This window comes from Saccharopolyspora sp. NPDC003752 (genome assembly GCF_053605825.1).
On the sequence record NZ_JBSGJZ010000002.1, the window covers coordinates 336,165 to 392,477 of the forward strand.

The 56,313-nt window shown below is 71.7% G+C and carries 56 protein-coding genes (2 of these 56 running past the window's edge); 20 read left to right on the forward strand and 36 right to left on the reverse strand.

Translation table 11 applies throughout. The annotated features are described in order from the left end of the window. A protein-coding gene (locus tag ACWEV3_RS04505) for an enoyl-CoA hydratase/isomerase family protein (RefSeq protein ID WP_452612538.1) crosses the window boundary here: on the forward strand, positions 1-458 show its 3' portion. The gene continues 316 nt to the left of window position 1, outside the view; 458 of the gene's 774 nt are visible here — the last part of the coding sequence; its start codon lies beyond the left edge, outside the window; the stop codon is at positions 456-458. A gap of 62 nt (positions 459-520) precedes the next feature. Continuing rightward, positions 521-1,315 (forward strand): maleylpyruvate isomerase family mycothiol-dependent enzyme, encoded by a 795-nt coding sequence (locus tag ACWEV3_RS04510; protein WP_452612539.1) that lies wholly within the window; start codon positions 521-523, stop codon positions 1,313-1,315. On the opposite strand, the gene ACWEV3_RS04515 is transcribed toward ACWEV3_RS04510, so the two are convergent. Then, positions 1,312-2,349, reverse strand: a complete 1,038-nt coding sequence (locus ACWEV3_RS04515; RefSeq protein WP_452612540.1) for a hypothetical protein — start codon at positions 2,347-2,349, stop codon at positions 1,312-1,314. The two genes, ACWEV3_RS04510 and ACWEV3_RS04515, sit on opposite strands and share 4 nt — an antisense overlap. Positions 2,350-2,502: 153 nt before the next feature. On the opposite strand from ACWEV3_RS04515, the gene ACWEV3_RS04520 reads away from it, so the two are divergent. After that, positions 2,503-3,417, forward strand: a complete 915-nt coding sequence (locus ACWEV3_RS04520; RefSeq protein WP_452612541.1) for an aminoglycoside phosphotransferase family protein — start codon at positions 2,503-2,505, stop codon at positions 3,415-3,417. Positions 3,418-3,490: 73 nt separating this feature from the next. Here ACWEV3_RS04520 and ACWEV3_RS04525 read toward each other — a convergent pair whose 3' ends face one another. Together ACWEV3_RS04525 and ACWEV3_RS04530 are read right to left on the reverse strand one after the other, a co-directional pair. Further along, positions 3,491-3,724, reverse strand: coding sequence for a hypothetical protein (locus ACWEV3_RS04525; protein ID WP_452612542.1), 234 nt, complete (start codon positions 3,722-3,724; stop codon positions 3,491-3,493). A 96-nt stretch (positions 3,725-3,820) separates the two neighbouring features. Then, positions 3,821-4,366 carry a DUF1697 domain-containing protein gene (locus ACWEV3_RS04530; protein WP_452612543.1) on the reverse strand — a complete coding sequence of 182 codons (546 nt, stop codon included), beginning with the start codon at positions 4,364-4,366 and terminating at the stop codon, positions 3,821-3,823. Positions 4,367-4,426: 60 nt separating this feature from the next. Here ACWEV3_RS04530 and ACWEV3_RS04535 point away from each other — a divergent pair, with 60 nt between their 5' ends. Then, positions 4,427-4,813, forward strand: coding sequence for a hypothetical protein (locus ACWEV3_RS04535; protein ID WP_452612544.1), 387 nt, complete (start codon positions 4,427-4,429; stop codon positions 4,811-4,813). Between the two features lie 150 nt (positions 4,814-4,963). Here the strand turns inward: ACWEV3_RS04535 and ACWEV3_RS04540 are convergent, their stop codons facing one another. The 3 genes from ACWEV3_RS04540 to ACWEV3_RS04550 all read right to left on the reverse strand — a co-directional run bounded on the left by ACWEV3_RS04540 (position 4,964) and on the right by ACWEV3_RS04550 (position 8,819). Beyond that, complete coding sequence (locus ACWEV3_RS04540; protein ID WP_452612545.1) at positions 4,964-5,380, reverse strand: STAS domain-containing protein; 417 nt, start codon at positions 5,378-5,380, stop codon at positions 4,964-4,966. Positions 5,381-5,845: 465 nt separating this feature from the next. Then, a complete protein-coding gene (locus tag ACWEV3_RS04545; RefSeq protein ID WP_452612546.1) occupies positions 5,846-8,236 on the reverse strand; it encodes an ATP-dependent Clp protease ATP-binding subunit in 2,391 nt (796 codons plus the stop codon). A 295-nt stretch (positions 8,237-8,531) separates the two neighbouring features. After that, complete coding sequence (locus tag ACWEV3_RS04550; RefSeq protein ID WP_245761277.1) at positions 8,532-8,819, reverse strand: hypothetical protein; 288 nt, start codon at positions 8,817-8,819, stop codon at positions 8,532-8,534. A 399-nt stretch (positions 8,820-9,218) separates the two neighbouring features. Here ACWEV3_RS04550 and ACWEV3_RS04555 point away from each other — a divergent pair, with 399 nt between their 5' ends. After that, on the forward strand, positions 9,219-9,620 hold the full coding sequence (locus ACWEV3_RS04555) for a GNAT family N-acetyltransferase (protein WP_452612547.1): 402 nt from the start codon (positions 9,219-9,221) through the stop codon (positions 9,618-9,620). Positions 9,621-9,697: 77 nt separating this feature from the next. Here ACWEV3_RS04555 and ACWEV3_RS04560 read toward each other — a convergent pair whose 3' ends face one another. From ACWEV3_RS04560 to ACWEV3_RS04575, 4 genes are all read right to left on the reverse strand, one after another. Next, positions 9,698-11,260, reverse strand: a complete 1,563-nt coding sequence (locus tag ACWEV3_RS04560; protein WP_452612548.1) for an FAD-dependent monooxygenase — start codon at positions 11,258-11,260, stop codon at positions 9,698-9,700. 50 nt (positions 11,261-11,310) lie between these two features. Beyond that, positions 11,311-11,934, reverse strand: coding sequence for an acyl-CoA-like ligand-binding transcription factor (locus tag ACWEV3_RS04565; RefSeq protein WP_452612549.1), 624 nt, complete (start codon positions 11,932-11,934; stop codon positions 11,311-11,313). 55 nt (positions 11,935-11,989) lie between these two features. After that, positions 11,990-12,658, reverse strand: a complete 669-nt coding sequence (locus tag ACWEV3_RS04570) for a phosphoribosyltransferase (RefSeq protein WP_452612550.1) — start codon at positions 12,656-12,658, stop codon at positions 11,990-11,992. A 96-nt stretch (positions 12,659-12,754) separates the two neighbouring features. Continuing rightward, positions 12,755-14,512, reverse strand: coding sequence for an ABC-ATPase domain-containing protein (locus tag ACWEV3_RS04575; RefSeq protein WP_452612551.1), 1,758 nt, complete (start codon positions 14,510-14,512; stop codon positions 12,755-12,757). Between the two features lie 351 nt (positions 14,513-14,863). Between ACWEV3_RS04575 and ACWEV3_RS04580 the strand changes: the two genes are divergently transcribed. Beyond that, positions 14,864-15,649 (forward strand): lysozyme, encoded by a 786-nt coding sequence (locus ACWEV3_RS04580; RefSeq protein WP_452612658.1) that lies wholly within the window; start codon positions 14,864-14,866, stop codon positions 15,647-15,649. A gap of 70 nt (positions 15,650-15,719) precedes the next feature. On the opposite strand, the gene ACWEV3_RS04585 is transcribed toward ACWEV3_RS04580, so the two are convergent. Both ACWEV3_RS04585 and ACWEV3_RS04590 read right to left on the reverse strand, forming a co-directional pair. Then, positions 15,720-16,715 (reverse strand): LCP family protein, encoded by a 996-nt coding sequence (locus tag ACWEV3_RS04585; protein WP_452612552.1) that lies wholly within the window; start codon positions 16,713-16,715, stop codon positions 15,720-15,722. A 331-nt stretch (positions 16,716-17,046) separates the two neighbouring features. Then, a complete protein-coding gene (locus ACWEV3_RS04590; protein ID WP_452612553.1) occupies positions 17,047-18,303 on the reverse strand; it encodes an aspartate aminotransferase family protein in 1,257 nt (418 codons plus the stop codon). Positions 18,304-18,419: 116 nt separating this feature from the next. Here ACWEV3_RS04590 and ACWEV3_RS04595 point away from each other — a divergent pair, with 116 nt between their 5' ends. Next, entirely contained in the window at positions 18,420-19,901 is a 1,482-nt protein-coding gene (locus tag ACWEV3_RS04595; RefSeq protein ID WP_452612554.1) for an NAD-dependent succinate-semialdehyde dehydrogenase, read from the forward strand. An 81-nt stretch (positions 19,902-19,982) separates the two neighbouring features. Here ACWEV3_RS04595 and ACWEV3_RS04600 read toward each other — a convergent pair whose 3' ends face one another. The 4 genes from ACWEV3_RS04600 to ACWEV3_RS04615 form a co-directional block, all read right to left on the reverse strand. Next, on the reverse strand, positions 19,983-20,675 hold the full coding sequence (locus ACWEV3_RS04600) for a GntR family transcriptional regulator (protein ID WP_132486075.1): 693 nt from the start codon (positions 20,673-20,675) through the stop codon (positions 19,983-19,985). Positions 20,676-20,689: 14 nt separating this feature from the next. Further along, on the reverse strand, positions 20,690-21,439 hold the full coding sequence (locus tag ACWEV3_RS04605) for a maleate cis-trans isomerase family protein (RefSeq protein WP_452612555.1): 750 nt from the start codon (positions 21,437-21,439) through the stop codon (positions 20,690-20,692). Between the two features lie 137 nt (positions 21,440-21,576). Further along, positions 21,577-22,335 (reverse strand): maleate cis-trans isomerase family protein, encoded by a 759-nt coding sequence (locus tag ACWEV3_RS04610; protein WP_452612556.1) that lies wholly within the window; start codon positions 22,333-22,335, stop codon positions 21,577-21,579. Positions 22,336-22,346: 11 nt separating this feature from the next. Then, on the reverse strand, positions 22,347-22,841 hold the full coding sequence (locus ACWEV3_RS04615) for a DUF3830 family protein (protein ID WP_093267744.1): 495 nt from the start codon (positions 22,839-22,841) through the stop codon (positions 22,347-22,349). 260 nt (positions 22,842-23,101) lie between these two features. Here ACWEV3_RS04615 and ACWEV3_RS04620 point away from each other — a divergent pair, with 260 nt between their 5' ends. Together ACWEV3_RS04620 and ACWEV3_RS04625 are read left to right on the forward strand one after the other, a co-directional pair. Next, on the forward strand, positions 23,102-24,079 hold the full coding sequence (locus ACWEV3_RS04620) for a D-2-hydroxyacid dehydrogenase (RefSeq protein WP_452612557.1): 978 nt from the start codon (positions 23,102-23,104) through the stop codon (positions 24,077-24,079). Further along, complete coding sequence (locus tag ACWEV3_RS04625) at positions 24,079-25,497, forward strand: amidase (RefSeq protein WP_452612558.1); 1,419 nt, start codon at positions 24,079-24,081, stop codon at positions 25,495-25,497. The genes ACWEV3_RS04620 and ACWEV3_RS04625 overlap by 1 nt, the downstream gene beginning before the upstream one ends. Positions 25,498-25,505: 8 nt before the next feature. Here the strand turns inward: ACWEV3_RS04625 and ACWEV3_RS04630 are convergent, their stop codons facing one another. Continuing rightward, entirely contained in the window at positions 25,506-26,510 is a 1,005-nt protein-coding gene (locus ACWEV3_RS04630; RefSeq protein ID WP_452612559.1) for a YeiH family protein, read from the reverse strand. A 136-nt stretch (positions 26,511-26,646) separates the two neighbouring features. On the opposite strand from ACWEV3_RS04630, the gene ACWEV3_RS04635 reads away from it, so the two are divergent. Further along, a complete protein-coding gene (locus ACWEV3_RS04635; RefSeq protein WP_452612560.1) occupies positions 26,647-27,561 on the forward strand; it encodes a LysR family transcriptional regulator in 915 nt (304 codons plus the stop codon). Positions 27,562-27,641: 80 nt separating this feature from the next. Here the strand turns inward: ACWEV3_RS04635 and ACWEV3_RS04640 are convergent, their stop codons facing one another. Beyond that, positions 27,642-29,081 (reverse strand): aldehyde dehydrogenase family protein, encoded by a 1,440-nt coding sequence (locus ACWEV3_RS04640; protein ID WP_452612561.1) that lies wholly within the window; start codon positions 29,079-29,081, stop codon positions 27,642-27,644. Positions 29,082-29,184: 103 nt separating this feature from the next. Next, positions 29,185-30,462 (reverse strand): MFS transporter, encoded by a 1,278-nt coding sequence (locus ACWEV3_RS04645; protein WP_452612562.1) that lies wholly within the window; start codon positions 30,460-30,462, stop codon positions 29,185-29,187. A gap of 69 nt (positions 30,463-30,531) precedes the next feature. Here ACWEV3_RS04645 and ACWEV3_RS04650 point away from each other — a divergent pair, with 69 nt between their 5' ends. Then, complete coding sequence (locus ACWEV3_RS04650; RefSeq protein WP_397525826.1) at positions 30,532-31,242, forward strand: GntR family transcriptional regulator; 711 nt, start codon at positions 30,532-30,534, stop codon at positions 31,240-31,242. 128 nt (positions 31,243-31,370) lie between these two features. Here the strand turns inward: ACWEV3_RS04650 and ACWEV3_RS04655 are convergent, their stop codons facing one another. Next, positions 31,371-31,823, reverse strand: a complete 453-nt coding sequence (locus ACWEV3_RS04655; protein ID WP_452612563.1) for a VOC family protein — start codon at positions 31,821-31,823, stop codon at positions 31,371-31,373. Between the two features lie 55 nt (positions 31,824-31,878). After that, positions 31,879-32,868 carry a helix-turn-helix transcriptional regulator gene (locus ACWEV3_RS04660; RefSeq protein ID WP_452612564.1) on the reverse strand — a complete coding sequence of 330 codons (990 nt, stop codon included), beginning with the start codon at positions 32,866-32,868 and terminating at the stop codon, positions 31,879-31,881. Positions 32,869-32,929: 61 nt separating this feature from the next. Between ACWEV3_RS04660 and ACWEV3_RS04665 the strand changes: the two genes are divergently transcribed. Continuing rightward, positions 32,930-33,520: a DinB family protein gene (locus ACWEV3_RS04665; protein WP_452612565.1), complete on the forward strand. Its 591-nt coding sequence runs from the start codon at positions 32,930-32,932 to the stop codon at positions 33,518-33,520. 146 nt (positions 33,521-33,666) lie between these two features. Beyond that, on the forward strand, positions 33,667-34,764 hold the full coding sequence (locus tag ACWEV3_RS04670; RefSeq protein WP_452612566.1) for a winged helix DNA-binding domain-containing protein: 1,098 nt from the start codon (positions 33,667-33,669) through the stop codon (positions 34,762-34,764). Positions 34,765-34,770: 6 nt separating this feature from the next. Here ACWEV3_RS04670 and ACWEV3_RS04675 read toward each other — a convergent pair whose 3' ends face one another. Then, positions 34,771-35,367, reverse strand: a complete 597-nt coding sequence (locus tag ACWEV3_RS04675) for a TetR/AcrR family transcriptional regulator (RefSeq protein ID WP_452612567.1) — start codon at positions 35,365-35,367, stop codon at positions 34,771-34,773. 130 nt (positions 35,368-35,497) lie between these two features. Between ACWEV3_RS04675 and ACWEV3_RS04680 the strand changes: the two genes are divergently transcribed. Genes ACWEV3_RS04680 through ACWEV3_RS04690 form a run of 3 tightly spaced genes read left to right on the forward strand, consistent with a single transcriptional unit; the run spans position 35,498 to position 37,541 of the window. Beyond that, on the forward strand, positions 35,498-36,274 hold the full coding sequence (locus ACWEV3_RS04680) for a class I SAM-dependent methyltransferase (protein ID WP_452612659.1): 777 nt from the start codon (positions 35,498-35,500) through the stop codon (positions 36,272-36,274). 39 nt (positions 36,275-36,313) lie between these two features. Next, positions 36,314-37,141 carry a helix-turn-helix domain-containing protein gene (locus ACWEV3_RS04685; protein ID WP_452612568.1) on the forward strand — a complete coding sequence of 276 codons (828 nt, stop codon included), beginning with the start codon at positions 36,314-36,316 and terminating at the stop codon, positions 37,139-37,141. Between the two features lie 4 nt (positions 37,142-37,145). Next, entirely contained in the window at positions 37,146-37,541 is a 396-nt protein-coding gene (locus ACWEV3_RS04690) for a VOC family protein (protein ID WP_132486113.1), read from the forward strand. A 55-nt stretch (positions 37,542-37,596) separates the two neighbouring features. Here ACWEV3_RS04690 and ACWEV3_RS04695 read toward each other — a convergent pair whose 3' ends face one another. From ACWEV3_RS04695 to ACWEV3_RS04705, 3 genes are all read right to left on the reverse strand, one after another. Then, entirely contained in the window at positions 37,597-38,748 is a 1,152-nt protein-coding gene (locus ACWEV3_RS04695; protein ID WP_452612569.1) for an SPFH domain-containing protein, read from the reverse strand. 16 nt (positions 38,749-38,764) lie between these two features. Next, positions 38,765-39,196 (reverse strand): NfeD family protein, encoded by a 432-nt coding sequence (locus tag ACWEV3_RS04700; protein WP_452612570.1) that lies wholly within the window; start codon positions 39,194-39,196, stop codon positions 38,765-38,767. Between the two features lie 87 nt (positions 39,197-39,283). Next, positions 39,284-40,090 carry a DUF3097 domain-containing protein gene (locus ACWEV3_RS04705; RefSeq protein WP_452612571.1) on the reverse strand — a complete coding sequence of 269 codons (807 nt, stop codon included), beginning with the start codon at positions 40,088-40,090 and terminating at the stop codon, positions 39,284-39,286. A 140-nt stretch (positions 40,091-40,230) separates the two neighbouring features. Here ACWEV3_RS04705 and ACWEV3_RS04710 point away from each other — a divergent pair, with 140 nt between their 5' ends. Then, on the forward strand, positions 40,231-41,004 hold the full coding sequence (locus tag ACWEV3_RS04710; RefSeq protein ID WP_452612572.1) for a hypothetical protein: 774 nt from the start codon (positions 40,231-40,233) through the stop codon (positions 41,002-41,004). A 62-nt stretch (positions 41,005-41,066) separates the two neighbouring features. Here ACWEV3_RS04710 and ACWEV3_RS04715 read toward each other — a convergent pair whose 3' ends face one another. The 3 genes from ACWEV3_RS04715 to fabG all read right to left on the reverse strand — a co-directional run bounded on the left by ACWEV3_RS04715 (position 41,067) and on the right by fabG (position 43,756). Next, on the reverse strand, positions 41,067-42,086 hold the full coding sequence (locus ACWEV3_RS04715) for a ferrochelatase (protein ID WP_452612573.1): 1,020 nt from the start codon (positions 42,084-42,086) through the stop codon (positions 41,067-41,069). A 67-nt stretch (positions 42,087-42,153) separates the two neighbouring features. Beyond that, a complete protein-coding gene (fabI, locus tag ACWEV3_RS04720; RefSeq protein WP_452612574.1) occupies positions 42,154-42,921 on the reverse strand; it encodes an enoyl-ACP reductase FabI in 768 nt (255 codons plus the stop codon). Positions 42,922-43,051: 130 nt separating this feature from the next. Then, complete coding sequence (gene fabG, locus ACWEV3_RS04725; protein ID WP_452612575.1) at positions 43,052-43,756, reverse strand: 3-oxoacyl-ACP reductase FabG; 705 nt, start codon at positions 43,754-43,756, stop codon at positions 43,052-43,054. A 283-nt stretch (positions 43,757-44,039) separates the two neighbouring features. Between fabG and ACWEV3_RS04730 the strand changes: the two genes are divergently transcribed. Further along, positions 44,040-46,892 (forward strand): FAD-binding and (Fe-S)-binding domain-containing protein, encoded by a 2,853-nt coding sequence (locus ACWEV3_RS04730; protein ID WP_452612576.1) that lies wholly within the window; start codon positions 44,040-44,042, stop codon positions 46,890-46,892. Positions 46,893-46,988: 96 nt separating this feature from the next. After that, entirely contained in the window at positions 46,989-47,342 is a 354-nt protein-coding gene (gene trxA, locus ACWEV3_RS04735; protein WP_358605475.1) for a thioredoxin, read from the forward strand. A gap of 195 nt (positions 47,343-47,537) precedes the next feature. Here the strand turns inward: trxA and ACWEV3_RS04740 are convergent, their stop codons facing one another. The 8 genes from ACWEV3_RS04740 to ACWEV3_RS04775 form a co-directional block, all read right to left on the reverse strand. Continuing rightward, a complete protein-coding gene (locus ACWEV3_RS04740; protein ID WP_452612577.1) occupies positions 47,538-48,260 on the reverse strand; it encodes an MgtC/SapB family protein in 723 nt (240 codons plus the stop codon). Positions 48,261-48,297: 37 nt separating this feature from the next. Continuing rightward, positions 48,298-48,888 (reverse strand): class I SAM-dependent methyltransferase, encoded by a 591-nt coding sequence (locus ACWEV3_RS04745; RefSeq protein WP_452612578.1) that lies wholly within the window; start codon positions 48,886-48,888, stop codon positions 48,298-48,300. Between the two features lie 225 nt (positions 48,889-49,113). Continuing rightward, positions 49,114-50,094 carry a VWA domain-containing protein gene (locus tag ACWEV3_RS04750; RefSeq protein WP_452612660.1) on the reverse strand — a complete coding sequence of 327 codons (981 nt, stop codon included), beginning with the start codon at positions 50,092-50,094 and terminating at the stop codon, positions 49,114-49,116. Between the two features lie 2 nt (positions 50,095-50,096). Beyond that, complete coding sequence (locus ACWEV3_RS04755; protein WP_452612579.1) at positions 50,097-51,050, reverse strand: DUF58 domain-containing protein; 954 nt, start codon at positions 51,048-51,050, stop codon at positions 50,097-50,099. A gap of 14 nt (positions 51,051-51,064) precedes the next feature. Beyond that, complete coding sequence (locus ACWEV3_RS04760; protein WP_452612580.1) at positions 51,065-52,195, reverse strand: AAA family ATPase; 1,131 nt, start codon at positions 52,193-52,195, stop codon at positions 51,065-51,067. A gap of 205 nt (positions 52,196-52,400) precedes the next feature. Further along, positions 52,401-53,093, reverse strand: coding sequence for a molybdenum cofactor guanylyltransferase (gene mobA / locus ACWEV3_RS04765; protein WP_452612581.1), 693 nt, complete (start codon positions 53,091-53,093; stop codon positions 52,401-52,403). A gap of 42 nt (positions 53,094-53,135) precedes the next feature. Continuing rightward, entirely contained in the window at positions 53,136-54,458 is a 1,323-nt protein-coding gene (locus tag ACWEV3_RS04770; protein ID WP_452612582.1) for an NlpC/P60 family protein, read from the reverse strand. 163 nt (positions 54,459-54,621) lie between these two features. Continuing rightward, positions 54,622-55,461, reverse strand: a complete 840-nt coding sequence (locus ACWEV3_RS04775; protein ID WP_452612583.1) for an SIR2 family NAD-dependent protein deacylase — start codon at positions 55,459-55,461, stop codon at positions 54,622-54,624. A 175-nt stretch (positions 55,462-55,636) separates the two neighbouring features. Between ACWEV3_RS04775 and ACWEV3_RS04780 the strand changes: the two genes are divergently transcribed. Beyond that, a protein-coding gene (locus ACWEV3_RS04780) for a nitrate/nitrite transporter (protein WP_452612584.1) crosses the window boundary here: on the forward strand, positions 55,637-56,313 show its beginning. The gene runs 715 nt beyond the window's last position; 677 of the gene's 1,392 nt are visible here — the first part of the coding sequence; it begins with the start codon at positions 55,637-55,639; its stop codon lies off the right edge, out of view.

Below are 56,313 nucleotides of genomic sequence, written 5' to 3' on the forward strand. Positions count from 1 at the left end.
GGTTCTGCGTGGGTGCGGGCATCGCGTTGGCGGCGGCGTGCGACATCCGGGTGTCGACGACGACGGGCCGGTTCGGGGTACCGGTGGCGCGGACGCTGGGCAACTGCCTGGCGATGAACACCTATTCGCTGCTGGTGTTCCACCTGGGGCCGGCGCGGGCGAAGGACATGCTGTTGCGGGCGCGGATGTTCAGCGCCGACGAGGCGCATGCGGCGGGATTCGTCGCGCAGTTGTGCGACGTCGGTGAGCTGGCGGAGACCGTGGCGGGTGTGGCCGAACGGCTGGCGCAGCACGCGCCGTTGACGATGTGGGCGAGCAAGGAGGCGGTGCGCCGGCTGCGGATGGCGAACCTGCCCGACGGCGACGACCTGGTGCGCACCGTGTTCGGCAGCGAGGACTTCCGCAACGGGGTGCGCGCTTTCCTGGACAAGACCCCGCACCGCTGGACCGGCCACTGAGGGTCGCGGGCGGCACCCGGGGGTATCCGGGGGTTGTCCGAGATCGAGCGAGGGGGTGGATCATGACCACCATCGTGCGGGCCCATGATGTGGCGCGAACCGAGCATGCGCACGCGGCGGAGGTGCTGCGCCCGGAGGTCGAGGCGATGCGGGCGCTGCTGGGCGAGTTGTCGGCCGAGGAGTGGCTGATGACCACCGACTGCCCGCGCTGGAGCGTGCGCGACGTCGTCGCCCACGTGCTCGGCAACGCCGAAGTCGCGCTCGCCCCGGATCTCCTGGTGCTGCGGGCGCGGGAAGGCGCGTTGCGGTATCCGCGGCTGTACCGGCTGGATGCGATGAACGAGATGGCGGTGGACGCGTGGCGGGATCGGCAGGCTGGCGAGCTGGCGGCCGAATTCGCACCGTTGTGGCGGCAAGTGATCCGGGCGCTGCCGGGCATGACGGAGTCGGTGCGCGGCCAGACGTTCGACACCGGTTATCCGGGGATGCTGCCGGTGGCGATGGGTTACGTGGTGGATGTGGTGCTCGCCCGCGACATGTGGATGCACCGCGTCGACATCTGCCGGGCGACCGGGCGGGCGTTCACCGCGCACGAGCACGATCGCGGCGTGGTCGAGCAGGTCCTGCGGGATCTCGACGATGCGTGGACCGGGCCGCCGCTGGTGCTGGAGCTCACCGGTGTGGTCTCCGGTGGCTGGCAGATCGGGGCGGATGCGCCCGTGGCGACCGTGCGCGGTGATGCCATCGGTGTGCTGCGCATGTTCTCCGGCCGCGTCGAGCCGCAGCCGGACCTGATCGTGGAGCACGGTGACAGCGCGGTGCTGGGCGCGCTTCGCGACGCGCGGGTGCCGTTCTAGTAGGTGCCGGCCAGTGGTGCGCCCACCTGCACGTCGAGGTACGTCACGTGGTCGGCCCCGTCGACGGGGCCCCGGCGCGCGTCGACGATCACGACGGTCCCGGCCACGATCCCGGCGAAGCTGGTTCCGGAGCGGCGGCAGTCCTCGATGCGGTCGGTGACCGCGCCGCGCACTCCCTCGGTCAGGAACGTCAGCCCACGCGGGAACTCCTGGCTGAGCAGATGCCGTTGCCGACCGTCTTCGATCCAGCTGCCGATGCCGAACTGGGCCGAGACGATCTGGTCGCCGCGCAGCGAGACCCGGAAATAACCGTTGGACTGGACGCGGTTGCAGGACTGCTGCGGCGGGTAGTAGCAGTCGTATCCGCCGGCCCGCAGGTCATCGACGGCGGAACTCATCGTCGTCGCGTAGTGCTCGGCGCCGGAGGGCCAGCGGCGAACCGAGGTGTCGCGGGCGGTGACGACCAGCCCGTCCACGGCGGACAGCAGGTAGTCGGCGTGCTCGTCCCGCCATGCCGTCCGCGGCACCTCGGTGGTGTCGCGGCGCTGCGCGCGATCGCGTTCGAATTCGTCGGTCTCCTGCCGGATGCGGTCACCGGCGCCGGGCCAGATCGCGGACAGCACCGGCACCGCGGCGGCCGTGACCTGATCATCGTCGCCGGGGGCCGTGTCGGGCAGCGGGAACCACGCCCACGCGAGCCGGTCGTCGCGGTCCAGGAGGAACTGCGCCACCTGCGGGACGACCGCATCCGTGGCGTCGCGGCGGCCGACCCGGCACCACAGGGCACGCCCGTCCGCGTTGGCCCGGACCTGCACGCAGAACCAGCCGGCGTCGGTCAACGGGCCAGTGACCGACGCGGCGGTGCCGCCGGGCACGATCGGTTCGGCCTTCGAGCTCTCCCCCGCCGCGTCGTGTTCGTACACCCCGGCCGGCGGCAACGCGGGCGGCTCGGCCGGCACGGTGCACCCGGTCAACGCGACCGCGCCCAGCATGAGGCCCAGCCAGGGCGCGGCGAGCGTGCGTGATCGGCGCATGGGCTCATCCAAGCAGGCGGCAGAGCCCGTCTGGAGAAATGGTCGGGCTGCTGCGCGCAGCGACTAGAGTGGTCGTCGTGCTTTGACGTGTTCGCGGCCCGCCCCGGACTCCTTCGTCCACGTGTTCACCGATGACGAAGGAGTGTTTCGACGATGTCTTCTGCTGTGGTGGTTCCGGCCGCGCTCGCGGCGACCCACCGCGCCAGCTCCCGCGGATCCGGCTGGATCGATAGGCTTCCCGCGCTGGCCGAGCAGCGACTGGCGGCGTGGCGGCTGCGCCCGGATGGCGCCGCCCGGCACGGCATGGTGGCACTGGTGCTGCCGGTCGTGCGCGCCGATGGCAGCACCGCGGTGCTGAAATTGCAGCCGGTCACCGAGGACACCGCCGGTGAGCCGGTGGGGCTGCGGACGTGGGACGGGCGGGGCGCGGTGCGGCTGCTGGAGCACGATCCGGATTCGGGCAGCATGCTGCTGGAACGGCTCGCGACCACCTCGTTGTCCAGTGTGGACGATGATGTGGCGGCGGCGCGGATCCTGGCCGGGCTGCTGGCGCGATTGAGCGCCGTGCCCGCGCCGCCCGGCGTGCGGCGGCTGTCGGACATCGCGGCCACCATGCTCACCAACGTGCCCGCCGCGTGCGCGCGACTGTCCGATCCGGCGCAACGGCGGCTGCTGGCGCACTGCGCGGGCGTGGTCGAGGAGTTGCGCGGCGAGGCGGGCGACCGGCTGCTGCACTGGGACCTGCATTACGACAACGTGCTTGCCGCGCAACGGGAACCGTGGCTGGCCATCGACCCGCAGCCGCTGGCCGGTGACCCGTGCTTCGAACTGATGCCGGCGTTGCACAACCGGTGGGACGACGTGGTGGCCACCGGCGACGTGGCCGCGGCGGTGCGGCGGCGCTTCGAAGCGATGATCGAGGTGATGGGCCTGGATCGGCAGCGCGCGGCGGGCTGGACGCTGGGGCGGGCGCTGCAGAACTGCCTGTGGGACATCGAGGACGGCGAAACCGAGCTGAACGACGTGCAGGTCGCCGTCGCCGAGGCGCTGATCGGCTGGGGACCGTGACCATCCGGGCGGACCGGATCAGCCACTGTGGACAACCGGTCGAGCGGTGTTCACCGCCGGGCTTCCGCGCGGGTCAGGGGGCGGCGAGCAGGAACCTGCCGATGACGGCCCGGCTCGTCCCGGGCCGGACTGGAAGCGCTTGCGCCGGGCGTGGACGTGCCCACGGGCACGGTGCGGATCGGTTCGGGAAGCCACGCACCGACGTAGTCCTCACATCGCCGCCGCGCAGCTGGTTCAGCGACTGCCGGGTGACGACCTGCGCGAGGTAGGCGCGCGGGTTCGCCACGTCACGCAGGCGCCCAGCCATCGCACATCTCCTCTCGCTGCGGTGCTGCCAATCCCTGGGACACCGCGCGAGGTCCGGCCGTGACACGAGGCCGCTGCACGCTGGGCCACACCCGGTTCAGGCTCGCTGCCGGGCGAGTCCGGCCAGCGCGGTGACCGTCTTCCAGTTGCGGGCGGTGACGCCGACCCCGAGCCGCTTCTCCAGGTAGACGGCGGTGAGCTTGCTCCGGCCCGCTCCGGCCGGGAAGTGCAGGTAGAGCTCGCGTCCGGCCAGGTGGAGTTCTTCGGGCGCGCCGTCGGGCACGGTCAGTTGCGCGGCCCGGCCGGCGTCGGGTTCGGCGGTCAGGAACCCGACGTGCAGCTTGGCGTGGTCGGGCTGCACTTCCTGGAAGGGGTGGTGCGCGGCGATGCCGGTGATCTCGGTGCCGGTGCGCCCCAGGACCTGGGTGTCCACGCCGAGTTCGACGGCCAGCCGCTGCCGCAGGTCCGCCGACAGCGCCTCGGGGTCGGTGCGACCGGAGGTGAAGACGACGTTGCCGCTCTGCAGGTACGTCGCGACGTCACCGTGCCCGGCCGCGGTGACCAGGTCGCGGAGGTCGGCCATGGCAACGCGGCCGCGGCCGGCGAGGTTCACGGCGCGCAGCAGTGCGATGTAGGTGTGCACGACGGGAATCGTGCCATCCTCCGGCGGGTTCCGACGGGCCTGCTCCTAAGATGATCACCCATGGTCGTCCCTTCCTCAGCCCCGCTCCCGGTCGTCACGATCGGGGACATCGTGTGCACCCCGACAGAGGTCATGACGCCCTCGGGAACGGCACCGGTGGGCGAGGTGGCGTGGACGTTCACCGACATGAGCCGCACGACCCGCACGATCCCGGCGTGGGCGATCGTGCTGTGCGTGCTGTTCATCTTCTTCTGCTTCCTGGGGCTGTTGTTCCTGCTTGCGAAGGAGGAACGCACCGAGGGATGGGTGCAGGTCGGCGTGCAGGGGCCGCGGCTGCTGCACTTCACGCAGATCGCGGTGACCTCGCCGATGGCGGTCGCCGACCTCAACGCGCGCGTGAACACGGCGCGGGCGGTGTCGTTCCAGGCAGGGCAGCAGTCCAACTAACGCCCGAAACGAAGCCGACGAGGCAGGCGCCGGATGGTGGTACTGGCCCAACGCCCCCGGCAACTGGACCCCTACGCCCCCGACGGCGGCTGGGCACCCCTCGTCGACCGCCTCGCCCGCACCAACGACGGCTGACACCGCCGAGGCACGTCACCCACGCGCCTCGGCAACCGCCTCCGCCGCCGAAGCCCGGCACACGAACCGCTCGCGCAACCGGGTGATCGTCAACAACCGCAACACCGCACCATGACCAGGAACCACGAACAAACTGGTCCGGCGATGCTCGGCACGACGCTGCGCGTGCAACAACAACTCGATCGCCGCACTGCTGGCGAACGACACCTCCGAAACATCCAGCACGATTGCCTGCAACGCAGCAGCCGTCAGCCGCTGCCGGATCAACTCCGTGAGCCTGGGCACCGTGGCCAGATCGATCTCACCACCGATGCGCACCACCACAACACCCGGCACAGGCCACTCCACGGCCAGCCGCAACGCGGACGTGCACATCGAATGCCCGACGACCGGATCGTCGGACGCGCGCGGCGCGACGATCTCATGGCCCACGCCCACCCACGCGGCCGAAGACATCCCGGATCTGGAGACGATCACGCTACCTCCCCTGGTTGCGTATCGACGGTTCGGTTGGCCACGGGACCGGGAACTCGCCGCTGCGCTCAACGCAAGGGGTACGCCGTGGCGGCTGCTCAACCGCACCCCCCACCGTAGGAGCCGCCGCCCGACCCGAACAAGGCTCGCCACGTTCGTGTGACATTCGCTCCCGATCAGGTGGCAGCAAGGCTGCAACGAGCCAAAAAACCGACCAGCCGGGCGACACGCGACCCCGCCGCGAACCAACACCCAATCGCACAGAGTCACCACAGAACATGGCGTTCCGGCACCCGCAACACGCCGGGCTCCTCGCCCGCGCCGACCTCAATGGGCCGCCAACCCCACGGCCCCGCCGTCCACCGGTTCCGCCGCCCCAGCGACCTCACCACCTGGATCGCCACGCTGCACCGCTGACCGCGCTCACCCGAACACGCTGTGCCGCCGAACCGGCTGCGAACCCTCCACCTCGGCACGCTCCACCGGCGCCGCATGCCGGCCACCCGACACCGGCTCCCACACCGAGGTCACCGACAACGACAACTCCCCACCAACGACATCCACCGACACCTGATCACCCGCCGACACCGTCCCCGCCAGCACCATCGACGCCAACCGGTTGTCCAACTCCCGCGCGATCACCCGCCGCAACGGCCGCGCCCCGAACTCCGGCTGATACCCCCGCTCCACCAGCCAATCCAGGCCCGCGTCACCCACCACCAACCGGACGCCCTTCGCCCCCAACTGCGCGCCCGTGCGCTCCAGCAACAACGACGCGATCCGCCGCAACTGCTCCGCCCCCAACGGCCGGAACACCACCACGTCATCGATCCGGTTGATGAACTCCGGACGGAAGAACGCCCGCAACTCCTCCAGCACCACCAACGCCGACTCCCCCGCATCGGCCCCCGCATCCAGCACCCGATCCGCCCCGATGTTCGAGGTCATGATCACCACCACGTTGCGGAAATCCACCAAGCGACCCTGCGAATCGGTCAACCGCCCCGCATCCAACACCTGCAGCAACGTGTTGAACACATCCGGATGCGCCTTCTCCACCTCATCCAGCAACACCACCGAATACGGCTGCCGCCGCACCCGATCCGTCAACTGCCCGGCCTCGCCATAACCCACGTACCCCGGCGGCGCACCCACCAGCCGCGACACCGTGTGCTTCTCCTGGAACTCCCCCATGTCCAACCGCAACAACCGCTGCGCATCACCGAACAACGCGTGCGCCAACGCCCGCGCCAACTCCGTCTTGCCCACACCAGTCGGCCCCAGGAACAAGAAACTCCCGATCGGCCGGTCCGGATCCGCCAAACCAGCCCGAGCCCGCCGCACCGCCTCGGCCACCGACGCCACCGCCGCATCCTGACCGACCACCCGCGACCGCAACTGCTGCTCCAACTCCAGCAACCGCTGCACGTCCTGCGCACTCACGTCCGCCACTGGAATCCCGGTCCGCGACGCCACCACATCCGCCACGTCATCGGCGACCACCGTCGGCTCGAACACCGCCGACTCCCGCACCTCACCACCACGCCGCAACCGCACCCGCGAACACGCCTGGTCCAGCAGATCCACCGCCTTGTCCGGCAAGAACCGATCCGCGATGTAGCGCTGCGACAACTCCGCCGCCGCCGACAACGCACCATCATCGATGCGCACCCGGTGATGCCGCTGGTACTTCTCCCGCAACCCCTCCAGCACCACCACCGTCTCCGCCACCGACGGCTCCCCCACCATGATCGGCGCGAACCGGCGCTCCAACGCCGGATCCTTCTCCACGTGCCGCCGGTACTCCTCCACGGTCGTCGCCCCGATCAACCGCACGTCACCGCGCGCCAACGCCGGCTTGAGCATCGTGCCCGCATCCATCGAACCCTCGCCCGCACCGGCCCCCACGATGCTGTGCACCTCGTCGATGAACACCAGCACGTCCTCCCGATGCGCCCGGATCTCCGCCAGCACATCCCGGAACCGCTGCTCGAACTCACCCCGGTACTTCGCCCCGGCCACCATCCCCGCCAGGTCCAGCGACACCACCCGCATGTCCGCCAACGACCACGGCACCGCGCCCTCGACGATCCGCCGCGCCAGTCCCTCCACGATCGCGGTCTTGCCCACCCCCGGATCCCCCATGAACACCGGGTTGTTCTTCGACCGCCGCCCCAGCACCTCGATCGCCTGCTCGATCTCGGCATCCCGGCCCACCACCGGATCCAGCTTCCCGGCCCGCGCCAGCTCCGTCAGATCCAGCCCGAACTCGTCCAGCCGCGGCGTCACGCTCAACACCGACCGAGCCGCACCCCGATCACCCAACTCGATCGCCCGCGCCAACGCCCTCCCGGCCACCGAATCCGCATCCGCGGCCAATCCCAACACCAGGTGCCGCGCCCCCACCACGTCGACACCCTCGCCCAACGCCTGCTGATAAGCCCCCAGCAACGCCCGCCGGGCCGCCGACGACAGCACCGGCCGGCCCACCGCCCCCGAATCCTGCGCCACCACCGCCGACCGCACCGCGGCCGCCAACTCCTCCACCCGCACCCCGGAGGACACCAGCAACTCCGCCGTCGCCGGCACCTGCGTCACCGCCCACAGCAGATGCGCACCGTCCAGCTCCCGGCTGCCCCAGTCCACAGTGGCCCGAACCGCCTTCGACACCACCTCGTGCGCCTGCGCATCCAGCAACGTGCCCAGCGCCAGACCGCGCTCCGACGCCGAAGCATCTCCCGGTGCCCCCGAGAACACCTCGCTGAACAGCGAATCAAAGGCGGCAGAGGAATCACCGACACTGCCGCGAACCAAAGGGGCCACCTCCACACGCACACGCAGGCCCCGCCTGCAACCGAACTCCAGCAGCAGACCAGCACGCAGCACTCGCACGGCAGGACCGGCGCCCGACCGCCGACCCGCCAACGCGCCCACCAACAGCGCCGCGCTGATCCCCACGACCGCGCCACCGAGCCCGCTCCGCGAAGCGCAGTTCGATCATCGCGGTCGTGATGTTGGCACCAACATACTGAGAGGCCCGCAACAGCCGTGCGGCACCACTACGCTCGCCGCGGCGCAGCACCGACGGTGTTCGCCCGCGCGCCCCGCGTCAGCTCGCGCGCTTCTGCGCCTTCTCGATCGCATCGGCCAACCGGGTCAGCTCCTTGCCGATGTGCGACAAGCGCTCCGACATCACGCTGGCGTGCCCGGACAGCGGGCCGACGTGCCCGGCCGCCCGCAGCCACTCGGTCACTCCGCCGCACCCGACGGCCATGCCCTCGACCGTCAACGAGAACCCGCGCATCACCTGCTCGATCTCCTCGACGCTGTGCGGCACAGCGGGGTCGCGCAGCCGATCGCCCAGCGCGGCGGCGGCCTCGCCCACCTGCCACGCCACCTCGGCCGAATAGCCCGACTCGCCGGAATCGGCACTCCGTCTCGTCCCCGACCGCCGAGGTGGCGTGTGCCTACCCGCCTGCGTCGGCGTGTTGTCGGAATGTCCAGCGGCAGTCATAACGAACCAATCAACCCGAGACGGACACCTAGCTCCACCCCGACGCGCCAGAAGCCCCCCGACCGGTGGCGCAAGTCCACCCGTTTCCCGGTTCTCCGCAGCGCAGGAGTAGGTGCCGCGAGGTTATCGCGTCATGGCCTCGGTTGGTGAAGGTTGGTCCTGAGGATTAATTTTGATCGACACTGAAATCATGAGAAATATCAAACTCAATGCTGTGCTGAGATGGATTCCCGTGCTGGAAAAGCGATTTCTTCCCAGGCGGTGGCCTGCGACCATCGGGCGGTGGAGATCGATTACCGATGGCGGGCCGAGGCCTCCGACGACGAACTCGTGTCCCTGACCCTCTCCCACGGCGGCACGGCCGAGTCCGGCTGGTGGGAGAGGGTCCGCGCGCACAGCCTGGGCTGGGTGACGGCGCGGCCGCCGGGCGGCGCGCTGATCGGCTTCGTGAACGTCGCCTGGGACGGCGGCGACCACGCCTTCCTGCTCGACACGAAGGTCCGCCCAGACCACCAGCACCGCGGCATCGGAACGGAACTCGTGCGGCGCGCGGCGCAGGCCGCCCAGGACGCGGGCTGCACCTGGTTGCACGTCGACTTCGAGCCGCACCTGCGCAGCTTCTACTTCGACGCGTGCGGCTTCCGCCCCACCGACGCGGGCCTGATCCTCCTGGCCGACCGCTGACGGCCGGCAATCCGGATCAGCCGGGCGGCGGCCTGCTCACCTAGCCTGACCACAATGGACAGCCGGGGGTCTCCTGGTCAGGCGCGGGCGGTCACCGGGACGCCGAACCACCGGTCGGCCGCCGCCTGGAGCGCGTCCAGCTCGGTGGCATCCGGGCCAGGTGATGCCGACGCCCACGCCACGTAGCAGTCCGGGCGGAGCAGCAAGGCGGTGGCACCGATGTCGGCGCCGGCGAGCCGCCCGCGGACCACATCCACCTGGTCGGTGCGCCCGGCGAGCGTCCCCGGGGATCCGTCCTCGGTCAGGTCGATCAGCAGCGGGCGCGCGCTGCGGGTCAGCTCCGCCAGCCGCACCGGCCCGGTTTCGGTGTGCAGTTCGAATTCCGGGGCGCACCGGCCGATGAGCGGATGCGCGCCCGTGGCGCCCATGTCGTAGCGGACGTCCGAGCCTGCGGTGAGGTCCGCGAGGCGCTGGACGGTGCCGGGATCGTCGAGCAGCTCGGTGAACAGCTCGCGCAGCGCGGTGACGTCGCTGCCCGGGGCGATCAGCGCGGACTGCGCCTGGGCATAGGTGATCATGCGCCGGGCCGCCTGGCCGCGTTCCGCCTCGTAGCTGTCCAGCAGTCCGGGCGGGGCGTCGCCGCGGAGCTCGGCGGCGAGCTTCCAGCCGAGGTTGATCGCGTCCTGCAGGCCGAGGTTGAGCCCGGGCCCGCCGCCCGCGGTGTAGACGTGCGCGGCGTCGCCGAGCAGGAACACCCGGCGGTCCCGGAACCGGTCGGCCACGCGGGTGTTGCCGCCGCTGCGGCGTCGCAGCACGTGCGGCCCCGCGCCGGTGGGCGGGCCGAGCGGCACGTCTGCGCCCAGGACCCGGCGGGCGCTCTCCCGCAGCTCGTCGAGGGTCATCGGCGCCTCGGTCTCCGGCTCGTCCCACTCGATGGTGCTGATCAGCGGATCCTGCCCCGGCAACGGCGCGTACCCGAAGCCGCCGCGCTCGGTGCGGTGCGGCAGGAACGGCAGGATCGCGCCGCCGCCGGGCACGTTCAGCGCGCCGGTCGCGGGATCCACCCAGTCCGCGGGAACGGTGGCGTTGGCCGTCCGGTTCGTCGTCCGGTCGTAGCTGACGCCGGGGAAACCGATGCCGGCGCGCTTGCGGATCACGCTGTGGGCGCCGTCCGCGCCGACCAGATACCGGGCCCGCAGCCGGTACGGCCCGTCCGGGCCGGTGACCTCCACCTCGACCGCGTCGTCGTCCTGCGACAGGCCGGTGACCTCGTGCCCCCAGCGGATGTCGGTGTCGAGCTCGGCGGCCCGCTGCGCCAGGACTTCCACGATGCGGCGCTGCGGCACGGCCAGGTTGTAGACGGGGCTGTCCGGCAGCAGGCCCAGGTTCAGGCTCATCCCGGCGAACATGAAGTAGGCGGAGTTCGGCAGCGGTGGCCGCGGGCCGCCGCTGAGCGGCTCGTGCAGCCCTCGGCGGTCGACCATCTTCACGACCTGGCCGACGAGGCCGTTGGCCTTGGGCTCGTCGCTGGGCTCGGTCAGGCGTTCCAGCACGATCGGCCGCAGCCCGGCCAGGCCCAGCTCGCAGGCCAGCATGAGCCCGTTCGGGCCGCCGCCGGCGATGGCGACATCGGCGATCATCGGGGGTTGTGCTCCTTCGTCGAAGTGGGCGGAATGGGCCGGATCCGTCCTCATGGGACCGGGAGTCCGGCGGAGATCCGGGCGAACGCCTCGCGCAGCAGCGGCAGGGCGGAGCCGTGCGGGTCTTCGCGCAGCCAGTGCGTCACGGCCGTGGCGCTGCCGGCGCCGACCACGGCGGCGACCAGTTGCGGGTACAGGTCGTGCGCCACATCGGTGCCGGTGCGTTCGGCGATGGCCTTCGCCAGCTCGTCCTGCGCGATCGCGTTCGCCTTGAGGACTTCGCCCTGCACGGCGGGTTCGGCGAGCATGAGCCGCAGGCCGTCGATCCAGCCCTGGTCGTGGGGCTGCCGGTCGTCCGGTGCCGGCGCGAACTGCGCCTGCACCGCGTTGCCGATGGCGTCCCACAGCGGTTCGGCGGCCGGTCGCGCGCGCAGCTCCTCGGCTATCCGCAGGGCGCGTTCGAGGTGGCTGGCGGCGATGGCCTCGGCCTTGCCGGCGAAGTAGTTCCGGAAGGTGCGCGGCGAGACGTCGGCGGCCGCGGCGATGTCGTCCACCGTGACGTCCTGCCATCCGCGTTCGACGGTCAGGCGGATCGCCGCCCGGCTCAACGCGAGGCGTGTCTGGCGCTTCTTGCGCTCCCGCAACCCGATGCGGGCGTCGTCTTCGGCGGTCATGCGGACCACGGTAGCCAAACTTGCCAAATTTGCAAGATTGCCACCTTGGCAAGTTTTACGGTTGGTCGAGCTCCCGCAGGATCTCGAAGATCTCCTCGTCCGTCGTGGCGTTGAAGTCGCGGTACCACTGCCCCACCGCGGCGAAGCCGACCGGCTGCAGCACGCACACCACCACGTCGGCTTCCGCGCGCAGCGCGGTGACCGCGTCCGGCGCCCCCACCGGCACGGCCAGCACCACGCTGCGCGGCGCCGACCCGCGCAGCATCCGCACCGCCGCGCGCGCCGTGGCCCCGGTGGCCAGCCCGTCGTCGACCAGCACCACGTCACGCCCGGCCAACGGCAGCGGTTCGCCGCGCTGGAACAGCTGCTCCCGGCGCCGCGCCTCGGCCCGCTCCCGCTCGCAGGCAGCCCGCAGGGTCCGCTCGTCGAGGTGGAACGAACGCACCAGCTGCTGGTCGTAGCTCGGCGGGCCGTCGGCGGTCACGGCACCGACGGCCAGCTCCGGCTGGCTCGGCGCGCCGATCTTGCGGGCCACGCAGACCCGCAGCGGCGCCTTCAGCATCCGAGCCACCTCGGCGGCCACCGGCACCCCTCCCCTGGCCAGCCCGAGGACCACGGGATCGACCAGCTCAAGCCCGGTCATCCGCTGGGCCAGGACCCGCCCGGCGTGCCGGCGGTCGGCGTAACCGGTGGTGGTTCGATCCGGGAAACCCATGCGAGGCATCGCTCGCCTCCCGTCCGCCGCGCGTTTCGCGCGACAGCACATCGGGGAAACCACTCGCCTCGATGATGCCCGCCCGTCGCCGCCGGGCAAACCTCCTCACGTGCGAAAGCCGGCCACCCTCAGCACCCGGAGCCGGTTCAGCGCGGCCGCCAGCTCGAAGCGCCGCGGCACGGCGAAATCGCCCACGTAGCGCTCGTCGACGGCCAGGACACCGCGTTCGGCGACGTCCGCGGCGAAGGCGTCGAGCACCTCCGCCACGGTGCGGGCGCCGTCGAGCACTCCCCGCCGCGCGCAGCTGACCAGCGCCAGCCCGATCCCGGTGACCTGCGCGGGGTCGACGACCTGCTCCACGCCGCGCAGCTCCACAGTGGATTCACCCAGGGTCAGCGCGTCCACTCCGCGGGCGCGGACCTTCGGTCGTTCGGTGGGGATCGAGCGCGGGTCCACCACGCGGTGCCGGACCTGCGGGAACGCCCCGGCCTCCGAGCGGCGGCCGGTGGGCGCGGCGGCCAACTGCCGGGCGCGCTCGGTGACGTCGCGGGCGTGGTAGGCGTCGAGCATCAGCACCTGATCGGCCACGTCCATGTAGTCCCCGGAGCCGCCCATCACCAGCACCGTCGACACCCCGTGCGCTGCGTGCAGCGGCCGGATCAGGTCGACGAACGGCGTCAGCGGCTCGGACTCCTTGGCGACCAGCGCCTGCATCCGGGCGTCGCGGATCATCAGGTTCGTCGCCGCGGTGTCCTCGTCGACCAGCAGCACCTTCGCCCCCGCCTCCACCGCCTCCACGATCGAGGCGGCCTGCGAGGTCGAGCCGGAGGCGTTGTCGGTGGAGAAGTCGGTGGTGTCGGCGCCGGTGGGCAGGTGCCCGACGAACGGGCTGACGTCCACCCGGTGCACCCGCCGCCCGTCCTCGGCGCGCACCTTGACGGTGTCCTCGCGGCACACCACCAGCTCCCGGCCGTCGCCGGGAACGTGGTCGTAGACGCCGAACTCCAACGCGCGCAGCAGCGTGGACTTGCCGTGGAAGCCGCCGCCGACGATCAGGGTGATCCCCTCGGGCACCCCCATGCCACGCACCCGGCCCCGGTTGGGCAGGTCGACCTCGACGCTCAGCGACTCCGGCGCGGCGAACGGCACCCCGTCGGTCAGCGGCCGCTCGTCGACGCCGCTGCGCCGGGGCAGCATCGCGCCGTCGGCGACGAACGCCACCAGCCCCAGGTCCGGCAGCATCCGCCGCAGCGCATCGGTGTCCTCAATGGAGTCCACGAATTCCCGCAGCCGCCGCTGATCGGCCGTGGCCCAGCGCAGCGCGGCCTCCACCGCGTCGGGCAGCTCGTCGCACAGGGCCTGCTCCGCCTGCCGGCCGTCGATGGTCCGGCCGCGTCCCGGCAGGTCGATCCCCAGGCGCAGCACCACCGCTCCCCCGGCGATCTGGCAGGCGCTGCGGTCCAGCACCTCCTGCCGGCCGGCGTCGACCCGCAACCGGCTGTCGTGGAGCCTGCGGTACACCGCCCGCACCAGGTACCCGGCCAGCGCCCGCGCGCGCACCGGTGTCGACCACAGCTGTTCGGGGAAGCCCGCGACCGCCGGGTCGACCCGGACCTCGCAGCGGCTGGCCGGGGCGAACGGGTCCGGCTGCACGCGCTGGACCTCCAGGGTGAATCCGCCGAAGGACCAGCGGCCGCCCAAGGACTTGTAGCGGCCGTAGCTCGCGCCGTGCATGGCGCGCAGTTCCTGCCGCAGCGCTTGCTCGTCGCCGCGATCACCGCGGGGCCGTTCGTCGCGCCGGCGATCACCCGGTCGCCGGTCCCTGTACCGCCCCGATCCGGGACCGCCCGTTCGCTGTGCCATGCCCGAGACCTACCGGATGCGAGGCCGATTCTCCAATCGGGAGACGTGGATCACGCCGGTTACCACCACAGTGGACGGCGCGTGTCCACATGGGGCAAAACCGGCGAAACGCCGTGGCGGAACTCAGCGGGTCCGCAATGTGCGGGTTATTCTCCGAACGCGCAAGATCCGCACCCCCACCCCGGTCCGAGACCTCGGACGCCCGGTCCCGCTAGACGACGATGCCTTTGCTGGTGAGGAGGCGAGTGCATGCTCCGCAGATTCCGCGGCCCGATCGGCAGCCGCCAAAGGCGACGCCCGGCCCGCGACGTTTCCCGCCGTCCACGTAGGACCGCAGCGCTGCTCGCGGCGATGATCGCGACGGCCGCGCTGGCCGGTGGCACGGCCAACGCCGAGCAGTCGCGCACCGCGCCGCGGCTGAGCCCCGACGATCCCAACGGCGCCTGGGCGGGCTACAGCTTGCCGGGCGGCGAGGACGCCCAAGCGCGTTCCCTCCCCTTCCCCCTCCCGGCCGGTGCGGTGTCCGGATTGGACGTCAGCGGCCACCAGGGCGACGTGGACTGGCCCCGGGTCTGGGCCGACGGCGCCCGGTTCGCCTACGTCAAGGCCACCGAGGGCACCGGTTTCCGCAACGCCCGCTTCGCCCAGCAGTACGACGGTTCCCACGACGTCGGCATGACCCGCGGTTCCTACCACTTCGGGCTGCCGGACCGCTCCACCGGCCGCGACCAGGCCAACTTCTTCGTCGACAACGGCGGCGGCTGGCGCCACGACGGTCGCACCCTGCCGGGGGCGCTGGACATCGAGTACAACCCCTACGGCGAGGCCTGCTACGGCCTGGACCCGGCCGCGATGTCGCGGTGGATCGCCGACTTCAGCAACACCTACCACGCCCGGACCGGGCGCTTCCCGGTCATCTACACCACGACCGACTGGTGGAACCGCTGCACCGCGTCCAATCCGGACTTCGCCCCGAACAACCCGCTGTGGATCGCCCGCTACGGCCCCGACCTCGGTGCGCTGCCGGCCGGCTGGGACTACCAGACCATCTGGCAGAACAACGACAAGGGCATCTTCCCGGGTGGGCAGGACACCTTCAACGGCAACAGCAAGCAGCTCAAGCGATTCATCTCCTGACCGTCCCTCCCGACGGCGATGCGGGCCGCCCCGGAACTTCCGGGGCGGCCCGCATCGTTGGTCGCGCGGTCTACTTGTTCAGCAGATCCGGCGGGATGGGCTGGTCGTTGGCGATCGCGTCGAACATGCGACTCGCTGCCTCGGAGTCCCAGACGATGACCGAACCGCCGTTGGAGTCCTTGCCGAAGCGCCCGAACGGCGCGCTGGTGGTCACGCCCTCGCCGCCGCTGATGTCACCCATCGCCAGGCCCAGCGACGCCAGGTGCCACAGGTGGTCGCTGTCGTTGACCACGAACGTCTTGCTCGCACTGGAGGCCAGCGGGAACAGCCGGAACGGGTTGATCAGCGTCGACGGGCTGGTCGCCTTGTCGACCAGGGCGCCCAGCAGCTTGCGCTGGTTCTCCGCACGCTCCAGGTCACCGCCCTTGAGCGAGTAGCGCGCCCGGACGAAGGCCAGCGCCTGCGGGCCGTCCAGCTCCTGGCAACCGGCCGGCAGGTGCGCGTTCGCCATGTCGTCGTCCATCGGCTCGTCCAGGCAGATCTCGACCCCGCCGACGGCGTTGACCAGGTCGGAGAACCCGCCGAAGCCGATCTCCGCGTAGTGGTCGATGTGCACCCCGGTGGCCTTCTCGACGGTCTCCGCCAGCAGCTGCGGGCCCCCGAAGGAGAACGCCGCGTTGAGCTTGGTCTTGCCGTGACCCGGGATCTCCACGTACGAGTCGCGGGGCAGGCTGATCAGCGCCGGCTGGCCGCCGCCGCTGGGGATGTGCACCAGCATCACGCTGTCGGTGCGCTGTCCGCCGGCGTCGCCGGCCGACAGTTCTTCGCGCTGCGCGTCGTCGAGGCCTTCGCGGCTGTCGGAGCCGACCAGCAGCCAGTTGGAGCCGGACGAGTCCGGGGCCTGCCCGCCGAACGACAGCGCGTCGGTGCGCTGCAGCATGCTGTCGAAGTAGATCACCAGGCCGCCCAGCAGCAGCACCAGCACGACCAGCGTGATGCCGATGCGCCGGCCCCACCGCTTCTGCTTGCGCCTCGGCGGCGGCGACGGTGGCCGATCGTCGTCCATCGGCCGCCGAGGGCCTTGATGAGGCGGAGGGGGCGGCGGCGGACGCCGTCCGGGTGGCGGCCCGCTCGGGGCACCCCGGTAGTAGTCGTACCTCTCGCCGCCGCCTTGCGGTCTCCGGCTCCTCGGCGGTTGCCCCGCCGACCAGTCGCTCATGCACACACCCGCGTCGGTTCGATCCGGCGCGCCCCGCACGCGCCGGGTTTGGCGTGAAGCATCGCAGACGCCCGCTGGGGAATCACCCACCGCTACCGAACGGTGATCGGAGACCACCCGTTTCGGCTGGTGGCGGGCGCGAGGGCGACCTCACAACCCGCCACCACGACCGTGGTGGTCAGCCGTTGACGGCGTCGCGCACCGCTTCCGCCCACAACCCGACGGCGTCGTCGACCTGCTCGGCCGTGACGATCAGCGGCGGGATCATGCGGACCACGTTGCCGTGCGGTCCGCAGGTCAGCAGCAGCAGCCCGCGCTGGGCGGCGGCCTGGTGCGCGCGGGTGGCCGTCTCGGTGTCCGGCGCGCCCTCGGGGGTGCTGAACTCGTTGCCCAGCATCAGGCCCAGCCCGCGCACGTCGCCGATCACCGGGTGTTCGGCGGCGACCTTGCGCAGGCCCTCCTGCAGCCGGGCACCTTGTTCGGCGGCGTTGTCGACGAGCCCCTCGTCCCGCACCACGTCGAGGGTGGCCAGCGCCGCCGCGGCCGCCACCGCGTTGCCGCCGTAGGTGCCGCCCTGCGAGCCGGGCCAGGCCTGGCCCATCAGCGCCTCCGGCGCGGCGATGGCCGACAGCGGGAAGCCGCTGGCCAGGCCCTTGGCGGTGATCAGGATGTCGGGGCGGATGCCGGCGTGGTCGTGGCCCCAGAACCGGCCGGTGCGCCCGACGCCGGTCTGCACCTCGTCGACGATCAGCAGGATGCCGTGCCGGTCGGCGCGTTCCCGCAGGCCGTGGAGGAACTCCGGCGGTGCGGGGATGTAGCCGCCCTCGCCGAGCACCGGTTCGATGATGATCGCGGCGGTGTCGCGCGGCGAGCTGACGGTGACCAGCAGCTGGTCGAACTCGGCCAGCGCGAAGCGCACCGCGTCGGCCTCGCTGCAGCGGTGCCGGTAGGCCTCGGGGAACGGGGTGAACACGACGCCGGGCATCATCGGGCCGATCCCGGCCCGCACCTTCACGCCGGAGCTGGTGAGCGCGCCGGCGCCCATCGTGCGCCCGTGGAAGCCGCCCTGGAAGGCGACGATGTTCTGCCGTCCGGTGGCCTGGCGGGCCAGCCGGACCGCGGCCTCCACCGCTTCGCTGCCGGAGTTGACGTAGAACAGCCGGTCCAGGCCGGCCGGGAGCACCTCGCCGAGCCGCTCGGTCAGCCGCAACAGGGGCCGGTGCATGACGGTCGTGTACTGGCCGTGGATGAGGGTACCCACCTGGCGCTGGGCGGCCTCGACCACGCGCGGGTGGCAGTGTCCCGTGCTGGTGACCCCGATCCCGGCGGTGAAGTCCAGGTAGCGGCGATCCTGCTCGTCGTAGAGGTAGACCCCTTCCCCGCGAGCGGCCAGGACCGGCGTGGCCTGCTTCAGCAACGGCGAGAGCTCAGCCATGATCGACTCCAAGGTTGTGACATGCAAAATGTAGGATTGTTGACAATCTCCGCTGACATGCAACCATCACCGAGCGTCGCTGTCCACCACCCGAGGCAGAAGGGTTCGCCGTTGCCATGACGATTTCAACCGAACAGCACCCCCGAGAGGCCGCCGTCGTCGACGCCGCGCCCAAGCAACTGCTCATCGGCGGCAAATGGCGCGACGCCGAAGGAGACCGCAGCTTCGAGGTCGAAGATCCGTCCACCGGCCGTGCGCTGTGCTCGGTCGCCGACGCCTCCCCGCACGACGGGCTGGCGGCGCTGGCGGCCGCGGCCGACGCCCAGCCGCAGTGGGCCAAGCACCCGCCCCGCGAGCGCGGCGAGATCCTGCGGCGCGCCTTCGAGCTGATCATGCAGCGGCACGAGGACCTCTCGCTGCTGATGACGCTGGAGATGGGCAAGCCGCTGACCGAGTCGCGGGCCGAGGTCACCTACGCGGCGGAGTTCTTCCGCTGGTTCTCCGAGGAGGCCGTGCGCATCGGCGGCGACTACGCGGTGGCGCCCAACGGCAGCGGCCGGTTCCTGGTGATGCGCCAGCCCGTCGGCCCGGCGCTGCTGATCACCCCGTGGAACTTCCCGATGGCGATGGGCACCCGCAAGATCGGCCCGGCCATCGCCGCGGGCTGCACCTCGGTGATCAAGCCGGCGCACCAGACGCCGCTGTCGATGCTGGCGCTGGCCGAGATCCTCATCGAGGCCGGGCTGCCCGACGGCGTCCTCAACGTGGTCACCTCGCGCAGCGCGGGCAAGCTGATGGAGCCGATGATCCGCGACGGCCGTGCCCGCAAGCTGTCGTTCACCGGGTCCACCGCGGTGGGCCGCAAACTCATCGAGCAGTCCGCCGACCAGGTGCTCAAGGTGTCGCTGGAGCTGGGCGGCAACGCGCCGTTCATCGTGTTCGACGACGCCGACCTGGACGCCGCGGTCGACGGCGCGATGCTGGCCAAGATGCGCAACATCGGCGAGGCCTGCACCGCGGCCAACCGGTTCTACGTGCACGCCGACGTCGCCGAGGAGTTCTCCCGGCGGCTGGCCGAGCGGATGAGCGGCCTGCGGGTCGGCCGCGGCGTCACCGACGAGATCCAGGTGGGCCCGCTGATCGACGACGCCCAGCTGGGCAAGGTCACCGAGCTGGTCGCCGACGCGGTGCGGCTCGGCGCGGACGTCGTCACCGGCGGCGCCGGCCGCGACGGCGAGGGCTACTTCTACCAGCCGACCGTGCTGACGAACGTGCCGCTGGAGGCCCGGATGGGCCAGGAGGAGATCTTCGGGCCGGTCGCGCCGATCACCACCTTCACCGACGAGCAGGCCGTCGTCGCCCAGGCCAACGACACCGAGTACGGCCTGGTCAGCTACCTCTACACCCGTGATCTGCAGCGCGGCCTGCGGGTGTCGGAGGCGCTGGAAAGCGGCATGGTGGGCCTCAACCAGGGCATCGTGTCCAACCCGGCGGCGCCCTTCGGCGGCGTGAAGCACTCCGGACTGGGCCGCGAAGGCGGCAAGTTCGGCATCGACGAGTTCCTGGAGACCAAGTACGTCGCCGTCGGCGGCCTCTGACAACAGGATTCGCGGCTCGTCCTGCGCAGCGGGGCGGGGTTCCCTCCACTGTGGAGGGAACCCCGCCCCGCGTCAGGTGCGTCAGCTCGCCATGGAGCCGTTGAGGCGCTCCAGCGCGTCGGTCATGTGCGCCGTCAGCCGCTCCAGCAGCAGCTGCTCGTCGCCCGTCTCGATCGCGTCGACGAGCCCCTTGTGCTCGTCGACCAGCGCCTGCACGTCCGCGTGGTACTTGTCCTGCAGCGCCGTCAGGCACATCCGCTTCTCCACCAGCAGCGTCTGAGCCATCCGCTGCAACCGCGGGCTGCCCGACACCCGCACCAGCGTCTCGTGGAACTCCTGATCGGCGTCGGCCAACTCGATCGAGTCGCCCTTGCCCGCCGCGGCGACCATCCGGCTCTGCGCCGCGGTCAGCTCCGCCACCGCCTCCACCCGGTGGTGGCGGACGATCTGCTCGCACGCGGCGCGCTCCACCGCCAGCCGGGCCAGGTAGATGTCGTGGACGTCCTCGGCGTCCAGCGTCATCACGAACAGCCCGCGGTGCGGTTCACTGCGCAGCAGCCCTTCGGCGACCAGCCGCTGCATGGCCTCCCGCAGCGGCCCCCGGCTGACGCCCAGCCGGGCGGCGAGTTCGGCCTCGCCGAGCTGACTGCCCGGCGGCAGCGACCCGTACATGATCGCCGCCCGCAACTGGTCGGCCACGATCGCCGCGGTCGACTTGCGCTGCACCGGCTCTAACTCACCCGGCTGCTGGTTCTGCTCGTCGGTCCCGAGCACCTGACACCATCTCCTCATTCCGGGGAGGCATCGCGCTCCCCTCCTGTTCCCTCGCGGAACAGCTTTCCCAATCCGTCGTGCGCCGCCCGATCACCGGCCAGCCGCAGCGCCTCCCAGGCGCTGACCTGGTTGGCGGTGAGCACCGGCTTGCCGAGCCGGTCCTCCAGCTCACCCAGCCACGCCGCGGTGTGCAGCGCGGTGTCCGGCATCAGCAGCGCATCGGCCCGGTCGTCGTCGTTGGCCGCCGCGAACTCCAGCACCGCGTCACGGCCGAGCGTGCCCACCTCGGCGGCGGTGATGATGCCCCGGCTGGACAACCTCACCACCTCCAGCCCCGCCGCCTGCAGGAACTCGACGAAACTGGTGGCCACGTCGTCGGGGTAGGTCGCGGCCACCGCCACCCGCCGCAGCCCCAGGGCCGCCGCAGCGTGCACGAACGCGAACGACGTGCTGGACGTCGGCAGCCCCGTGACCGCCTGCAGCTTCTCCACCTGCTCCCGCGCGCCCTGCGGGCCGAAGACGAAGCTGCCACTGGTGCACGCCCAGATCACCGACTGCACGCCGTGCTCCAGCAGCTGCCGCGCACCGTCGGCGAGCACGTCGTCCGAGCCGATGTCCAACAGCGCGTCCACCCGATGCGCGTCCTCGCGCATCAAGGTGTGCACCAGGGGCAGCCGGATACCACCACCGAGCAGCCCTTCGAGCGCCGGGTAGTCGTCCTCGGCGCTGTAGCCGGGGTAGAGAATTCCTGCGGTGAACGGCACCGGTAGCTCCATCCTTAGTCCACATCGTTTCCGACACCACCGCTGCGGATCCGCCGACGCCAACACCGCACAACCGGTCGATTGTTGACAATGTTACCGCAGGGTCCGTCGCGGCTAACCCGTTCTTGATGCGATCGTCACGCGGCCGGCGCGTCCACCACCTGCATCAGCCGCTGTTCCGGGGCCACCGCCTGCAGCCCCATCTCGCGCAGCGCCGCCCAGATCGTGACCTGGTTGGCCGTCAGCACCGGCTTGCCCAACTCCTGCTCCAGCGGCCCGATGATGTCGTAGGTCGGCAGGTTGGTGCAGCTGATGAACATCGCCTCGGCCTCCGGCCGGTCGGCCGAGCGCACGATGTCCACCACCTGCCGGTAGTTGACCTTCCAGATCTGGCCGAGCAGACCCAGGCCGACGCTGGTGACCACGTCGATGCCGTGCTCGTCGAGGAAACCGTGCAACCGCTCGGTCACGCTCTCCACGTACGGCGTGGCGATCGAGATCCGGTCGGCGCCCAGCATCTGCAGGGCCTGCACCAGCGCGCCGGAGGCGGTGACCGCGGCCGGCGCACCGGCCTGCCGCATCACCTCCACCAGCGCGCGCTCCCCCGTCGCCCCGTTCACGAAGCTGCCGGAGGTGCACGCGTAGGCGACCACCTCCGGCTCCGGGACCAGCAGGTCGCGGGTCGCGCCGTGCACCGCCGCCTCGTCGCTGACCAGGCTGGCCTGCTCGACGGTCACCGGCACCGGCACGAACGCCGTGCGCGTCAAGTACAGCGAGACGCCCGCTGGGGTCCACCGCCACAGTTCGCGGTCCAGCGCCAGGTCGAACGGGGCGATCACTCCCACGCCGCGTTGCGGCTCCGGGCCCGATACCGCCCCGAGGAAGTCAGGCGGCATTTGTTCCCCCGTCAACCCTGGTAGCGGTCGTAGCGGAGGGTCTCGCCGACGCTGCCGGAGCGCCAGACGTCGTTGCACGCCTCGGCCATCCGGTCCAGCCCCTCCACGATGGTGGCGTAGACGTTGCCCGGCACCCAGCCCACGTCGCCGTTGAGCAGCAGGTTGTTCCGCCCGTAGAAGATCGCCAGATCGATCACGCCGGGCAGCTCGTGGATGTTCTTCTCCTCCTTGAACTGGCGGTCGAGCATGCCGCCGGGGAAGGAGAAGTACACGACATCGCCTGGGATCGGGGTGACCGTCGGGTTCTCCTGACCGGGTTCGTCGGCCGCGAACCGCGGCACCATCGTGTAGATCTCGTTGCGCGCGTACTTGGCGTGGTGCACCGGCCCGACCTGGGGCAGCGCTTGCCACACGGCTTCACAGGTTCGGGGGGCGTCCTTGTCCAGCAGCTCCGCCACGCAGGACACACCGCGCTTTTCCAGCGTGATCGACAGGTACCTGGGCATCGTGATCTTCCGTTCGCAGGAGTGGGGGACTGTTGACTCATCTCCTCCGGTCCCAACCCCGCCGCGCGTGGTCGGGAATCGCCTCGGCCGCCGAGGGTACCCGTGGATTGTTGACAATCCTACGAACGCTTCATAGCGTGTCAATGCCCCGTGCCGACGCGGTTTTCCCGTTCAGCACGGGCGAAACGAACTCTTAACCCGGCGCGCCCGACGATCACCGCTGCCCGGCCCCCATGCCCCACCGCACCTAAGGTCAGGTCATGATCCACCGCACTCCCACGGTCGTCGTCCTCCACGGCGGGACCCCACCGGCGGAAATGGCCCGCATCCAAGCCCACGCCGAGCTGCGCTACGCCGACGCCGGCCAACTGGCCGACGCGCTGCCCGGCGCAGACGTGCTGTTCGTCTGGGCCTTCCGCTCCGAAGCCGTCACCGACGCCTGGCCCCGCGCCGACGCCCTCCGCTGGGTGCACGCCGCCAGCGCCGGAGTCGACCGCCTGCTGTTCCCCGCGCTGCAGGACTCCGACGTGCTGCTGACCAACTCCCGCGGCGTCTTCGACCGCCCGATGGCCGAATACGTGCTCGCCACCGTGCTCGCCTTCGCCAAGGACCTGCACACCACGCTGCGACTGCAGGACCGCAAGCAGTGGCAGCACCGCGTGACCGAACGCGTCGCGGGCAAATCCGCCCTCGTCGTGGGCACCGGACCGATCGGCCGCGCCATCGCCCGCCAGCTCACCGCCGCCGGGCTCACCGTGTCCGGCGCCGGACGCGTCGGGCGCAGCGACGACCCCGACTTCGGCGACGTGCACGCCTCCAGCGACCTCGCCCACGTCATCGGCGCCTTCGACTACGTCGTGCTCGCCGCCCCGCTGACCGAGCAGACCAAGGGACTCGTCGACGCCGAGGTCCTCGCCCACTGCCGGCCCACCGCGCGGCTGATCAACGTCGGCCGCGGCGAACTCGTCGTCGAAACCGACCTCATCGCCGCCCTGCGATCCGGGCAACTGGGCGGCGCCGCCCTCGACGTCTTCGACACCGAACCACTGCCGGAGACATCGCCGCTGTGGGAGATGCCCAACGTGCTCGTCTCCCCGCACATGTCCGGCGACACCATCGGCTGGGTCGACGAACTCGTCGACCTGTTCCTCGAGAACCTGCGCAGCTACACCGACGGCACGCAGCTGCGCAACGTGGTCGACAAGCAACGGGGTTACATCAGCGGAACGGAGCACTGATGGCGAACACGCACCCGGCCGAACGCACGGTCGCCGACCTCACCGCCACCGAACTGCTCGCCGCCTACGCCGCGGGCGAGCTGTCCCCGGTGGAGGCGACCGAGGCCGCGCTGCGCCGCATCGCCGACGCCGACCCGGCGGTCAACGCCTACTGCCTGGTCGACGCCGACCGCGCGATGGACCAGGCCAGGGCGTCCGAAAAGCGCTGGCACCGCGGCGAACCCGCCGGGCGGCTCGACGGCGTGCCGACCTCGATCAAGGACATCTTCCTCACCGAGCACTGGCCGACGCTGCGCGGCTCCCGAACCATCGACCCGCACCAGAAGTGGACCGCCGACGCACCCTCCGTCGCCCGCCTCCGCGAGCACAACGCCGTGTTCGTCGGCAAGACCACCACACCGGAACTGGCGTGGAAGGGCGTCACCGACAGCCCGCTGCAAGGCATCACCCGCAACCCGTGGGACCCCACCCGCACCGCCGGCGGCTCCAGCGGCGGCGCCGCGGCGGCCGTCGCGCTGGGCATGGCGCCCCTGGCCATCGGCACCGACGGCGGCGGATCCGTGCGCATCCCCGCCGCGTTCTGCGGCATCGTCGCCCTCAAAGCCACCTACGGCCGAATCCCGCACTACCCCGCCAGCCCCTACGGCACCCTCGCCCACGCCGGACCGATGACCGGCACGGTCACCGAGACCGCGCTGATGCTCGACGTGCTGTCCGAACCGGACATCCGCGACTGGTCCGCGCTGGAACCACCGAGCACGTCCTTCCTGGACGGACTCGACTCCGGAGTGCGCGGCCTGCACATCGCGATCAGCCTCGACCTCGGCTTCGACACCCCCGTCGACCCCGAGGTGGCCCGCGCGATCACCGCCGCCGCCCGCACCTTCGAAGAACTCGGCGCCGTCGTCGAGCAGGTCGACCCCGGCATCACCGACCCCGTCGAGGACTTCCACGTGCTGTGGTTCGCCGGTGCCGCCAAGTCCGTCGAACACCTCACCCCCGAACAACGCGAACTGCTCGACCCCGGGCTGCACGAGATCTGCCGGCAAGGCCTCACCTACTCCGCGCAGGACTACCTCGAAGCCACCAACACCCGGATGCTGCTGGGCCAGCGCATGGGCGCCTTCCACCAGACCTACGACCTGCTGCTGACCCCGACCGTGCCGATCCCGGCGTTCGAAGCGGGCCTGGAAGTCCCGCCCGGCTCCCCCCACCCGCGCTGGACCAGCTGGACCCCGTTCACCTACCCGTTCAACATGACCCAGCAGCCGGCCATCAGCGTCCCCTGCGGGAACACCACCGACGGGCTGCCGATCGGCCTGCAGATCATCGGCCCCCGCCACGCCGACGCCAAGGTCCTCCGCGCCGCCCGCGCCTACGAGCAGACCCAGCCCCGGCTCCGCCCGCACACCCCCTGAACCCGCGATCACGCCAACGACAGCATGGTGGCGAAGCCCAGCGCCGTCACCAGCAGAGTGGAACAAGCCGCCAGCGCGAAGGCCTTCGGCCCGTTGCGCAGCAACGCCTTGACCCGCACCCCGAAACCCAGCGCGAACAACGCACCCGCCAGCAGCAGCGTGGTCAGCTGCTTCGCCCCGTCCAGCACCACGACCGGCAGCACATCCACGCTGCGCACCGCCACCGCGACCAGGAAACCGAACACGAACAACGGCATCACCGGCGGACGCTCACCGCCGGCCGCACCACGACGCCGGCGCTCCACCAGGCTCACCGCGGTCACCATCGGGGCCAGCAACACGACCCTGCTCAGCTTGACCACCACCGCGACCGCCACCGCCGCACCGCCCGCCGGCGACGCGGCCGCCACCACCTGCGCCACCTCGTGCACGCTCCCGCCGGCGATCCGGCCGATCTCATCAGCCGACAACCCCATCCCGGCGGCCATCGCGGGCAACGCCAGCATCGTGATCGTCCCGAACACCGTCACCATCGCCACGCTCGTGGCCACGTCCTCATCCTCGCGTTCGACGACGCTCTCCATCGCCGCCACCGCTGACGCACCGCAGATCGAGAACCCCGTCGCCACCAGCACCGACAAACCGCGCGGCACCCGCATCAGCCGGCCGATCAGCAACGTCCCCAGAAACGTCAGCCCCACGATCAGCAACACCGCCACCACGGTGCCCGTCCCCAGCCCCAGCACCTGCGAAACCGACAGCTGCAAACCCAGCAGCACCACCCCGACGCGCAACAGCCTCTTCGTCGCCCACGCGATGCCCGGCCGGGTCGCCTCCGGAAATCCCGGCACGTTCCCGGCCACGATGCCCAGCACCACCGCAGCGGTCAACGCACTCACCGCCGGGAACAACCCGGACACCACCAAGGACACCGCGACCGCCGCGCCGGTCACCACCAGCCCCGGCCACAACGCACCGATACCCGACTGCTGCGAGCTGAACGTCTTCGTCACCCTTACAGGCTCGCCACCCGGCCACCCGCGCAGTAGCCGTGATCTGCACAGGACGTCATAGCCGAAGTGCATGCCCCACCAGCACGGCAGCCGGTGGCCCACCGACACCGCCCGGCCACCGACCTATCCTTGTGGCATGGCCCCGCCCGACCCCGAATCGCTCCGGCTGCTGGTCCTCGTCGGTGAGCTCGGCAGCATCGGAGCCGCCGCGGCCGAACTGCGCATCAGCCAGCCCTCCGCCAGCAAGCGGCTCAGCAGGCTGGAACGCCAGCTCGCCCTCCCGCTGGTGGAACGCACCCGTCAGGGCTGCACGCTCACCCCCGCCGGAACCATGGTCTGCGACTGGGCCAGGCAAGTCCTCGCCCACGTCGACGGCCTGATGAACGGCGTGCGCGCCCTGCGCGCCCAGCACGAAGCCAAGCTCCGCGTCGCCGCCAGCATGACCATCGCCGAATACCTCGCGCCCCGGTGGATCAGCCGGCTCCGCGCCACCCTCCCCGACGTGCCCCTCGAACTCGACGTCGCCAACTCCCTGGCCGTCGCCGAAGCCGTCCGCCACGGCCACGCCGACCTCGGCTTCATCGAAACCCCGGTGCCACCCGAAGGCGTCTCGGTCCGGTTCGTCACCCGCGACCGCATGGTCGTCGTCGCCCCGCCCGAACACCCCTGGGCCAGGCTGCGCCGCCCCCTGACCGCCACCGAGCTCGCCGCCACCCCGCTGATCGTGCGCGAACACGGCTCCGGAACCCGCGAAACCCTCCACCGCGCACTCGTCGGAGTCGGCGCCGAGCCCGTCACCCCGCTGCTCGAACTCCGCTCCACCACCGCCGTGCGCAACTCCGTCGTCGCCGGCGCCGGCCCCGCGGTCCTCAGCGTCCTCGCCGTCGCCACCGACCTAGCCGAACAACGCCTCGTCGACGTGCCCGCCACGGGCCTCGACCTGCACCGACCGCTGCACGCGGTCTGGCGCGCCGGACTCCAGCTCACCGGCCCGGCCGCCGCCTTGCTGGCCATCGCCATGCGCACCCCGGAAACCGACTCCGCCGGCTGACAGCCCGCCACAGCGCCCGCCTTGGCTGTGATGGCCTGGAATGTTGCAGGTCAAGCCCCTAAACGAGTCCTCCGCAGGCCCTACTCCTCGTCCCAGGCCGACATCACGTGCTTGATCCGGCTGTACTCCTCCAGCCCGTAGCGGCCGAAGTCCCGCGCCGACGCCGAATGCTTGAACCCGCTGTGCGGCATCTCCGCCACGAACGGGTGGTGCGTGTTGATCCACACCGTCCCGGCCTGCATCCGCCGCGACACCCGCATCGCCCGCGCGTGATCACGCGTCCAGATGCTCGACACCAACCCGTAGCGCACCCCGTTGGCCAGCTCCACGGCCTCCTGCTCGCTGTCGAAGCGCTGCACCGTCAGCACCGGCCCCAGCACCTCGTTCTGCACCAGCTCGTCGTCCTGCTCCACCCCGGCGACCACCGTCGCCTCGTGGAAGAACCCCCGCTCCCCCTTGCGCCGCCCACCCGCGACGATCCGCGCGTGCTCCGGCAGCCGCTCCAGATGCGCCTGCACCAACTCCAACTGCCCCAGGCTGTTCAACGGCCCGAACGCCGCATCCGGATCCTGCGGCGGCCCCGGCCGCATCGCCTCTGCCCACTCCGCCAACGCCGCCACCAGCTCGTCGAACACCTCCGGACCCGCCAGCACCCGGCTCGCCGCCGTGCAGCTCTGCCCCGCATTCCCGAACGCCGCCGCGGCGATCCGCCGCGCCGCCCGCGGCACGTCCGCATCGTCGAACACCACCGCCGGCGCCTTCCCACCCAGCTGCAGGTGCGCCCGCTTGAGATCGGCCGCCACCGAACCCGCGACCTCCATCCCGGACCGCACCGTGCCGGTGATCGAGAACATCCCGGGCACCTCGTGCGCCACCATCGCCCGGCCGCTGTCGCGATCCCCGCAGATCAGGTTCAACGCCCCGGCCGGCAGGAAACCGCTCGCGATCTCCACCATCAACGCCGTGCTCACCGGCGTCGTCTCGGCCGGCTTGAGCACCACGGTGTTCCCCGCCGCCAACGCCGGCGCGAACTTCGCCGCCGCCAGCAGCAACGGATGCGTCCACGACGTGACCTGGGCGCACACGCCGATCGGCTCCCGCCGCGAGAACGACGTGTGCCCCGGCTGGTACTCACCGCCCGCGCCGTCCTCCTGCACCCGCGCGGCCCCCGCGTAGAAGCGGATCAGGTCCACCGCCAACGGCAGCTCGTCATCGCGCACCACCGACCAGGGCTTGCCGGTGTTGCGGCACTCCGCGACCACCAGCTCGTCGGCCCGGTCCTCGATCGCGTCGGCGACGTCCAGCAACACCTGCTGCCGCTGCCGAGGCGTCGCTTGCGACCAGGACTCGAACGCCGACGCGGCGACCGCCATCACCGCGTCCACATCCATCCACCTCGTCAGCGGAGCGGTGCCGTATTCCTCGCCGGTGCTCGGATCCACCAGCGGCAACGTCTCTCCGGCCAGGGTGTCGGCGGGCTCGCCGCCGACGAAGTTGTGCAGTTCCAGCGCCGCGGTCAACAAGGGCCTCCATCGCTGAGCCCGACCGTCGGTGGCCGGTCGGTGCCACGTCCGCCCACCGACCCTAGCTCCCCCGCCGGGCGCGTGTAGGCGGCGCGCCGAGTCAGCCTGCCTTCACCGGACGCCGCAACCACTGCGCCAGGGTGCCGACCGCCATCAGCACCAGCACCGGGGCGAACGCCCAGCGGTACGCCTGCGCCGCGGGCAGCTGCGACACCGCCTGCAGCACCGCACCCACCAGCAGCTGGACCAGCACGGCCGCGGAGAACCCGCCCATGTTGACCACGCCCGACGCGGTCCCGGAACGGTGTGCCGCGTTGGCCATCCGCGCCCCATCGAAGGCCAGCATGGCCCCGCCGCCGCCGACACCGACGAGCACCAGCGCCACCACCAGCACCGGCATCGGCAACGTCCCCGGCCAGCCGACCAGCACCGCCCACACCAGCACCACGACTGACGACAGGCCCAGGGTGAACCGATCGCGCCGCTGCGGGCGGCCGGAGATGTACTGGCCCGCGAACCACGAGCCCGCGATGAACCCCAACACGCTGAGCATCAGCAGCGAGCCGACCTCGGCCTGGCCGTGCCCCTGCGACTTCGTCAGCCACGGCCCGCCCCACAGCGTCGTCACCGCCAGGAACTGCGACATCAGCACGAAGTGCACCCAGAAGGAGTGCTTGGTGCCGCGCTGCGCGACCACGTGGCGCAACGTGTGCCAGACCCGCTCCGGCGACTCGGGCGCTTCGTGCTCCGGCCGGGCGTTCGCGGGTTGGTCCCGGATCGCCAGCCCCGCGACCACCGCGAGCACGACCGTCAGCCCGGCCGCGCCGAGGAACGTCGGCACCCAGCCCACGCTGTGCAGCGCGAGGCCAAGCGGCAGCGTCGAGACGACCTGGCCCAGGCCACCCGCGAGCCCGGTCAGGGCCGCGACCTTGCCGAACCGGTGCGGCGGGAACCAGTGCGCCGCCAGCCGCAGCACGTTGGTGAACATGAACGCGTCGCCGAAGCCGATGAGCATGCGGCCGGCGATCCCGCCGATGATCGACCCGGTGAGCGCGAACACCGCCGACCCGACGGCCATCGCGACCATGCCGCCGGTGATCACCTTCCGCGGCCCGAGCCGGTCGGCCAGCAGTCCGGACGGCACCTGCAGGACCAGGTAGACACCGAGCTGCAGCGCGGAGAACAGCGCCAGGACCGCGGGTCCGGTTTCGAAGCGCTGCAGCGCTTCCGGCGCCGCCACGCCGAGGCTGGCGCGGTGGAAAAGCGCCGCGCAGTAGCAGAGCGCGCCGACTCCCCACACCAGCCACGCCACCCTCGACGAGCTGGGGCGATCACCCTGCTCCCTGGCGGGTGGCGCGGTCATGACGGTCTCGGACACCGGAAACTCCTCCCCTGGAAAATCTTGTATTCACCATAGATACAAGTTGGGTGGAAGTACGATGACCTCGTGTCGAGCGCAACACCACGCGAAGCCGTGTCCTCCGCCACTCCCGCCGCAGCCGAGCTCCCCGCCGCGGACCGCGCCTACCACCACGTCAAGGCCGGCCTGCTGGACGGCAGCTACCCCGACGGCGAGCTGCTGTCCGAGGGCGAAGTCGCGAACGCGCTGCAGATGTCGCGCACCCCGGTGCGCGAGGCGTTCCTGCGACTGCAGACCGAAGGATTCCTGCGGCTGTACCCGAAGCGCGGCGCGCTGGTCGTGCCGGTGACCCCCACCGAGGCGCGAGCCGTCGTCGAGGCCCGGCTGGCGCTGGAGAGCTTCGCCATCGACAAGCTCGCCATGCAGGGCCGCGAGGCGATGACCGCCGTCGGTGAGCAACTGGCCGCGCACCCGGCCTGCGACGCCGCCGATCTCAGCGACGCCGAGATGCACGAGACCGACCGCGCGTTCCACGCGACGCTGGTGGCCTCGGCGGGCAACCCCGTGGTCGCCGACCTCTACAACGCCCTGCGCGACAAGCAGATGCGGATCACGGCCATGGCCCGCACCCACGCCGTGCGCCCTCGCATCACCCAGCAGCACGCGCACCTCGCGGACGCGCTCCGCGACGGCGACCCCGAGCTGGCCAAGTCCCGGCTGCGCGAGCACCTCCTGGGCACGGTCCGCGCGTTCGGCGTGGCAGGCGGCCCCTACCTCGATCCGGATTCGGACGTCTGACGCCGTTTTTGAACGATGGGCCGGTGTGGTCAGCGGCCCATCGGAGGATTAATTTCGATCAACACTGAAGTGATTGTGGCTATAAAATTACTGCGTCGGGCCGAGTCGAGGCCCGACCCGACGCAGGTCTACGCCACGCAGAACTCGTTGCCTTCGGGGTCCTGCATGATCCACCAGTGCCCGGCGGGCCCCTGGTCGAACTCGCGGACGCGGGTCGCCCCCAGTCCTTCCAGCCGGGCCACCAGCTCCTCGCGTCCACCGCGCTCGCTGTGGACGTCGACGTGCAGGCGGTTCTTGCCGGTTTTGCCCTCGGGCACGTCCTGGAAGAGCAGTCGTCGGCCGCGGCCGACGCCGCTGGCCTCGTCGAACGGGTCCTCGGGGTGGCGGACTGCGGCGTAGCCGCGGAAGTTCTTGCGGCCGCGATGCTCGACGACCGCCTCCTCGCCGATGTGGCCGGCGGCCAGCAGCTGCTCGATGAGCGCGCTGGGGTCTTCCACCTCGTAGCCCAGGGCCTCGGCCCAGAAGTCCGCGAGGACGGGTGCGTTAGTGCTGTCGATGACCAGCTTCCAGCTCAATGCCATGTAACCAGTTATATCGGTTACCTGGATTCCGCGCCAACCGGCGGGCCGCACTCCCCTAGCGGTTCCGGCCGCTCGCCGCGGCGTCGTAGCGGCGGGCGAGGCGCGCGAAGGCGTCCTTGAGCTCGGTCGGCCCGACGACCTCGATGTCCGCGTCGAACCTGCCGATGGTGGCGGCCAGGCCGGGCCACGACCAGGAGCCGAGGACGAGCCGGCAGCGGTCCGGGCCGAGCTCCTCGACCACGCCGTCCCGGACGTAGGGGGACACCGCGCCGGCGGGCACGTCGAGGATCACCTCCCCGCGGCAGGGCCAGTCGCCGGAGCCGTCGAAGCCCCGGAACCTGCCGGAGACGAAGGCGGCCACGTCACCTCCCGGCAGCTCGCGCGGGACGAAGCGGGGTCCCGTGGGGATGCGCGGGGTGATCCGGTCCGCGCGGAAGGTGCGCCAGTCCTCGCGGTCGAGATCCCAGGCGACGAGGTACCAGCGCCCACCCCAGGTGACGAGGTGGTGCGGCTGCACCCGGCGCGGCGCACCACCGCTGTCCATCCGCGACGGGGACACGGGCGCGTAGTCGAAGCGCAGCACCTCGCAGGCGTGGACGGCGGCGCTGAGCGCCACGAGCACGCCGCTGTCGACCTGCGGGGGCGGTGCGGTCGCGGGCCGCTCGACGGCGGTGATCTGGAAGGTGTCGATCCGGCGGCGCAGCCGTGCGGGCATGACCTGCCGGACGGTGTTCAGCGCTCGCGACGCGGCTTCCTCGATGCCCGCACCGGCGGTGGCGGCGATCTGGAGCGCGACGGCGAGGGCGATGGCCTGCTCGTCGTCGAACAGCAGCGGCGGGAGTTCCGCGCCCGCGTCCAGCCGGTACCCGCCGTCCGGGCCTTTGGTCGCCACCACGGGATAGCCGAGCTCGCGCAAGCGGTCGACATCGCGGCGCACGGTCCGCTCGCTGACCTCCAGCCGCTCGGCCAGCAGCGCCCCCGGCCAGTCGCGGCGCGCCTGGAGCAGGGAGAGCAGCGACAGCAGTCGCGCGGATGTCTTCGGCATGAACCAATACTGCCCCGAGAAGAGGTCACAACCTGTCCGCTTCTCCTGCGACCGTGGTCTCATGCCGAACGACGAGAACCACCGCACGGGCGTGACCGCCACCCTCGACGACGAGCGGGCCGACCTGCTCACCGCGCTCGCGACCGCACGATCCGCCCTGATCAACACGACGCGCGGGCTCAGCGACGAGCAGGCCGGCGAGCGCCCGACGGCCAGCGCGCTGTGCCTGGGCGGGCTGATCAAGCACGTCGCGTCCATGGAGGAACAGTGGATGCGCTTCGCGCTCGACGGGCCGTCTGCGATGCGCTTCGACCTGCCGGACGGTGTCACCTGGGCGGACATGGCGGCCGGTACCGCACGCGAGATCCCGCAGTGGGCGATCGACCACCAGAACGACTTCCGGATGCTGCCGGGCGAAACGCTGGCCGGGGTCGTCGAGCGCTACGAGCAGGTCGCCGCCCGCAGCGGGGAGATCATCGCCGCCGTGCCCGACCTGTCTGCGACGCACCCGCTACCGGAAGCGCCCTGGAACGAGCCGGCAGCTGTGCGCAGCGTCCGCCGGGTGCTGGTGCACGTCATCGCCGAGACCACCCAGCACGCTGGGCACGCGGACATCCTGCGCGAGACGCTCGACGGCCAGACGGCGAGCTGACCCGGCGGCATCTCGACCAGATCGGGCTTGCACGGAATCGAAAGGAACTGCGTCGCCGTGAAGATGCGCGAGCGCGGGCGGGTTCTCCGCCCCTGCCTAGGCGCCATGATCGACCGAGTCCGGATCATCGGCGAGGTGCCGGCCCGATGACCGTTCTCGACGCCCGGGCGCTCAACCGCGCGACGCTGGCCCGGCAGCTGCTGCTCGATCGCGCCGACATGCCTGCTCTCGACGCCGTCGCCCACCTCGGCGGCTTGCAAGCGCAAGAACCGCAGGAACCGTTCGTCGGACTCTGGTCCCGGCTGCGCGCGTTCGCCCCGGCTGCGCTCTCGGACCTGCTGACGGGGCGGGGTGTGGTGCGGATCCACCTCATGCGCCGCACCGTCCACCTCGTCACCGCCGACGACGCGCTGTCCTGGCGGGCCCGCTACGACGCCATGCTGCGCCAGCGGGTGCTCGGGACCTACCGCCGCGAGCTCGATGGAGTCGATCTCGACGATCTCGCGGCGGCGGGCCGGGCGGTGATGGCTGACGGCGAGCCGCGCTCGATGCCCGAACTCGCGCGGGTTCTCACCGAGCGCTGGCCGACGGCAGGGGTGCGGGCGCTGGGCGAAATGCTGCTCGCCGCCCTCATCCCGGTGGTGCAGCTGCCGCCGCGCGGGCTCTGGCGGGCGAAGGCAGGCGTGCGCAATGCACTGTTCTCCCACTGGCTGGGGCGCGAGATCGACCCGCTGCCCCCGGACGGCGCCGACCCGGTGGGACAGGCGCTGGTGCGGCGTTACCTGGCCGCGTTCGGCCCGGCCTCGTCGGCCGACCTGCGCGCCTGGTGCGGCCTCGCCGGGCTGCCCGCAGCGGTGGCCGCGATGCGCGATGAGCTGGTGGTCCTCCGCGACGAGCGAGGCCGGAAATTGCTGGATCTGCCCGACGCGCCGCGCCCCGACCCCGGCACACCCGCCCCGGTGCGGTTCCTGCCGGCGTTCGACAACGCGGTCCTCGGCTACGACGACCGCAGCCGGATCATCGACGACGCCCATCGCGGCCTGTCGGTCACCGGCGCTCGCTTCGTCCTGGTCGACGGCCGGGTCGCCGCGACCTGGACCGTCGAGGCCGACACCGTGATCGTCACCCCGCTGCGCCGCTTCTCCCAGGCCGACCGCACCGCCGTCGCCGAGCAGGGCCAGGAGCTCGCGTCGTTCCTCTCCGACGACGACAGCGACCGCGTGCAGATCACCTCTCCCCGGTGAACCGGTTCACAGCAGGCGTCGCTGCACGACATCGGCGATCACCGCGGTGACGACCTTGTCGACGGCTCCGGCATCCGGCGATGCCCCACCGGCGAACAGCAGGTGCCCGGCCCCGATCAGCGAGAGCGCGAGCGAGTCGACGTCCGCGTCGGCGGCGATGCGGCCCAGCTCGCGCTCGTCGGCGAGGTAGGAGGCGATCATGGCGCCGGCTTCCGCCAGGAGCGGGAGGCCGTGGGCGAGCCCGCTCCGGCGCAGCCGGGCGCGGAGCTCGTCCCGGAAGACGACGAGGCCGACGATCGCCGACGCGACCGAGTCGAACAGGTCCGTCAGCGCACCGGTGAGGTTGCCCGCGACGGTGCCGGTCCCGGCTGCTGCGCGGAGGCTGGTGGTCTGGGATTCGATCCAGGCGATGCGATCCCGCACGAGCTCGGCGAGGAAGGCGTCGAAGTCGGCGAAGTGCCGGTGCAGGACGCCCTTGGCGCATCCAGCCTCGTCGGTGACCGCCCTGCTGGTCAGCGCGCTCGGCCCGTCCCGCAGCAAGACGCGCTCGGCGGCGTCGAACAGCTGCTGTCGCGCGTCACGAATGTGCACCCCGGTCGGCACCGCGCAATCCCTCCGCAAATCGATGGCCCTGTTGCCCTAGTGGGCACGCGCCCACTAGGGTGGGCACATGCCCACTATACCGTCCGGGGAATCGTCCCCGGCCCATCCCGAGCCGCATCGAGCCCGCAAGATGGCGGAGTCGTTCGGCGTCGACCCCGAGCGCTACGACCAGGCCCGGCCCCACTACCCCGACGCCCTGGTGGAGCGGATCGTCGCCGCCAGCCCCGGCCCCGACGTCCTCGACGTCGGCTGCGGCACCGGCATCGAAGCCCGCCAGTTCCAGGCGGCCGGCTGCGCCGTGCTCGGCGTCGACCCCGACGCGCGGATGGCCGAGTTCGCCCGGCGAACCGGCGTCGAGGTCGAGGTGGCGACCTTCGAGGCGTGGGATCCCGCCGGCCGGACCTTCGACGCGGTCGTCGCCGGCCAGGCCTGGCACTGGGTGGACCCGGTCGCGGGCGCCGCCAAGGCCGCGCGGGTGCTCCGGCCCGGCGGTCGGTTGGCGGTGTTCGCGCACGTCTTCGAGCCCCCTCCCCCGGTGGCGGAGGCCTTCGCCGCGGCCTACCGGCGGGTGGCGCCGGACTCGCCGTTGGCCCTCCGCACCCGATCGGCCAAGCCTGCCCAGGACGTCTACCAGACGATGTTCGCCACCGCCATCGACGGGATCCGGCAGTCGGGCGAGTTCGGCGAGCCGGACCAGTGGCGATTCGACTGGGAGCAGCGCTACACCCGCGAGGAATGGCTGAACCTCCTGCCCACCACCGGCGCCCTCACCCTGCTCCCGCCGGACGAGCTGGCGGAGGTGCTGGACGCCGTCGGGACCGCCATCGACGAGATCGGCGGCGGCTTCACGATGGCGTACACGACGTCGGCGGCCACCGCGGCGCGATCCGGTGCCGCCGACGAGTAGGGCAACGCGGGCGTCAGACCCGGCGTCTAGTCTTCGGGCGTGGCTGAGACGCAGTACGTCAAGGCGAAGCCGCCGCCCCACCTGCGCCCGCTGATCACTGACATGGCGGGATACCGCATCCGCTCGGCGCCCGGCGTGCACCGCGGCCTGCCGTCGCGGAGCTTGACCGTGATCCTCACCCTGGACGAAACGGTCGACATCGCCCCCGATTCGGGGCCAGCGCAGTCCTACACCGCCCTCATCGGCGGGCTGCACCGCAAACCGACCCGGATCACGCACGGCGAACTGCAGCACGGCATCCAGCTGGGCCTGACGCCGCTGGGTGCCCGCGCGCTGCTGGGCATGCCCGCCGGGGAACTCGCCGACACCGGCGTCGACCTCGCCGCGATGCTGGGCGCGGCCGCCACCGAGGAACTCGTCGAGCGGCTGCGCTCCGCGACCACCTGGAGCGATCGCTTCGCCCTCCTCAACGACGCGCTCGCCCGGCTCGCGGCCCCGGCCGCGCTCCCCTCCCCCGAGCTCGGCTGGATCTGGCGGCGGATGACCGAGACGCACGGACACGCTCCCGTCGCGTCCCTGGCCGCCGACGTCGGCTGGAGCCGCCAGCACCTCGGCTCGCGGTTCCGCCGCGAGTTCGGCCTGCCGCCCAAGCTGATCAGCCGGGTGATGCGGCTCGAACAGGCGCGCGGCCGGTTGATCAGCGGCGCCCGCGGCAGCCTCGCCGACGTCGCCGCCGACTGCGGCTACTCCGACCAGGCCCACTTCAACCGCGACTGGCTGGAGTTCACCGGCGTGCCGCCGTCGCGGTGGATGGCCGAGGAGCTTCCATTCGTCCAAGGCGCGACGCACCTCGCCGACGCATCCTGAGGCCATGACGACGAACGCGACGCGAACCGGCATCTGGCCGCTGATCCCCTACACCGACAAGAAGGCCGCCATCCGCTTCCTGGTCGAGGCCTTCGGCTTCGAGGAAACCCTGATCGTGCCCGGCGACGACGGCGAGATCGTGCACGTGGAACTCGGCTGGCCGCACGGCGGCGGCATCATGTTCGGCACCTGCGACCAGGCGAGCCCGTTCGCCAAGCCGCGGGGCTCTGGCACCGCCTACGTGGTCACCGACGATCCCGACGCGCTGTTCGAGCGCGCCGTCGCGGCCGGGGCGGAGGTCGTCCTCGAACCGTCCGATCAGGACTACGGCTCACGGGACTTCGTCGTCCGCGACCCGGAAGGCAACACCTGGAGCTTCGGGACCTACGCGGGCAGCTGAACGAGAAGGGCCCGGCGGGAACCACGTTCCGCCGGGCCCTTCTCCTGACTTCAGCTCAGCCCTGCTGCTCCGGCTGCTCCGGCAGCGCACGGGTGCCCAGATCCGTCGCGCTGGGCACCTCCTTGCGGGCCACCGCCTCGGCCGCCCGGACGGCCTCCGCGACCTCCGGCGTGGTCGAGGTGTCGAACCAGGACTTGACCGAGTCCTCCTCCTCTTCCGGCGCGCCGGTCGGCGGCTCCTCCTTCGGCGGCTCGTAGCGGAACACGCCGTCCTCGCCGGGCGCGCCGAGCATCCGCGCGAAGCCCTCCAGGGACTTGCCGAACTCGCTGGGCACCAGCCACACCTTGTTCGCGTCGCCCTGCGCCATCTGCGGCAGCGTCTGCAGGTACTGGTAGGCCAGCAGCTCCGGCGTCGGCTTGCCGCGCTTGACGGCCGCGAAGACCTTCTCGATCGCCTTCGCCTGGCCCTGCGCCTGCAGGTACCGGCTGGCCCGCTCGCCCTGCGCCCGCAGGATGCTGGACTGGCGGTCCGCCTCGGCGGCCAGGATCGCCGCCTGCTTCTGCCCCTCGGCCGCGAGTATCGAGGCCTGCTTCTGGCCCTCGGCGGTCTTGATCGCCGACTCCCGCGCGCCTTCGGCGTTGAGGATCATCGCGCGCTTCTCCCGGTCGGCGCGCATCTGCTTCTCCATCGAGTCCTGGATGGACGGCGGCGGGTCGATCGCCTTGAGCTCGACCCGCGCGACCCGGATGCCCCAGCGCCCGGTCTCCTGGTCCAGCACCCCGCGCAGCTGCGTGTTGATCGCGTCCCGCGAGGTCAGCGTCTCCTCCAGGCTCATCGCGCCGACCACGTTGCGCAGCGTCGTGGTCGTCAGCTGCTCCACCGCGATGATGTAGTTGGAGATCTCGTACACCGCGGAGCGCGAGTCGGTGACCTGGAAGTACACCACGGTGTCGATGGACACCGTCAGGTTGTCCTGGGTGATCACCGGCTGCGGCGGGAACGAGACGACCTGCTCGCGCAGGTCGATCCGGGCGCGCACCCGGTCGAAGAACGGCACCAGGAAGTTCAGCCCCGGCTCGGCCACCGACCGGAACTTCCCGAGCCGTTCGATCACCGCCGACTGGGCCTGCGGCACGACCATCACCGACTTGACGGCGATGATCAGCACCAGCAGCACCACGACCACTAGCACGATCAGTCCGGTCATGCGTACATCAATCTCCTCACGGCTCGGCCCACACGACGGCGGTCGCGCCCGCGATCTCCATCACGGTGACCGTCTGGCCCGCCTCGATAACCTGGGTTTCGTCGAACGCCCGCGCCGACCACAGCGCCCCCTCGATGCGCACCTGACCACCGTGCGCGTCCACAGTGGATTCCACCAGCGCGTGCTTGCCGACCAAGGCGTCCACATTGGTCTTGAGCTCGTGCGGCAGTCGCAGCCGCCGCTTCAACGCGGGCCGCGCCAGGAAGACCAACCCCAGCCCCAGCACCGCGAACACCACCGCGTCCACCGGCAGCGGCGCCCCCAGCGCCGAAGCGCCGGCGGCACCCAGCGCCGCGGCGCCGAGCATCACCAGGACGAATTCCCCGGAAAGCACCTCGGCACCGATCAGCAGTACCCCGGCGATGAGCCAAAGCAGCGCAGGCGTCATATCACCCATGGTGACAGACGCCGCGAGAGCGGGAATGGACGAATCTCGCGACGTGATCAACGCGTGATGTCGCCGGCCGCGCTCGGCTCAGCTCGGCTCGGTGACGAAGTCGATGAGCCGCTCGACCGCGCCGAGCAGCGGCGTCTCGACGTCCCGGAAGCCCGACACCGCCGACAGGACCCGCCGCCACCCGGCGGCCGGTTCGCCCCAGCCCAGCTCGGCGCAGACGCCCTGCTTCCAGTCCGTCCCGCGCGGCACCCGCGGCCAGCCGGGGATGCCCAGCACCTGGGGCTTGACCGCCTCCCAGATGTCGACGAACGGGTGGCCGGTGATCAGCACGTCCGGGTCGTCGATGCCCTCGACGAGGCGGGACTCCTTGCTGCCGGGCACCAGGTGGTCCACCAGCACGCCGACCCGCCGACCCGGCTCCGGTGCGAACTCCGCCAGCAGCCCGGGCAGGTCGTCGACGCCGTGCAGCGGCTCCACGACCACGCCCTCCACCCGCAGATCGTGCCCCCAGATCCGCTCGACGAGCTCGGCGTCGTGCTGCCCCTCCACCCAGATCCGGCTGCCGCGCGCGGTGCGCGCCCGCAGTCCTTCGACGCGCACCGACCCGGATGCCGACCGCTTCGGCTTCGCGGGCGCGCCGCCGCGCACCGGCACCAGCGTCGCCGGCTTCCCCTCGAACAGGAACGCGGCCGGCCGCATCGGGAACAACCGCTGCTTGCCGTGCCGGTCCTCCAGCACGACGGTGTCCTTCTCCACCCGCAGCACCGCGCCGCAGAACCCGCTGGCCGGGTCCTCGACGACCAGGCCGGGTTCGGCGGGGATCTCGGGCACCTCCCGCCGCCGCGGGCCCGCGAGGATGTCCTTGCCGTAGTTGACCGAACGCACGGGACGTCACGTTAATCCGATCGGGGACAACGTGGTCGGCGGCGCGCCGCCGAAGCGCAGATCACAGTCGCAGCCCCCGGGAAGACACGCCCCGGATCCGGTCCGTACCCTCTCTCGACGTGCCTTGCCCAAGCGCCACGATGGTTGTCTGGACGTCCGCCTGGCTGCACGGTGCAGCCGCCTCGGACGACGTGCTCGATGCCCTGCAGACCTGGGCCGAGTCGCAGGAAGTGCTCGCCGCCGACGAGGAACTGGCCGCGCGGCTGGACCTCCCCGGCCCGCAGGAGACCCCGGCCGGTCCGGCGCTGCTGCTGGCCGCGCTGCGCAAAGCCGGCGCCGGCGACGGCCAGCTGGTGCTGCCGGTGCCCGGTGATGTCCGCGGTCTCGGTGGTGCGAGCCCGTTCGCGAAGCTGGCCATGCGCGGCGGCGAGGCCGTCGTGCTGCCGCAGGCCGGGATAGGCCTGGTCCCCCAGCGCATCGCCGAAGGAATCCTGCGCTGGACGGTGTTCGGCATCGAGGACCTGCCGCCGGCCGAGCACCTGCCGATCGGCGAGGCCGAGCACGGCATGGCCTCGGCGATGCGGGAAGCGGCTACCGCGCTGATCGACCTCGGCGTCGCCAAGCACCGGCCCGGGGTCCGCGAGGAGATCGCCCAGACCATCTCGGCCCGCCCGGTGCCGCCGTGGCCCGAGGGCGTGCCGCAGCGCACCCTGCGCATCCTGCAGCGAGCCACCGAGGTGGAGGCGATCCTGTGGGTCGCCACCGACGACGCCCCCGGCGGCGCCCTGTCGGCTTCGGCGATCCGCGGCCGCACGGAGGCCCTGCGCCCGCTGTTCGACGCGGTCCGGGCGGCCCGCCGCGCGTCGGTCGCCGAAATGGTCCGCGTCCTCGGCGACCACGCGGAAAAGTCCTGAACATGACGATGGGGGTCACCTTCGCCTGAAGGTGACCCCCATCGTTTCGCCAGGTCCGGGCCTCAGCAGCCCGGGGCGCAGGGTTCGCCGTTGGCGCTGGAGCCCGCCGCCGGCAGCTCGGAGAGCTTGCGGGGCTCGGCTCCGTCGGTGTGCTCCGCGATCAGCTCGACGATCAGCTTCGCGAAGCGCGGGTCCGGCCCCGCCGTCGCCGCGCGGGCGAAGCCCATGCCCAGCTCGGCGGCCTTCTCCGCGGCCTCGTTGTCCAGGTCCCAGATCACCTCGAGGTGGTCGGAGACGAAGCCGATCGGGCTGACCACCACCGCCTGGACGCCCTTGGCGTGCAGGTCGTCGAGGTGGTCGCAGACGTCCGGCTCCAGCCACGGCACCTGCGGCGGGCCCGACCGCGACTGCCACACCAGGTCGTAGGCGTCCACCCCGGCCGCCTCGGCGACCAGCCGCGACGCCTCCGCGACCTGGCGGGAGTACCACTGCGGGCGGCCGTCCGGCCCGTCCTGCGCGTCGGCCTTCAGCGGGATCGAGTGCGCGGTGAACACCAGCCGTGCCTGCTCACGCTGCGCCGGGTCCAGCTCGGCGAACGCGCGGCGCACCGCGTCGGCGTTGGCCTCGATGAACAGCGGGTGGTCGAAGAACTGCCGGATCTTCACCAGTTCCGGCGCCCGGTCGCCGACCGCGGCGCGGGCCCGCGCGATGTCCTCGTGGTACTGCTTGCAGCCCGAGTAACCGCCCCACGCGGACGTGGCGAACACCAGCGCGCGGCGCACCCCGTCGTCGGCCATCTTCGCGACGGTGTCCTCGACCATCGGGTGCCAGTTGCGGTTCCCGAAGTACACCGGCAGCCGGCGGCCCTGCTCGGCGAGCTCGGCCTCCAGCGCGGACATGATGTCCTTGTTGAGCCGGTTGATCGGCGACACCCCGCCGAAGTGGTGGTAGTGCTCGGCGACCTCGTCGAGGCGTTCCGGCGGCACTCCCCTGCCTCTGGTCACGTTCTCCAGGAACGGCCGGACCTCATCCGGGCCTTCGGGCCCACCGAACGACAGGAACAGCAACGCATCAAAGCTCACCCGACCATGATGCCGCCGAGCGGTGAGCGCCCGCAGCCGGGGGCACCGGCTGCGGGCCGCGACAGCCTCAGATGCCGAGGGCGTGCACGCCGCCGTCGACCATGATCATCGAGCCGGTGGTGGCGGGCAGCCAGTCCGACAGCACCGCGCAGACCGACTTGGCCACCGGCGTCGGGTCGTTGACGTCCCAGCCCAGCGGCGCGCGGTCGCCCCAGCCGGCCTCCAGGTCGGCGAAGCCCGGGATCGACTTGGCCGCCATCGTCCGCACCGGCCCGGCCGAGACCAGGTTGACCCGGACGCCCTTCGGCCCCAGCTCGCGCGCCAGGTAGCGGGAGGTCGACTCCAGCGCGGCCTTGGCCACGCCCATCCAGTCGTAGGCGGGCCAGGCGACGCGGGCGTCGAAGTCCATGCCGACGATCGAGGCGCCCTCGGACAGCAGCGGCAGCGTCGCGGTGCTCAGCGACTTGAACGAGTACGCCGAGACCTCCAGCGCCGTCGAGACGTCCGACCACGGCGCGGCCAGGAAGTCCCCGCCCAGGCAGGACGCCGGGGCGAAGCCGATGGAGTGCAGCACGCCGTCGAGCCCGTCGACGTGCTCGCGCACCCGGTCGGCGAGGCTGTCGAGGTGCTCGGCGTTGGTCACGTCCAGCTCCAGCACCGGCGCGGGCTTGGGCAGCCGACCCGCGATGCGCTGCACCAGGCTCATCCGGCCGAATCCGGTGAGCACCACCTCGGCGCCCTGCTCCTGCGCGACCTTGGCCACGTGGAACGCGATCGACGCGTCGGTGATCACACCGGTGACCAGAATCCGCTTGCCTTCGAGCAATCCGCTCACGTATTTCCTCCGCAATGCTTTCGTGAGGCGCCTGGGCACCTGCGACTACCGCCGGGCGCCGCCGCCGGGCGCGAGAAGACCGGATCGTCCACTGCGTCCGTCCACAGTGTTCGTCCGCAGGGGGCCGGGCTCAGTGGCCCATCCCGAGGCCGCCGTCGACCGGGATCACCGCGCCGGTGATGTAGGCCGCGGCGTCGGAGGCCAGCCACTCCACGGTGCCCGCGACCTCCTCGGCGGCGGCGAACCGGGCCAGCGGGATCTGGCCGAAGATCTCCTTCTTCCGCTCCTCGGACAGCGCGTCGGTCATGTCCGTGGTGACGAAGCCGGGCGCCACCACGTTGGCCGTGATGCTGCGCGAACCGAGCTCGCGGGCGATCGAGCGGGCCAGGCCCACCAGGCCCGCCTTGCTCGCCGCGTAGTTGGCCTGCCCGGCCCCGCCGGAGAGCCCGACCACCGACGAGATGAAGATCATCCGGCCCCGGCGGAGGCGCAGCATGCTGCTCGCCGCCCGCTTGGCCACCCGGAAGGAACCGGCCAAGTTGGCGTCGATGACCCGGCCGAACTGGTCCTCGCTCATCCGCAGCAGCAGCGTGTCGTCGGTGATGCCCGCGTTGGCCACCAGCACCTCGACCCGGCCGTGCGCGGCCTCGACCTCGTCGAAGGCCGCGGCCACCTGATCCGGGTCGGTGACGTCGCACTGGACGCCGAACAGCCCTTCCGGGGCACCCGATCCGCGGTGCGTGACCGCGACCTTGTCCCCGGCGGCCTGGAAGGCCTTCGCGATGGCCAACCCGATGCCGCGGTTGCCGCCGGTCACCAGAACGGACCGTGCCACTGTGGATCTCCCCTCGAACAATGCCGCAAGATTCGTTTCAGCCGCGACATTATCCGCTCGTCACCCACGGCCGCTCATCGCCTCCATACAGAAAAAACTGCGCCATGTCGTGGTCCCCCTACAGCGACGGGAGCAGGCACACTGCGCTAGGGAAACGTCGTGGCCTCGGTGCGGGTGGCGGAACCTCGCGGGATTCGCGCGGTCACCACCCGGACTCCGGGGTCTCCGACTTGCGCACGACCGAACGAGGACCGGCCCGATCAGCAACCCGGGAGGCGCTTGCATGGCAACCTCAGCCGACGTCCTGGCCGCCGAACTGCGCGGCGAGCTCTCCGGCCCGGCCCGCTTCGACCCCGGCACCCGCGCGATGTACTCCACCGACGCCTCCAACTACCGCCAGGTGCCGGTCGGCGTCGTGTTCCCGCGCACCGAGGACGACGTGGCTGCGGCGGTCGCCGTCGCGCGGCGCCACGGCGTGCCGGTCACCGGACGCGGCGCAGGCACCAGCATCGCCGGGAACGCCGTGGGGCCCGGCCTGGTGCTCGATTTCTCCCGGCACCTCAACCGGATCCTGGACGTCGACCCCGAGCGCCGGCTGGCCCGCGTGCAGCCGGGCGTCGTGCTGGACTCGCTGCGCGCGGCCGTCGCCGGCCACGGCCTCACCTTCGGGCCGGACCCGTCCACTCACAGCCGCTGCACGCTCGGCGGCATGATCGGCAACAACGCCTGCGGCACGCACTCGGTGGCCTGGGGGAAGACCGTCGACAACGTGCATTCGCTGGACGTGCTGCTCGCCGACGGCACCCGCCTGCAGCTCGGTGAGACCACGCCCGCCGAGCTAGACCGGTTGTGCTCGCGCGGCGACCGGACCGGGCGGCTCTACCAGGAGCTCCGGGCGCTGCGCGACGACACCGGCGACCTGGTCCGGCGCTCGTTCCCGGACCTCGCCCGGCGGGTGTCCGGCTACAACCTGGACCAGCTGCTGCCGGAGAACGGCTTCCACCTGGCCAGGGCGCTGGTCGGCACCGAGGGCAGTTGCGCCGTGGTGCTGGGCGCGACGGTCCAGCTGGTGCCCTCCCCGCCGGCTCGGGCGATGACGGTGCTCGGCTTCCCCGACACCTACGCCGCCGCCGACGAAGTGCCCCGGCTGCGCGGGCTGGACGCCCTGGCCATTGAGGGGCTCAGCGCGGAACTCGTCGACGTCGTGCGGCGGCGCAACCCGGCCTCCCCCGCGCTGCCGCTGCTGCCCGGCGGGCGCAGCTGGCTGCTCGTCGAATCCGGTGGCGCTGATCAGGGCGAGGCCGAGGCGGCGGCGCGACGCATCGCGGCGGCGATGGGCGAGCGCGCGGAGAGCGTGATCCACACCGCTCCGGCGCGGATGGCGGCGCTGTGGAAGATCCGCGAGGAGGGTTCCGGGTACTCGACGCGGATGGCCGGCTCCGAGCGGTGGTCCGGCTGGGAGGACGCCGCGGTGCCGCCCGAGCGGCTGGGCTCCTACCTGCGGGAATTCGACGCGCTGCTGGCCTCCTACGGCCGCCGCGGGGTGACCTACGGCCACTACGGAGACGGCTGCATCCACGTCCGCATCGACTTCGACCTGCTGTCCTCGCCCGGCGCGACCGAATACCGGGACTTCCTGGAGGCGGCCGCGGACCTGGTCGTCGCCCACGGCGGCTCGGTCTCCGGGGAGCACGGCGACGGCCGGGCCCGGTCGGCGCTGCTGGCCCGGATGTACCCGCCCGAGGTGATCAAGGCGTTCGAGCGGTTCAAGGCCGCCTTCGACCCGGACGACCTGCTCAACCCGGGCCAGATCGTGCGCCCGCGCCCGGCCGACGCCGACCTGCGGCTGCTGGTGGCCCCGCCCCGGCTGCCCGGCCGGACCGAGCTGGCGCTGCACGCCGACTCCGGCGACCTGGCCGCCGCGACCCGCCGCTGCGTCGGGATGGGCAAGTGCCTGAACACCACAGGTGGGGTGATGTGTCCGAGCTACCGCGTGACGAAGGAGGAGAAGCACTCCACCCGTGGTAGGGCGCACCTGCTGTTCGAGATGCTGGCCGGTCGCGTCGTCCGCCGCGGCTGGCGCTCGCCGGAGGTCCGGGACGCGCTGGACCTGTGCCTGTCGTGCAAGGGCTGCAAGTCGGACTGCCCGGTCGACGTCGACATGGCGACCTACAAGGCCGAGTTCCTGCACCACCACTACCGGCGCCGCATCCGCCCGGCCGCGCACTACTCGATGGGTTTCCTGCCGTTGTGGCTGGCCGCCGGGCACCGTGCGCCCCGGCTGGCCAACCGGGTCCTGGCCGGCCCACTGGCACCTGCGATCAAGCGGCTCGGCGGGATCGACGCGCGCCGCGAGGTGCCGCAGCTGGCCGCGCGGACACTACAGGCGTGGTGGTCCGGTCGGCGCACGATCTCCGATCCCACCACTCGCGTAGTGCTGTTCCCGGACACCTTCACCAACCACTTCGACCCGCACATCGGCCGCGACGCCGTCGCGGCGCTCGAAGCGCTCGGCCACGCCGTGGAAATGCCGCGCGAACCGGTCTGCTGTGGACTCACCTGGCATTCGACCGGACAGCTGCGCATCGCCCGCGCCGTGACCCGCCGCACCGCACGCCTGCTGCGCCCGCAGCTGGACCGCGGCCTGCCGGTGGTCGGCCTCGAACCCAGCTGCACCGCGTTCCTGCGCAACGATGCGCTCGAACTCGCACCGCACGACCCGGACGTCGCCGCGCTGGCCGCCGCGACCAAGACCTTCGCCGAGCAGGTCGAGCCGACCCGCGCGCGGTGGCAGCGGGAGACCGGGCCGGAGGCGCTGGTGCAGGTCCACTGCCACCAGCACGCCGAACTCGGCTTCGCCGCTGATCAGGCCACATTGGACGCGACCGGAACGCGCGCGCGGGTGCTGGACTCCGGCTGCTGCGGCCTGGCGGGCAACTTCGGCTTCGAACGCGGCCACTACGACGTGTCGATCGCCTGCGCCGAACAGGTCCTGCTCCCGGCCGTGCGAGCGGCCGACTCCGGCACCGAGATCGTGGCCGACGGCTTCAGCTGCCGGACCCAGCTCCGCCAGACCACCGACGCCGAACCAGTCCACCTCGCCAGCCTCGTCGCCCGCGCCCTCGGCGTTCCGTGACCGGGGGTGGCGGATGCGACACGCTCTCCGGGGAATGCGCGGACGGCCACGCCGCGTTGCCCCGGTACGCCCGCAACCGCCCAGGAGGGAAAGCACATGGCAACGGTCGAGCTGACCACCGAGAACTTCGACGAGGTCGTCTCCGGCAACGAGTTCGTGATCATCGACTTCTGGGCCGACTGGTGCGGCCCGTGCAAGATGTTCGCGCCTGTCTTCGAGCGCAGCGCCGATAAGCACGACGACATCGTCTTCGCCAAGGTGGACACCGAAGCCCAGCCGCAACTCGCCGGCGCGTTCGAAGTCCGCTCCATCCCGACGCTGGCGATCGTCCGCGACAACGTCCTGGTCTTCCAGCAGCCCGGCGCCCTGCCGGAGAACGTCTTCGAAGACCTCATCCGCCAGGCCCGCGAACTCGACATGGAAGAAGTCCGCAACAGCGCGAAGGAATGACCAGCATTCGTTGGGCTCGTCTTGCGCAGCGGTGCGGGTAGCGGAACCTCAGGGGCCTTCTCGCTGTGGGATCCCCGACTCATGAGCCAATTCACCACGTCGGGGCTGTCCTCGCGAGAAGACACCTGAGAACCCGCGGCGGTGCCAGTTGCGAGGGTGAGCTAAGCGGCTGCGCCGCTTCAAAGACGCAAGTCGCTAGAAGCCCGGTTCGAAGGACTCCCCGACCGCGGTGTGCAGCACGCCCGGCATCGCGCTGATCTCCTCGACCAGCGCGGCTGCCGGCACCTTCCCGCGCAGCCGCAGCGCGACCATCACCGTCCGCTGCCGCTCGTCGTCGGTGTCCTCGCGCTCGACCTCCAGGTCCATCACCGTCCACCCGCGGCTGGTGCACAGCGTCAACACGCTCCGCAGCACGCCGTACCCGTCGAGGTAGCCGACGCGCAGCACCTGCGGCTCCCGCAACGACTTGCGCATCAACCGCAACAACCGCGGATAGCCCAGCGCCACGAGGAAGTGCACCGCCGTCGTCGCCGCGGCCAGCAGCACCAGTCCGCTGCCGCAGGCCATGCCGATCGCGGCGACCAGCCACACCGTGGCCGCGGTCGTGAGACCGCGCACCGCGTCCCGGCGCACGAAGATCAACCCGCCGCCGATGAACCCGATGCCCGAGACCACCTGCGCCGCCACCCGCGACGGGTCGAACGAGACCCTGTCGAACGCCAGCAGATCACCGAAGCCGTACTTGGACACCAGCACGAACAGCGCCGCTCCGACGCCGACCAGGGCGTGCGTGCGCAGCCCGGCGCTCTTGGCCCGGACCTCCCGCTCCAGCCCGACCAGGCTGGACAGCAGCAGCGCGGTGCCCAGCTCGACGAGCAGCGGAACCTCGCCGAACCCGGCTACTACCGCATCAGACACCCCTGGAACGTAACGCACCGCCGCCGCGCGGTCACGATCAGCTCGCCCGCCGCGGCCGCCGGGCCAGGTAGGCCACCGCCGGCGGCAGGTTGCGCCAGACCGTCCGGCTGATCACCGTCTCCTCGAACTCGGCCCGCAGGTCCGCGAGCTGCCGGCGAGCCGGCGGGGCCCACCGCGTCCAGGTGTAGGCGAACTGCGTGTACGCGCCGCCGGGCGCGAGCGACTCGGCGACCAGCCGGATCAGCGGCACCCCGGCCACCGGCGCGTGCGCCACCCACGGCAGCCCGCTGACCACGACGTCGGCCCGCAAACCCCGCTCCCGCAGCAACTCCGGCAGCTCCCGGGCGTTCGCGCACACCGACTCCACCGCCGGGAACCGCTCCCCCAGCTCCGCCGCCCACCTCGCGTTGAGCTCCAGCGCCAAGTGCCGCCCCCTGCCGCCCAGGCGGCGCTGGATCAGCTCGGTGAACGCGCCGGTCCCCGGCCCCAGCTCGACGACCACCGGGTCGCCCGAGTGCGGGACCGGCGCGACCATCTGCTCGGCCAACGACCGGGAGCTGGGACCGACCGCAGCGGTCGTGGTCGGCGATTTGACGAACTCCCACAGAAAACCCGCTGCCTGGCCCACCGGCGCTCCCGTCGCTAAGAGGATTTTCAGAATGCGGCGTCAGCCGCATGCGGTGAGGGACTCAGCTCGCACCGCCGCGGGTTCTCGGACGTCGCCTGGCGAGGACAGCCCCGACGCCGCGTATTGGACATACATAAGTCGGGGCTCCCACAGTCCAGGCGGCGGCCGTAATTCCCGCAGGGGGGCCGCCACCCGCACCGCCACGCAAACCCATTCTGAAACCCCTTAAGGCAACCTCCGGCCGGCGAACATCGACACCCCGGCCGCGATGATCGCGGTGAGCGTACCCAGCACCAACCACGGCTTGCTGGCATCTGTGTGCTTGGTCTCGTAGCCGATCTGCTCACCGAGCGTCGCGTACACCTCGCGCAGCTGCTCCGCGCTGGCCGCCTTGTGGAACTCGCCGCCGGAGAGCCGGGCGATCTCCTGCATCGCGTCGTCGTCGACCTCGACCCACTCCTGCTCGCCCTGGATCTCGATGCTGCCGTGCTTGGTGCCGAACGAGATCGTGGAGATCGGGATGCCGGCCTGCTTGGCCTCCTTGGCCTTCGTGTAGGCGCCGCGCGGTGCGTCCATGTCGCGCGGGATCGTCTGCCCGCCGTCGGCCATCAGGACGATCCGCGCCGGCGGTGCCCCGGCCGGGCCGCCGACCATCTTGCCGAACGAGTCGATCGCCTGCATCGAGGCGTTGATCCCGTCACCGGTGGCCGTCGCCTCCGCCAGCTTCAGGCTGTCGATGGCCTGCTTGACACCGGCCCGGTCGGTCGTCGGCATCACCAGCACCGTCGCGGTGCCCGCGAACGACACCAGCCCGAGGTTGATGCCCGGCGTCAGCTTGTCGGCGAACTCCTTCGCGGCGACCTTCGCGGCCTCCAGCCTGCTGGGCTCGACGTCGGTGGCCTTCATCGACAGGGACACGTCGATGGTGAGCATCACCGTGGCCCGGTTGCGCGGGATCCGCTGCTCGGCGGTCGGGCCGGTCAGCGCCACCGTCAGCATGATCAGCGCCACTCCCAGCAGCGCCGGCGGCACGTGCTTCCACCAGCCCTGCCGCTTCGAGGCGACCTGGTCGAGCACCTCCAGGTTGCTGAACCGCAGCGTGTCCCGGCGGCGCCGCCGCAGCGCCCACACGTAGCCGACGACCAGTGCCGCGACCACCAACAGCAGCAGGAACCACCACGGCGTGGCGAATCCCGACAAACTCAACATCAAGCAGCTCCTCCGGACCAACCCCGCTTGCGCGCAACGACGAACCGCACCACGTCGGCGATCCAGTCCGAATCCGTGCGCAGCGCCAGGTGCGCGCACCCGGCGCGCCGCAGCACGGCGGCGACCTCATCGCGGTGCGCCACCGCCGCGGCGGCGAATTCCTTGCGCAGCACCGGGGTGGTGTGCACTTCCCGCCGCTTCCCCGTTTCCGGGTCCGACAGCAGCACGGTTCCCACATCGGGCAGTTCCAGATCGCGCGGGTCCAGCACCTCGATCGCCAGCAGCGAATGGCGGGCCCCCAGGCCGCGCAGCGCGCGCTGCCAATCCGTCGGACCCAGGAAGTCCGAGATCACCACCGCGAGGCCGCGCCGCCGAGGCGGCCGGCGCAACGACTCCAGCAGCTTCGCGAGATCACCACGGGTGCCTTCCGCCGCGCGCGGCGTCTCGGCCACCTTCTTCAGCAACGCCCGCGCGTACGCCGCGCCACCGCGCGCCGGCAACCGGACCTGCCCGGTGCCGTTGTCCACCACCGCACCGATCCGGTTGCCGCCGCCGCTGGTCAGGAACATCACCGCGGCCAGCGCCGCGACGGCGAGCTCCCGCTTGTCGCTGGCCGCCGAGCCGAAGTCCAGGCTCGGCGAGAGGTCCATCGCCACCCAGGTCTCCAGCTCGCGGTCGGCCACCGTCTGCCGGATGTGCGGTTCGGCGGTGCGGGCGGTGACCGCCCAGTCCATCCGCCGCACGTCGTCGCCGGGCTGGTAGACCCGGGCCTCGCCGGGCTCGGACCCCGGGCCCGGCACCAGACCCAGGTGGTTGCCCTGCAACAGGCCGTCGAGGCGGCCGCGCACGCTCAGCTCCAGCGTCCGCAGCGCGACCTCCAGCTGGCCCGTGTCCAGGGCGGGCGGCGCCCAGGGCGGGCGGCCGTCGCGGCCGGAATGGGATGTCGCCGACACCGCTGCGTCGCTCCTCACTGGTGCGGGTTCGGCCCGAGGTGCGGCTGCTGCGCGTAGCCGACCGGGCCGGCCGGGCCCACCGGGGCGGGCGGGCCTGCCTGCGGCCGTGCCGACACCTGCGGCAGCGGCACGGTCTGCAGGACCCGGCTGACGATGTGCTCGACCGGGATCCCGTCGGCCAGCGCGTCGTAGGACAGCACCAGGCGGTGCCGCAGCACGTCCGGCACCACGTCCACCACGTCCTGCGGCAGCACGTAGTCCCGGCCGCGGACCAGGGCCAGCGCCCGCGAGGCGGCGATGATGCCGAGGCTGGCGCGCGGCGAGGCGCCGTAGGACACCCATCCGGCGATGTCGGAGAGACCGTGCTCGTTGGGCAACCGGGTGGTCACGACCAGCCGCACGACGTAGTCGACCAGCGCGTGGTGCACGAACACGCCGGCGGCCACGTTCTGCAGGCGGATCAGCTCGTCGGGGTTGAGCACCGGGTTGGGTTCCGGCGCCGCCACACCCATCCGGTAGATGATCTCCCGCTCCTCCTCCGCCGAGGGGTACTCGACGGGCAGCTTGAACAGGAAGCGGTCCCGCTGCGCCTCCGGCAGCGGGTAGACGCCCTCGTTCTCGATCGGGTTCTGGGTGGCCAGCACGAGGAACGGGGCGGGCATCGGGAAGCTCTGGCCGCCGATGGAGACATGCCGCTCGGCCATGACCTCCAGCAGCGCCGACTGGACCTTCGCCGGCGCGCGGTTGATCTCGTCGGCGAGCACGAAGTTCGCCAGCACCGGGCCGAGCTCGACGTCGAAGCGCTCGCTGCCCTGCCGGTAGATCCGGGTGCCGAGGATGTCGGCGGGCACCAGGTCCGGGGTGAACTGCAGGCGGGAGAACGAGCCGCCCACAACCCGCGCGAAGGTCTCCACGGCGAGCGTCTTCGCGACGCCGGGCACGCCTTCGAGCAGGATGTGGCCCTTGGCCAGCAGCCCGGTCAGCACCCGCTCCACGAGCCGGTCCTGGCCGACGATCACCCGCTTGACCTCGAAGACGGTGCGCTCCAGCAGCTGCGCGTCCCGCGCCGGGGTGCTCACCTGGTCCGCCGGGCGCGCCGCCGCGGCTCCGGCGCCCCCGCTCTCACCGTTGCCGGCCTCGGTCACTTCTCCCAGCCTCCTGTCGTCGATGCGGCCGTTCGTGGCCGATCAAGATCCTGACACGCGCCGATCGCAGGCTTGCGCGGGGGCAATGCCCCACGCACACCCAACCGCACGCGCGGTGTGACCGCTGTTAAGCGATTAATTTCACTCTTCACTGAAGTTATAGATACTACAAGCATGCGAGCGGCGCCCTCCCCGGACGAGCCGCTCACTCGGTACTTCGGGTTTCGCGGGCCCGGCGGAGGTCCTCGGGGGTGTCCACATCGGACGCTTCCGCCCCGGATGCGGGAATCAGCAGCGGCGCCAACGGCGCGAAGGCGGAGCGGATCGAGCCGTTGCGCGCCTCCCCCGGCATCGCCTCCCGGAGCGCGGCGGTCCGCCACACCCCCACCAGCCACTGCGGTTCGCCCGCGTCGTCGGCCAGCACCGCGCCGGGAGCTCCGGGATCGGCGAGCAGCGCCTCCAGCAGGCGCGAGATCGTCGCCGGCTCCAGGTGCGGATGATCTCCGGCGAGCACCGCGACCAGCCGCGCCGACGGCGGCAACCTCCGCAACCCGGCGTGCACGCCGGCCAGCGGGCCGCCGCCCGGCGGCTCCTCCAGGGCCCACTCGACCGCCCTGGCCGTCTGCCGCTGCGGCCCGACCACGATGACCGGATCCGCCGCCGCCACGGCGTCGAGGGTGCGGTCCAGCAACGACCGGCCGCCGACCGGCAGCAAGACCTTGTCCACGCCGCCGAGCCGACGCGCCCGACCGCCCGCCAGCACGAGTGCCGCGAATTCCACCGCCACGCCGCGCAATGCTCCCAGCCGCCCGGAACCCGCGGCCAACCGGACCGCGGGCCGGCCTTCACGAGCAGCCGGTCGCAGGCCGCAGGACCAGCACTTGGTCTTGCTGTGCACGACCTTCCGAAGACCGGTAGGCCCGAGCTGGGACTCCGGGCCTCAGAGCATGCGGACCGCGTACGGGGCGATGCCGCCGTAGCGGACGGCGGTGACCCGGACCCGCGAGCCCGAGTACGGCGCCTCCACCATCTTTCCGCCGCCGAGGTAGAGCGCCACGTGGTGGATCCGGCCGCCGTCCTGCCAGAACAGCATGTCGCCGCGCCGCATCTGCGACACCGGCACCCGGCGGCCGGACTGGTACTGGTAGCCGCTGTAGTGGTCGAGGCTGACGTCGGCCCCGGCGAAGGCGTAGATCATCAGGCCCGAGCAGTCGAACCCGACCTTGGCGTAGTCGCCGTAGGAGTCCGCGACTCCACCGTCCCGGATGCCTCGCGACGGGCCGCGCGAAGTCCCGCCGCCCCACGCGTACTGCACGCCCAGCTGGGACAGCGCCCGCCCGACGACCACCTCGACCGACCGCCCGCTGGGCCGCGGCCCGGCATTCGCCGATGGAGCGGTGACCGCGCCGTTCGACGTGGCCTGCGCGGCCGCGGCGGCCTCCTCCTCGCGCTGCTTCGCAGCTTGCCAGCTCTCGTACCGGCCGCGCTGCGCTTCCAGGCCCGCCACGTGGGAGCGCGCCTCGGCGAGCTGCGCTTCCACGCCTGCCTTGTCGGCCTCCAGCCGGCGCGCTTGCTCCGCCTGCGTCTCCTGCGCCGTGATGGCCGCCTGCTCCGCGGCCTCCGCGGCGCTGCGCGCCTGATCGGCGGCGAGGCGCTTCGCCTCCGCGTCCTGCAGCGCCGCCCGGGTCAGCGAGTCCTTGTTGACCTTCTCGATCCGCGCCCGCTCCAGGTCGTCCATGACGTCGAGCTGGGATTCGCTGATCGCGTCCAGGAAGACCGCCCGGTCGAGCACGTCCTGCGGGGTCTTCGAGCCGATGAAGGCCGTGGCCGAGCCGATCGTGCTGCCCTGCCGGTAGCTGCTGGCCGCGAACTGGTCGAGCCGCTTGCGCTGCTCCTCGATCTGCCTGGCCGCGGAGTCGGCCTCGGCTCCGGCCGCCTCGGCGGCGCGGCGGGCGTCGTCGTAGGCGCGTTCGGCGCGGCCGAGGTCGACCCGCGCCTTGTTCGCGTCCTCCATCTTGAGCTCGACCTGGGACTGCAGGCCGATCAGCTGCGACTCCGCATCGGCGAGCCGGTTCGCCAGCTCCCCCACCTGGCTCGCCGTGCTCTGCGCCGTCTCGCGGCCCGCGCTTATCTCGGCGTCGCTGGGGTTGGGCGGCGGGGGTGGCACCGCGAGGGCACTGCCGGACGCCGCCAGGCCGACTGCCGTCAGCAGCGTGATCGTGGCAATGCTCCGCGCGCGGAGCACTCCTCGGGTTCGCGACACGACCGTCACCTCCAGCTGATGCGCCCGATCGGCGGTCGATCAATGGGCCGAATGGAGTCACACGACAGCCAGGAACTTTGCCACTCGTGTCCCGATTGCACCACTCGACACGATCACGACTCGTGCAACATCAGCCACACGTGTCACATCGATGGAGGGACGTTCACCCCCAGGTGCTGGGGTCGCCCCAGGTGCGCAGCGGGTTCGGCGAGTCGATCAGCGGCGCCGCGACCAGCTCCGGCAGCACCTCGACCAGCGGCTCGCGCAGCACCGCCGACGCCACGTCGTCGTACGGGGTCGGCTCGGCGTTGCAGATGACCAGCGCCGCGCCCGCCTTCACGGCCAGCTCCACGAAGCCCGCCGCCGGGTACACCGTCAGCGAGGTGCCGGCCGCGACGAACAGGTCGCAGTTCAGCGTCGCGCGCTGGGCGTCGCGCAGGACGTCGGGGTCCAGGGACTGTCCGAAGGAGACGGTCGCCGACTTGAGGATGCCACCGCAGGAACGGCAGGGCGGGTCCGGCTCGCCGGCCGCCACCCGTTCCAGCGCGGCGCTCATCGGGCCCGTCGCCCCGCAGTCCAGGCACACCGTCCGGTAGATCGTGCCGTGCAGCTCCAGGACCCGGTCGCGGTCCAGGCCGGCGCGCTGGTGCAGCTCGTCGATGTTCTGCGTCAGCAGCGCGCCCAGCCGCCCGGAGCGGTCAAGGTCGACGAACGCGCGGTGGGCGGCGTTGGGCTCGGCGCGCCAGGCCGAGTGCTCGGCGCGGTTGCGCCACGCCTCCTCGCGGACCTGCGGATCGGCGATGTAGCTGGCTATGTCGGTGAGCCGCTGGGCTGCCGGATTCTTGGTCCACACGCCGTTGGGGCCGCGGAAGTCCGGGATCCCGGAGGCCGTCGACACCCCGGCGCCGGTGAGGGCGGTGATCCGGCGCGCGCGGCCGAACAGTTCGCGGGCGCGCTGCCAGTCCGCGCCGTCACCCGTGCCGTCCGCCGTGCCTCGCTGCATCACGGCTCCACGGTGCCATGGACCGGCCGGCCGAGGCGTGCTCGGGGGCCGTTCCGCTGCTCACATGGCCCGGACCTGCGCTTGTGAAGGCCGGTTTGCACCGCGGTAACGATCGGTGCGCCCGCGCGAAACACCCGGTTCCTACCTTCGGAGCAATCCGACGAGAGGAGCCGAGTTGACCGCGAGAGCCAAGACCAGCGGCCGCTGGATCGAGGGCTGGGATCCCGAGGACGAGCGGTTCTGGGAATCCACCGGCAAGCGCGTGGCGCGGCGGAACCTGATCTTCTCGATCCTCTCGGAGCACATCGGCTTCTCCGTCTGGAGCATCTGGTCGGTGCTGGTGCTGTTCATGTCGCCGGACATCGGCCTGCCGTTCACCGCGGCCGAGAAGTTCCTGCTGGTGATCACCCCGAACCTGGTGGGCGCCGTGCTGCGGCTGCCCTACGCCGCCGCGGTCACCCGCTTCGGCGGCCGCAACTGGACGGTCTTCAGCTCCGCCGTGCTGCTGGCACCGACCGCGCTCGCGTTCCACTTCGTGCAGCAGCCGGGCACGCCGCTGTGGGTGTTCATGCTGATCGGCGCCACGGCCGGGGTCGGCGGCGGCAACTTCGCGTCGTCGATGACGAACATCACGACCTTCTACCCGCAGCGCCACCAGGGCTGGGCGCTGGGGCTCAACGCGGGCGGCGGGAACCTCGGCGTGGCGGCGATCCAGGTCGTCGGCCTGCTGGTGATCGCCACCGCGGGCAACACCCACCCGTCCTACGTCGCGGCGATCTACCTGCCGCTGATCGTGGTCGCCGCCCTGTGCGCGGCGCTGTTCATGGACAACGTGGACGCGGTGCGGGCCCG

Coding starts and splice junctions, on each gene's coding strand:
- ACWEV3_RS04510 (WP_452612539.1), top strand. CDS start 521: ATGACCACCATCGTGCGGGCCCATGATGTGGCGCGAACCGAGCATGCG.
- ACWEV3_RS04515 (WP_452612540.1), bottom strand. CDS start 2,349: ATGCGCCGATCACGCACGCTCGCCGCGCCCTGGCTGGGCCTCATGCTG.
- ACWEV3_RS04520 (WP_452612541.1), top strand. CDS start 2,503: ATGTCTTCTGCTGTGGTGGTTCCGGCCGCGCTCGCGGCGACCCACCGC.
- ACWEV3_RS04525 (WP_452612542.1), bottom strand. CDS start 3,724: ATGGCTGGGCGCCTGCGTGACGTGGCGAACCCGCGCGCCTACCTCGCG.
- ACWEV3_RS04535 (WP_452612544.1), top strand. CDS start 4,427: ATGGTCGTCCCTTCCTCAGCCCCGCTCCCGGTCGTCACGATCGGGGAC.
- ACWEV3_RS04560 (WP_452612548.1), bottom strand. CDS start 11,260: ATGATCGCCGATGTCGCCATCGCCGGCGGCGGCCCGAACGGGCTCATG.
- ACWEV3_RS04565 (WP_452612549.1), bottom strand. CDS start 11,934: ATGACCGCCGAAGACGACGCCCGCATCGGGTTGCGGGAGCGCAAGAAG.
- ACWEV3_RS04570 (WP_452612550.1), bottom strand. CDS start 12,658: ATGCCTCGCATGGGTTTCCCGGATCGAACCACCACCGGTTACGCCGAC.
- ACWEV3_RS04575 (WP_452612551.1), bottom strand. CDS start 14,512: ATGGCACAGCGAACGGGCGGTCCCGGATCGGGGCGGTACAGGGACCGG.
- ACWEV3_RS04580 (WP_452612658.1), top strand. CDS start 14,864: ATGATCGCGACGGCCGCGCTGGCCGGTGGCACGGCCAACGCCGAGCAG.
- ACWEV3_RS04585 (WP_452612552.1), bottom strand. CDS start 16,715: ATGGACGACGATCGGCCACCGTCGCCGCCGCCGAGGCGCAAGCAGAAG.
- ACWEV3_RS04590 (WP_452612553.1), bottom strand. CDS start 18,303: ATGGCTGAGCTCTCGCCGTTGCTGAAGCAGGCCACGCCGGTCCTGGCC.
- ACWEV3_RS04595 (WP_452612554.1), top strand. CDS start 18,420: ATGACGATTTCAACCGAACAGCACCCCCGAGAGGCCGCCGTCGTCGAC.
- ACWEV3_RS04610 (WP_452612556.1), bottom strand. CDS start 22,335: ATGCCGCCTGACTTCCTCGGGGCGGTATCGGGCCCGGAGCCGCAACGC.
- ACWEV3_RS04615 (WP_093267744.1), bottom strand. CDS start 22,841: ATGCCCAGGTACCTGTCGATCACGCTGGAAAAGCGCGGTGTGTCCTGC.
- ACWEV3_RS04620 (WP_452612557.1), top strand. CDS start 23,102: ATGATCCACCGCACTCCCACGGTCGTCGTCCTCCACGGCGGGACCCCA.
- ACWEV3_RS04625 (WP_452612558.1), top strand. CDS start 24,079: ATGGCGAACACGCACCCGGCCGAACGCACGGTCGCCGACCTCACCGCC.
- ACWEV3_RS04635 (WP_452612560.1), top strand. CDS start 26,647: ATGGCCCCGCCCGACCCCGAATCGCTCCGGCTGCTGGTCCTCGTCGGT.
- ACWEV3_RS04655 (WP_452612563.1), bottom strand. CDS start 31,823: ATGGCATTGAGCTGGAAGCTGGTCATCGACAGCACTAACGCACCCGTC.
- ACWEV3_RS04660 (WP_452612564.1), bottom strand. CDS start 32,868: ATGCCGAAGACATCCGCGCGACTGCTGTCGCTGCTCTCCCTGCTCCAG.
- ACWEV3_RS04665 (WP_452612565.1), top strand. CDS start 32,930: ATGCCGAACGACGAGAACCACCGCACGGGCGTGACCGCCACCCTCGAC.
- ACWEV3_RS04670 (WP_452612566.1), top strand. CDS start 33,667: ATGACCGTTCTCGACGCCCGGGCGCTCAACCGCGCGACGCTGGCCCGG.
- ACWEV3_RS04680 (WP_452612659.1), top strand. CDS start 35,498: ATGGCGGAGTCGTTCGGCGTCGACCCCGAGCGCTACGACCAGGCCCGG.
- ACWEV3_RS04690 (WP_132486113.1), top strand. CDS start 37,146: ATGACGACGAACGCGACGCGAACCGGCATCTGGCCGCTGATCCCCTAC.
- ACWEV3_RS04695 (WP_452612569.1), bottom strand. CDS start 38,748: ATGACCGGACTGATCGTGCTAGTGGTCGTGGTGCTGCTGGTGCTGATC.
- ACWEV3_RS04700 (WP_452612570.1), bottom strand. CDS start 39,196: ATGACGCCTGCGCTGCTTTGGCTCATCGCCGGGGTACTGCTGATCGGT.
- ACWEV3_RS04710 (WP_452612572.1), top strand. CDS start 40,231: ATGGTTGTCTGGACGTCCGCCTGGCTGCACGGTGCAGCCGCCTCGGAC.
- ACWEV3_RS04730 (WP_452612576.1), top strand. CDS start 44,040: ATGGCAACCTCAGCCGACGTCCTGGCCGCCGAACTGCGCGGCGAGCTC.
- trxA (WP_358605475.1), top strand. CDS start 46,989: ATGGCAACGGTCGAGCTGACCACCGAGAACTTCGACGAGGTCGTCTCC.
- ACWEV3_RS04775 (WP_452612583.1), bottom strand. CDS start 55,461: ATGCAGCGAGGCACGGCGGACGGCACGGGTGACGGCGCGGACTGGCAG.